The sequence below is a fragment of the Acidobacteriota bacterium genome (assembly GCA_016196035.1).
Classification (GTDB): Bacteria; Acidobacteriota; Blastocatellia; order RBC074; family RBC074; genus JACPYM01.
Map to the genome: position 1 here is coordinate 1 of JACPYM010000113.1, position 57,671 is coordinate 57,671.

Annotated in this window: 36 protein-coding genes and 2 pseudogenes (1 of these 38 running past the window's edge); 16 read left to right on the forward strand and 22 right to left on the reverse strand. The window is 58.0% G+C overall.

What is annotated here, in order from left to right:
- From HY011_31805 to HY011_31840, 8 genes are all read right to left on the reverse strand, one after another.
- The coding region (locus HY011_31805) for an Ig-like domain repeat protein (protein MBI3427533.1) at window positions 1–9,311 on the reverse strand (9,311 nt) is incomplete at its 3' end.
- 765 nt (window positions 9,312–10,076) lie between these two features.
- Complete coding sequence (locus HY011_31810; protein MBI3427534.1) at window positions 10,077–10,292, reverse strand: hypothetical protein; 216 nt, start codon at window positions 10,290–10,292, stop codon at window positions 10,077–10,079.
- A gap of 2 nt (window positions 10,293–10,294) precedes the next feature.
- Window positions 10,295–10,579, reverse strand: coding sequence for a DUF4258 domain-containing protein (locus tag HY011_31815; GenBank protein MBI3427535.1), 285 nt, complete (start codon window positions 10,577–10,579; stop codon window positions 10,295–10,297).
- A 29-nt stretch (window positions 10,580–10,608) separates the two neighbouring features.
- Window positions 10,609–11,178: a Uma2 family endonuclease gene (locus HY011_31820; protein MBI3427536.1), complete on the reverse strand. Its 570-nt coding sequence runs from the start codon at window positions 11,176–11,178 to the stop codon at window positions 10,609–10,611.
- Between the two features lie 93 nt (window positions 11,179–11,271).
- Window positions 11,272–11,796: a phage tail protein gene (locus tag HY011_31825; protein ID MBI3427537.1), complete on the reverse strand. Its 525-nt coding sequence runs from the start codon at window positions 11,794–11,796 to the stop codon at window positions 11,272–11,274.
- Window positions 11,797–11,806: 10 nt separating this feature from the next.
- The gene (locus tag HY011_31830; GenBank protein MBI3427538.1) at window positions 11,807–12,310 is read right to left on the reverse strand and encodes a phage tail protein; all 504 of its coding nucleotides are present in this window, start codon (window positions 12,308–12,310) and stop codon (window positions 11,807–11,809) included.
- 12 nt (window positions 12,311–12,322) lie between these two features.
- Entirely contained in the window at window positions 12,323–12,826 is a 504-nt protein-coding gene (locus HY011_31835; GenBank protein MBI3427539.1) for a phage tail protein, read from the reverse strand.
- Between the two features lie 80 nt (window positions 12,827–12,906).
- The gene (locus HY011_31840; GenBank protein ID MBI3427540.1) at window positions 12,907–13,068 is read right to left on the reverse strand and encodes a hypothetical protein; all 162 of its coding nucleotides are present in this window, start codon (window positions 13,066–13,068) and stop codon (window positions 12,907–12,909) included.
- 855 nt (window positions 13,069–13,923) lie between these two features.
- On the opposite strand from HY011_31840, the gene HY011_31845 reads away from it, so the two are divergent.
- Complete coding sequence (locus HY011_31845) at window positions 13,924–14,460, forward strand: hypothetical protein (protein MBI3427541.1); 537 nt, start codon at window positions 13,924–13,926, stop codon at window positions 14,458–14,460.
- Between the two features lie 69 nt (window positions 14,461–14,529).
- Here the strand turns inward: HY011_31845 and HY011_31850 are convergent, their stop codons facing one another.
- The 4 genes from HY011_31850 to HY011_31865 all read right to left on the reverse strand — a co-directional run bounded on the left by HY011_31850 (window position 14,530) and on the right by HY011_31865 (window position 16,794).
- Complete coding sequence (locus tag HY011_31850; protein MBI3427542.1) at window positions 14,530–14,925, reverse strand: hypothetical protein; 396 nt, start codon at window positions 14,923–14,925, stop codon at window positions 14,530–14,532.
- Window positions 14,926–15,460: 535 nt separating this feature from the next.
- Window positions 15,461–15,955, reverse strand: coding sequence for a GNAT family N-acetyltransferase (locus HY011_31855; protein ID MBI3427543.1), 495 nt, complete (start codon window positions 15,953–15,955; stop codon window positions 15,461–15,463).
- A 10-nt stretch (window positions 15,956–15,965) separates the two neighbouring features.
- On the reverse strand, window positions 15,966–16,262 hold the full coding sequence (locus HY011_31860; GenBank protein MBI3427544.1) for a hypothetical protein: 297 nt from the start codon (window positions 16,260–16,262) through the stop codon (window positions 15,966–15,968).
- Entirely contained in the window at window positions 16,252–16,794 is a 543-nt protein-coding gene (locus HY011_31865) for a GNAT family N-acetyltransferase (GenBank protein MBI3427545.1), read from the reverse strand. The genes HY011_31860 and HY011_31865 overlap by 11 nt, the downstream gene beginning before the upstream one ends.
- 306 nt (window positions 16,795–17,100) lie before the next feature.
- Here HY011_31865 and HY011_31870 point away from each other — a divergent pair, with 306 nt between their 5' ends.
- Window positions 17,101–17,820, forward strand: a complete 720-nt coding sequence (locus HY011_31870; protein MBI3427546.1) for a hypothetical protein — start codon at window positions 17,101–17,103, stop codon at window positions 17,818–17,820.
- A gap of 104 nt (window positions 17,821–17,924) precedes the next feature.
- Here the strand turns inward: HY011_31870 and HY011_31875 are convergent, their stop codons facing one another.
- From HY011_31875 to HY011_31890, 4 genes are all read right to left on the reverse strand, one after another.
- Window positions 17,925–18,926, reverse strand: a complete 1,002-nt coding sequence (locus HY011_31875) for a transporter (GenBank protein ID MBI3427547.1) — start codon at window positions 18,924–18,926, stop codon at window positions 17,925–17,927.
- 53 nt (window positions 18,927–18,979) lie between these two features.
- Window positions 18,980–20,239 carry an IS256 family transposase gene (locus HY011_31880; GenBank protein ID MBI3427548.1) on the reverse strand — a complete coding sequence of 420 codons (1,260 nt, stop codon included), beginning with the start codon at window positions 20,237–20,239 and terminating at the stop codon, window positions 18,980–18,982.
- Window positions 20,240–20,406: 167 nt separating this feature from the next.
- Window positions 20,407–21,153, reverse strand: a complete 747-nt coding sequence (locus tag HY011_31885) for a Uma2 family endonuclease (GenBank protein ID MBI3427549.1) — start codon at window positions 21,151–21,153, stop codon at window positions 20,407–20,409.
- 20 nt (window positions 21,154–21,173) lie between these two features.
- The gene (locus HY011_31890) at window positions 21,174–25,604 is read right to left on the reverse strand and encodes a HEAT repeat domain-containing protein (protein MBI3427550.1); all 4,431 of its coding nucleotides are present in this window, start codon (window positions 25,602–25,604) and stop codon (window positions 21,174–21,176) included.
- 233 nt (window positions 25,605–25,837) lie between these two features.
- On the opposite strand from HY011_31890, the pseudogene HY011_31895 reads away from it, so the two are divergent.
- The 4 genes and pseudogenes from HY011_31895 (at window position 25,838) to HY011_31910 (ending at window position 35,158) form a co-directional block, all read left to right on the forward strand.
- Window positions 25,838–27,756: pseudogene (locus HY011_31895) on the forward strand (ATP-grasp domain-containing protein).
- Window positions 27,757–27,874: 118 nt separating this feature from the next.
- A complete protein-coding gene (locus HY011_31900; GenBank protein ID MBI3427551.1) occupies window positions 27,875–29,047 on the forward strand; it encodes an acyl-CoA dehydrogenase family protein in 1,173 nt (390 codons plus the stop codon).
- A gap of 377 nt (window positions 29,048–29,424) precedes the next feature.
- Window positions 29,425–32,214 carry a protein kinase gene (locus HY011_31905; protein MBI3427552.1) on the forward strand — a complete coding sequence of 930 codons (2,790 nt, stop codon included), beginning with the start codon at window positions 29,425–29,427 and terminating at the stop codon, window positions 32,212–32,214.
- A 247-nt stretch (window positions 32,215–32,461) separates the two neighbouring features.
- Complete coding sequence (locus HY011_31910; GenBank protein ID MBI3427553.1) at window positions 32,462–35,158, forward strand: protein kinase; 2,697 nt, start codon at window positions 32,462–32,464, stop codon at window positions 35,156–35,158.
- A gap of 418 nt (window positions 35,159–35,576) precedes the next feature.
- Here the strand turns inward: HY011_31910 and HY011_31915 are convergent.
- Window positions 35,577–35,666, reverse strand: a pseudogene (locus HY011_31915) (hypothetical protein).
- Between the two features lie 1,678 nt (window positions 35,667–37,344).
- On the opposite strand from HY011_31915, the gene HY011_31920 reads away from it, so the two are divergent.
- Together HY011_31920 and HY011_31925 are read left to right on the forward strand one after the other, a co-directional pair.
- Window positions 37,345–37,716 (forward strand): hypothetical protein, encoded by a 372-nt coding sequence (locus HY011_31920; GenBank protein MBI3427554.1) that lies wholly within the window; start codon window positions 37,345–37,347, stop codon window positions 37,714–37,716.
- A 4-nt stretch (window positions 37,717–37,720) separates the two neighbouring features.
- Window positions 37,721–38,959, forward strand: coding sequence for a hypothetical protein (locus tag HY011_31925; protein ID MBI3427555.1), 1,239 nt, complete (start codon window positions 37,721–37,723; stop codon window positions 38,957–38,959).
- Window positions 38,960–39,893: 934 nt separating this feature from the next.
- Here the strand turns inward: HY011_31925 and HY011_31930 are convergent.
- The 3 genes from HY011_31930 to HY011_31940 form a co-directional block, all read right to left on the reverse strand.
- Complete coding sequence (locus HY011_31930; GenBank protein ID MBI3427556.1) at window positions 39,894–41,456, reverse strand: cation acetate symporter; 1,563 nt, start codon at window positions 41,454–41,456, stop codon at window positions 39,894–39,896.
- A gap of 3 nt (window positions 41,457–41,459) precedes the next feature.
- Window positions 41,460–41,894: a DUF485 domain-containing protein gene (locus HY011_31935; protein MBI3427557.1), complete on the reverse strand. Its 435-nt coding sequence runs from the start codon at window positions 41,892–41,894 to the stop codon at window positions 41,460–41,462.
- Between the two features lie 416 nt (window positions 41,895–42,310).
- Window positions 42,311–45,406 (reverse strand): TonB-dependent receptor, encoded by a 3,096-nt coding sequence (locus HY011_31940; protein MBI3427558.1) that lies wholly within the window; start codon window positions 45,404–45,406, stop codon window positions 42,311–42,313.
- 594 nt (window positions 45,407–46,000) lie between these two features.
- Here HY011_31940 and HY011_31945 point away from each other — a divergent pair.
- From HY011_31945 to HY011_31980, 8 genes are all read left to right on the forward strand, one after another.
- Entirely contained in the window at window positions 46,001–47,731 is a 1,731-nt protein-coding gene (locus HY011_31945) for a hypothetical protein (protein MBI3427559.1), read from the forward strand.
- A 174-nt stretch (window positions 47,732–47,905) separates the two neighbouring features.
- Window positions 47,906–48,703 carry a hypothetical protein gene (locus tag HY011_31950; GenBank protein MBI3427560.1) on the forward strand — a complete coding sequence of 266 codons (798 nt, stop codon included), beginning with the start codon at window positions 47,906–47,908 and terminating at the stop codon, window positions 48,701–48,703.
- An 18-nt stretch (window positions 48,704–48,721) separates the two neighbouring features.
- Complete coding sequence (locus tag HY011_31955) at window positions 48,722–49,816, forward strand: alpha/beta fold hydrolase (GenBank protein MBI3427561.1); 1,095 nt, start codon at window positions 48,722–48,724, stop codon at window positions 49,814–49,816.
- Window positions 49,813–51,300: a glycosyltransferase family 2 protein gene (locus HY011_31960; GenBank protein MBI3427562.1), complete on the forward strand. Its 1,488-nt coding sequence runs from the start codon at window positions 49,813–49,815 to the stop codon at window positions 51,298–51,300. Before HY011_31955 ends, HY011_31960 begins: the two co-directional genes overlap by 4 nt.
- Window positions 51,297–52,304, forward strand: a complete 1,008-nt coding sequence (locus tag HY011_31965; protein ID MBI3427563.1) for a DUF4922 domain-containing protein — start codon at window positions 51,297–51,299, stop codon at window positions 52,302–52,304. The genes HY011_31960 and HY011_31965 overlap by 4 nt, the downstream gene beginning before the upstream one ends.
- A gap of 514 nt (window positions 52,305–52,818) precedes the next feature.
- Complete coding sequence (locus tag HY011_31970) at window positions 52,819–54,186, forward strand: SpoIID/LytB domain-containing protein (GenBank protein MBI3427564.1); 1,368 nt, start codon at window positions 52,819–52,821, stop codon at window positions 54,184–54,186.
- Window positions 54,183–54,401, forward strand: coding sequence for a hypothetical protein (locus HY011_31975; protein ID MBI3427565.1), 219 nt, complete (start codon window positions 54,183–54,185; stop codon window positions 54,399–54,401). The genes HY011_31970 and HY011_31975 overlap by 4 nt, the downstream gene beginning before the upstream one ends.
- 57 nt (window positions 54,402–54,458) lie before the next feature.
- Window positions 54,459–55,259, forward strand: coding sequence for a DUF4159 domain-containing protein (locus HY011_31980; GenBank protein ID MBI3427566.1), 801 nt, complete (start codon window positions 54,459–54,461; stop codon window positions 55,257–55,259).
- A 47-nt stretch (window positions 55,260–55,306) separates the two neighbouring features.
- Here HY011_31980 and HY011_31985 read toward each other — a convergent pair whose 3' ends face one another.
- Complete coding sequence (locus HY011_31985; protein MBI3427567.1) at window positions 55,307–56,710, reverse strand: TIGR03986 family CRISPR-associated RAMP protein; 1,404 nt, start codon at window positions 56,708–56,710, stop codon at window positions 55,307–55,309.
- Window positions 56,707–57,671 carry the 3' portion of a hypothetical protein gene (locus HY011_31990; GenBank protein MBI3427568.1) on the reverse strand. Its footprint extends 640 nt past the window's final position, so the window shows 965 of its 1,605 coding nt (coding positions 641–1,605); its start codon lies off the right edge, out of view; its stop codon occupies window positions 56,707–56,709. The genes HY011_31985 and HY011_31990 overlap by 4 nt, the downstream gene beginning before the upstream one ends.

The window sequence follows — 57,671 nt, forward strand, 5'->3', positions numbered from 1 at the left end:
CTTTGCGTTTGGGCGATGCGGTTGGCGCCCTCGCCATTGCTCAGGAGCAAGCGCCAGATGCCGTTGTTCGCGCGCAACACGAAGTCGCTCTTGCCGTCCCCATTGTAATCGGCCATTTGCGCCCGGGCCGCAAAAAAGGCGACGCCGATGTTGACCGTGTAGCTCTTTGAACCCGTACACGCGCCTTGGGTCGCACTGATCGTGAAGCTGTAGCTCCCCGCCGCCGCCGGATAGCCGAACAGCAAAGCTGCGCTGCTGAAAAAGCTCACCCCCGGCGGCAGGCTGCCCGTCAGCGTGTAGGTGTAGCTCCCGGCGGGCGCGGCATTGACCGATTGGTTATAGAGCGTTCCGACCGTGCCCGTGGTAGCAATACTCGGCAGCGTGATGGTCGGACAGCCGCCGCCGCCGATTGTGACACTGTAGCTGCGATTACCCGTGCAACCGCCAAAGCCGCTCGCCGTCACCGTGAAGTTAAACGTGCCGTTCGCCGTCGGCGTCCCGCTCAGCAAGCCCGTCGCCGGATTGAGCGACAAGCCCGCCGGCAGCGCGCCGCTCGTCACGGCGTAGGTGTAATTGCCGCCTGCCGGACTAGCCGACAGGCTTTGACTATACGCCGTGCCCACCGTGCCATTCGGCAGACTGGCCGGCGACACCGTCACCGCCGGACAACTGAGCACCAACGCGTAGCTTTGCGTGCCGCTGCACCCGCCCGCCGTTTGCGCGCGCAGCGTGAACGTGTACGTCCCCGTCACCGTCGGTAGGCCGCTGATGACGCCGGTCGTCGTGTTCAGGCTCAAGCCGCTCGGCAAGTTGCCCGTGATGATGGCGAAGGTGTAACTACCCGCCGGAGAAACGCTCACCGTTTGTGAATACGCGACTCCCGCCTGTCCATTCGCCAGCGCGCCCAGCGTGATCGTCGGGCAAGCGATGGTTACGGTGTAGGTGTTGGAACCGTTGCAACCGCCCGCGCTGGCCGTGATGGTGAAGCTGAAACTGCCGCTTGCACTGGGCGTGCCCGTAATCGCACCGGTCGCCGCATTGAGCGTCAACCCGGTTGGCAACGCGCCCGCTGACACGGCGTAGCTATAGCTGCCCGCCGGTGAAGCCGACACCGTCTGACTGTAAGCCGTCCCCACCGTCCCGCCCGGCAAACTTGCAGGGCTGAGCGTGATCGTCGGGCAGAGCACCACGAGCGTGTAATCGCGGAACCCCGTGCAACCGCCAAAGCCCGTCGCCGTGACGCGGAAGTTGAAGGTCCCGCCTTGCGCCGGCGCGCCACTGAAGCTGCCATTCGCGTTCAGCGTCAACCCCGCCGGCAGCAATCCGCTGGTGACCGCAAAGGTGTAATTGCCGCCTGCGGGCGAGGCCGTGATCGTCTGCGGATACGCCACATTGATCGTCGCGCTGGGCAAGGTCGCCGGATTCACCGTGATCGCCGGGCAGACGACCGTCACCGTGAATTGCGCATTGGTCGTTGCCCCGCAATTGTCCGTGATCGGCACCGTCACCGTGTAATTGCCGATCAGCAAAGCATTGAGGACGGTCACCACGCCATTGCTCTGATTGAGCAGCACGCCTAGCCCGCCGTTATTGGGCGTCACGCTCACACTGCCGATGGTGAACGTGCCATTGTCACTAGGGCCGCTAGCCGGCGGGATCGTCGGCGTCGTCGCCGCGACGACCGTTTGATTGTTGTAGCTGAGCATGGGCGGCATATTCGGCGTCACCGTCACCGTCAGCGTGCCTGTGCCCGTCGCACTCTGGTTGTCGGTCACGACGAGCGCAAAGGTCGCCGTCGTCGCCGCGCAGGTCGTGGCGATATTAGCCGTCACCGCGCCCGACGGTTGAATCGCCACACTGCTGACCGTCACGCCATTGCTCGACGCCGTCGTCGGGTTGCCGTTGATCGTGATGCCCAGTGTGTTGGCCGCTTGATCGGGATCAAACGCCGTCGCGATGGTGAAACTGGCCGCGCTGCTGCCCGCCTTGACCGGGACGTTGTCGCTCGTGATCGTCGGCGGCGTGTTGGTCAGCAAGGTCGCCGTCGCCGTGTTGCCCGTCCCGCCGTTGGTCGAAGTCACTGCTGTCGTCGTGTTGACGAAAGGCCCCGCCACCGTCGGCGTAACGTTGATGGTGATCGTGCAGGTGCTGCCCGTGTTGACCGTGCCGCCGGTCAGCTTGATCCCGACGTCGCCCGCATTGAGTGCGCCGTTGGTGTTGTCGGTCAAAGACCCGCCGCAGCCATTGGTGAAGGTCAGCGGATTGGCGACGACCAGCCCCGCCGGGAAGTTGTCGGTAAAACCGACGCCCGTCAGCGCCACCGTGTTGGCCGCCGGATTGGTGATGGTAATGGTCAGCGTCGAAGTCCCATTGATCGGCGTGGAAGGCGGCGTGAAGGCTTTGGCGATGCTGGGCGGCGCGACCACCGTGTGCGGTTCAGTGTCGTTGCCGCCGTTGAAATTGGTGTCGCCCGCATACGTCGCCGTCAACGTGCGGCTGCCTGGCGTCGTTAACGTGATGACGCAAGAACCTGCCGCGACCGTCCCCGTGCAGGTTTCTGCGCCGCCGCTGATAGTCACGACGACGTTGCCGGTCGGCGTGCCCGCGCCCGGCGCTGTCGCCACCACCGTGAAGACGACCGTCACGTTCTGTCCGACCGCCGACGAATCCGGATTGTCCGAAACAATCGTCGTCGTCGTACTCGCCTGGTTGACCACCTGGCCGCCCGCTAGTACGCCCGTACTGGCGTTGTAATTCGTGGTGGCGCCATAAGTCGCGCTGACCGTATGCGGGCTGCCCGCGACCGTCAACGCGCTCGTCATAAAAGTCGCCTGCCCGCTACCGTTGAGCGCGACCGGCGCTTGCGATACGCCGTCAATAATGAAGGTCACGCTACCCGTCGGCGTGCCCCCGCCCGGGGAAACAGGTGCGACCGTCGCCGTGAAGGTCACCGGCTGGCCGAACACCGAAGGATTCTGCGAGGAACTGACCGTCGTCGTCGTGTCGGCGGCATTGACCTGATGCCCGGCGGTCGTGTTGCTGCCGTTGAAATTGCCATCGCCGCTGTAGGTAATGGTCAGCGTCTTGATGCCCGCCGAAGTGCTGGTCAACAAGCACGAAGTCGCTGGCAAGGTCGCCAGGCACGTCCCGCCCGTGCCGTCATTGACGCTCACCGTGCCGCCTGGCGTGCCCGTGCCGGGCAAGGTGACATTGAGCATGAAGCCAACGGTATACCCTTGTCCCGTGACCGATGGGTCGGGGCTGTCGGTAATGTTTGTGAGCGTCGTCGAGGCCTTGTTGACGACTTGCCCGCCGGCGAGCGTGTTGCTGCTCGGGTTGAAATTGGTGCTGCCTTGGTAACTGGCCATGACCGAGTGCGGGCTGCCCGCGACCGTCAGCGCACTGGTCGTGAGCGCCGCCTGGCCGCTGCCGTTGAGCGCGACCGGGGTTGGCGCGCCGCCGTCAATGACGAAATTGACGTTGCCGGTCGGTATGCCCATCCCAGGTGGGACGGCCATCACCGTCGCGGTAAAGGTGACCGCTTGACCGAAGACGGAAGGGTTGACGCTCGACACCACCATTGTGGTCGTATCGGCCTTGTTCACGGTCAGGGTCGCCGTCGCCGTGCCGCCCACGGCGCTTTCAGTGGCGCTGATCGTGCCCGTAGTATTGACCAGACTGCCGGGTTGGGTGGCCGTGACCGTCACGCTGAACGTGCACGTTGCTGGCGACACCGCGAGTGTGCCACCTGTAAAGCTGATCATGTTCGGCGCGGTCGTCGTCAACGAACCGCCGTTACAAGCCGGTGTCGGCCCGCTGTTGCCGACTGTCATGCCGGCGGGTAACGTATCGGTGAAGCCGATGCCACTTAGTGCCACGGTCGTATTGTTATTCGTGATCGTGAAGCCCAACGAAGACGTTTGCCCGACGACCACCGTGGGCGGCGTGAAGGCTTTGGTCAGCACCGGCGCGCCGACCACCGTCAGCGTCGCTGTGTTACTGGTCGCGCTGCCGCCGGTTTCCGCTGCTGTGACAGGGCCGGTCGTATTGGGTTTGAGTCCCGCCGTCGTGGCTTTGACCTGAATCGTGATCGTGCAGGCTGGCCCGCCGCCCGCGATGGAACCGCCGATATAACTGAAGCTGGTCGCGCCACCCGCCAAAGCAGGGCTGAACGAACCGCCGCAGGTGTTGGTCGAAACAACCGGATTGTCTACCTCAAGGCCCGCCGGGAAAGTGTCGCTGAAACTGATGTTGGTCAGGTTCAGCGCCGCGTTCGGATTGGCGACGCTGAACGTCATCACCGAAGTCTCGCCTACCTTGATTTGCGCGGGCGCAAAGCTCTTCGTCACCGTGGGCGGCGAAGCCACCGTGTGCGCCTCGGTGTCGGAACTGCCGTTGAAATTCGTGTCGCCCGCATACGTTGCGGTCAGTATGCGATTGCCGGGCGTTGTCAGCGTGATGTTGCAAGTGCCTGACGCGACCGTACCCGTGCAAGTCTCAGCGCCGCCCGAAACCGTGACGACGACGTTGCCGCCGGGCGTGCCCGTGCCGGGCGCAACCGGGGCGACAGTGAAATTGACCGTCACGCTCTGGCCTGGCGACGAAGGATCGGGCAAGTCGGAGTCAATCGTCGTCGTGGTATCGGCCTTGTTGACCAGATGGCCGGCCGTCGTATTGCTGGTGTTGAAATTGCCGTCGCCGCTGTAAGTGAGGGTCAGCGTTTTGCTGCCCGCCGTCGTGCTGGTGAGCGGACAACTGGTGGCCGGCAGGGTCGCAATACACATGCCGCCCATGCCGTCCGAAATCGTGACCGAGCCGGTCGGCGCGGTCGGCGTGGCCATGCCAGGCGCGGTGACGCTCAGCACGAAGCCTACCGTATAAGGCTGGCCGGTCACGGAGGGGTCGGGCGAATCCGTGATGCTGCCGAGCGACGTGTTGGCCTTGTTGACGGTGATGTTGGCCGTCGCGGGTGTGTTATTCGTGCCGCCGTTGGTGGACGAAACCGAACTGATGGTGTTGGTGTAGGCCACCCCCGAGGCCAGCGCGCCGGTGACGGTGACCGCATTGACGCAATTCGCGCCGCTGGCGAGCGAGCCGCCCGTCAGCGTGATGACGTTGGCGCTGACCGCCAGCGTGCCGTTGCAACTCGCGGTCGAGGAGTTCGGCGCGGTCAGCCCTGCGGGCAGCGTGTCGGTGAAACTCAGACCGGTCAGCGTACCGGGATTGCTCGCTGGATTGGTGACCGTGATGTTCAGCACCGAAGTCTGGCCGGTCACGATGGGATTCGTCACGAAGGCTTTGCTGATCGTCGGCGGGCCGAACACATCCAGCGACGAGGTCGCCGTGGTCGAATTCGTGCCGGTCTCGGTCGTCGTCAGCGCGACCGAATTGTTCTTCGTCCCCGCCGTCGTGCCCGTGACGGTGACGCTGAAGCTGCACGTCCCGCTGGCCGCGAGCGCGCCGCCGGTCAGCGCGATGGTGCTCGGCGCGGTGGTCGAATACGTCCCGCCGCAAGCCGCCGTCGGCCCGGCGGTCGCCACCGTCAATCCGGCGGGCAGCGTGTCGGTGAAACTGACGCCGGTCAGGCCAAACGTCGCGTCGTTGTTGGTGAGGTTGAAGGTCAGCGAAGTCGTGCCGTTGAGCACAACGGACGCTGCGCCGAAGTTCTTCGTGAAGCTGGGCGCGGTCAGCACATTGAGCGTCGCGGTGTTGCTCGCCACACCCGCGTTGGCCTGCGTCGAAGTCGGGCCGCTGGTGGCGTTGGTCTTCGCGCCCGTGCTGGTCGAACTGACTTTGAAACTGATATTGCAATTGCCGCCCGCCGTGAGGCTGCCGCCGCTGAAACTCAACGCGGTCTGTCCGCCCGCCAGCGCCGGGGTAAAAATGCCGCCGCAGCCGTTGGCCAACGCAGGCGTCGCGTCTACCTGCAAGCCGCCGGTCAGCGTGTCGGTGAAGGCGATGGCGCTGAGCGCTTGCGATGGATTCGGATTGATCAGCGTTAGCGACAAGGTCGAAGTCGTCTGGTTCGTCCCGCTCAACGCGATGCTCGTCGGCGAGAAGGATTTGGCGATGGTGGGCGGTTGAATGACCGGCGTCGAAAGGTTGTTGCTCAGCACGGTCGAGAAGTTGCTGCCGCTGATGCTGGCTTGATTAGTGGTTGCCGTGCCGGCGAAGTCCGCCGCAATCGTCGCGTTGAACTTGATGATGACGCTCTTGCCCGCCGGGAGTGTGCCGACCGAGACATTGACGGTTTCGCCTGACATGGCGGCGTTCGGCGCGGCAGTAGCGGGCGGTGTGGAAAGGAAATGCGTGCCGCGATGATCGCCTGGTTTCGCGTACCTGGCTTGATCTTTCAGCGGCAAGCGGCGCTCGCCCACGGTCAGGTAGCCATACATCAGATTGTCGCGGTCGGGCTGGGCGTAGGAATCATCGAGTCCCAGACAGTGCCCCGTTTCATGCAGGATGGCCGTGAGTAGATCAATGCGTCCGGCGGGCGCGCCACTCGGATCGGTATAGCGGCGTGTGGCCGAAGCCGCGTGCGCAAAGCCTGCCTCATCCAGCGCCGTCGCGCCGATGAACCAGCCGTTACCACCCGCGTCTCGATCAACCAGAATGCGGTTACCCTCGGCTTCACTGAGATAAGCGCCGGGCAAATCAATGATCTGGAATTTGATGCCGCGCAAGAAGGCAAGCTGTTCGCGTGTTAAGCCAGCGGCTGACCAACGCGCAATGACCGCTGCGACAGCCGCTTCGAGTTGCGGTTGACTAAGCGAAGTAGTGACGGAACTCACCGGCGCAGCAATGGAAGGCGCCGTAACGCTGGGGCGATAAGCCGGGTTCGTGGTGAAAGGGACAGGATCAACGGATGCATAATCTGTGACCGTCCAATGTGCGGCGCTAAACATGGAGAATAAAGAGAGCGGGTCAGACAAAGGCGACACGCCGCCAAAAGCCAGGAACAACGGGCAGGCCCCGCCCCCGACAAAACCTACGGTTCCAGCCGCCGAATTGCATGACGCCCCGCCATTATTGCCAGAGACGAAGGCGTTAACAGCAGTCGTGTCGAGTGCGGTGCCCCCATACCCTGGTAACTTCAGCGTGGTGCTGTTGTTGTTATTGGTCACGCGGATGAAGTTACTAGCTTGCCAGGCGCCGCTGATGATGTTTGGCTCACCCGCTGACGGGCCCCCGATCTCTGCGCACACCGAGGTATTCGCGCCGCCGCTGTTGCCGGGCGACACCACAATCGCGCGTTGCAACGCGGGCGAGCCAGTCGTGTCCGGCTCCGTCAACGTATTGTTCTTGATCTTTACGCTTGAAGTAAAAGTCGCGCCTCCCCCAACCGTGTTCACGAAGTTGATGCCCACGCTGTTGACTTGGCGAATATCGTTGCTCATTACGGTCGGATTGAAGGCACCCGCAACTCCCGGCAACAGTCCGAGGCCCGCGCAGCTATTCGCGCAGCCAGAACTCAGGGCTCCGGCCTTCCCAATCTTGTTGCCGGTGAATGAGCCGTTGAGGTGCGACGAGGCAACCGTAGACGCACCGCTGATCGTTACCGCATAAATTGCGCCTTTCAAACCGTCCGCGCCCCAGAAGGTGTTGTTCGTGATCGTATAGTCAACCTTGGCGTTGCTGCCATTGCTGACCAGCACGCTGAACGGCGGCGGATTGGTGATCGTCGTGCCGGGGTTGTTGACCGGCGCACCAGTGTTCACCTCGGTGCCGAAGCCGGACTGATTCAGCGTCGCATTCATGATGGAATCGCCCGCTGCGGTAGCGACAAACCCGTAAGTGCGGTTGTCAAAAAAGAACGAGTTCTGCACGTTCGCAGTCACGTTCGCGGCACTGGCGCCGGTGTTGCCGCCTTCGAATTGCAGCAGCGCTTTGTTTTGCGTAGCGTTGCCCGTGCCCACGCCGGTGAAAGTGCAGCCCGTGATGTTTACCGTAATCGTCCCACCGGCGTTGTTGTCCACCAGCATACCTGAGAACGCATTCACGGTGATCGCCATGTTCATGGACTTCAACGTCACGTTGCCACTGGCGGTGAGAAAGTAGGCCGGAGCATTGCCGATCACACCGCCCGTGATGTTTTGGATAGTTCCGCCAGAGCCGTTGGCAAGGCCGCTGTTATCGCCCGTCACCGTGAAATTGAGACTCGCGGGCGTGCTGGTCAGCGCGAGACCCGTGGTTGCGCCATTCGCTGAAAGACTGCGGAAGGTAAACGTGCCGCCGACGTTATTGAGCGAGACCGTCGTGCCCGTCGTGGTTGTGACCGTGATGCCATTCGTCGCCGTCGTGGGCGAATCGCCCACCGTGAGACCCGTCAGACCGCCTGAACCGGTGATGCCCGTGCTGGCTCCGGTGGACATACTGATCGCCAGAACCGTCACGCCGTTCGCCAGTGTGAGCGTGTTGGTGAGCGTGGGCTTGGCGGTGGCGCTGGGCAGCGTTGGGCCATTCGCCGCGGGCGTGAAGCCGAGCGTGGTGGAGTCGAGCGCATCGCCTTGCCCAATCAATCGCTCATTGGTCTTCAAAGTCAGCGCGCCGGCATAGCTGCTCGCTCCCTGATAGATGAAAATCCGGTCGCCGCTGGCATCCACGGCTGCCGAAATGAAAGCCGAGAGGCTGATGAAGGGGTGCGAGAAACGCCCGTTGCAACTGGAGGCGCAAGCGCCGCCCGTGTTGTTGATGAACCAGATTCGGTTTGAGACGATGATGCTCACCGTGCCAGTGCTGCTGCCGGTGCTGTTCGTTAGCGTGTAGTGGAAGGTGTCAGTGCCAGTGAAGCCTGCGGCTGGTTCGTAGGTGAACGAGCCATCACCGGCCACGGCGACAGTCCCCCCATTCGTGCTGGTTGTGTCGGAGGCTGTAATCGTCGCCAGGGGATTGAGACCCAGATAATCGTCGGCGAGCACCCCGGAACCGGCGCTAATCGAAATGGAAAGATTGCCCGTGCAAGGATAGCTGTCGTCAACTGCCACGGGCGAGGCCATTACCGAGCCACCGACCAACGTCAGATTGGCATTGAGCGTGTCGCTAAAGCTAAGTCCCGTCGCATCCATCGCGCCCGCGCCATTGCTGACCGTCACAGAGTACGTCAGCGTGTCGCCCGGATTGACGAAGCCAATGGCACCCAAGTCGCCGCCCGCAGCCAACACGGCTGCTTTGGTTGCCGTGATGTTCGGCGCAAAGAAGGCGGCTGGGGCGGCGAGACTGGCGGCTCTCCATTCAAAGCTCGGCAGCGAACTCGTTTCAATGTAACGTAATGGGCCAACGCGCGTGATCTTCGTACTGGCGCTGCGCTGCATAGCTTGCGCCTGGGTTGGCTGTGCTTGGCTGGCGCGTGGTGCGTTGCCAAAAGAAGCCCGTCCCGAAAGGAGCGAAATTGAGCCGAGGGCTGCAAAGATACAAAGTGCGACGAGCAAGGTGCGGGTCACCTGTGGGGTTGGGCGCATTGGGTTACCTCCGATGAAACAAGAACAAGTAATTTGCGATGTCTAGCGTAGCCGGTTGCTTCGGCGTTCAACCGGTTCGAGACAAAATGGCTTACCCGTAGATGACGAGCAAGCACGCTGCACTGATGGACGGTGGTTGGGATGCGGAAAGATCAATCAGCAAAGCAAGTTCATTATCGAGTCCAGTGAGTGGTTAAAGGCGAAGCGCAGTCTAGGTGACGCGCTCGCAAGCTGTCAATAAATGCACCATTGGAGAGATTACGAAAAAGGTGTTGAAAATGTGGTACCGTTTTTTAGCTCCGGAGGAGCGGCCTATTTATAGCTAACGTGCCCCAATTTTCCTAGCTCCGTGGGAGCGATATGTCAGATGCCACTCCTCCGGAGCTAGCCATGCTTACTACACACAGTTCTATAAACATGCCGCTCCTCGCGGAGCTAATTTACAAAACATCACTAAGCGCTTTTCTCAGGCCCGGTGCACTGGCGCTTGAAACAACAATGCCATCGGACAGCGAAATCCTGGCAGCAACTGGGGACTGCTCAATTCATCGCCCAACCGCCGCCTGCGCCTCCCAGGGAATAACTCCGAGTTTTTACAGGAAGAAACATTTTGAGTCTTCAGCGGAAAGCCGAGCCAGTAGCCTGACGCTTAGCAATCATTTCTCGAATGACAGAAACCAACTCGACGGGAACTTCCATCAGGGTTGGCGACGGATTTTCAAACGAGACCTCATCTTCGGCGACAGCTTCATCCTCGGTTTGCGCCTCGTAATAATCCAACACACCGCGAACCTTTTCTTCGTCCCATCCGATAGGAAATTTCGATTGTGGCATGCTCATTTTCCTTTCTTTCTGCGCCGCCGCCGATAAGCCGTCAGAGGTTTGCCACTCAATTCATAAGCCGTGACGACAAACAAGCTGGCGGGCAGCGGGTCTGGCACATAGATTACGCGAAGATAACGGCCCGCGCGAGTTTGCCCAATGGCAATGCGAGAATTATCACGCCCAAGGCGATCTTCGCCAGGACGATTCAACACATCTTCGACCTCTTCCTCTGTTATGCCGTGACCGTAAATATGAGGAACTCCGCTCACGGGATCAACATAAAAACGAATTTGCATCGGTCACCTAATCCCAGAGTTGCTGTGGCTCAAGCATACACGGGCGCTTGAAACAACGTCGCCACCGGACAGCAAAAGCCGGGCAACAGTGCATGACTGGTTACCTCCTCGCCCGCTGGCAGGATGGTGGATTTCGCCGGGGAGTCGTAGATGGTCACGGTCTGAAATTGCGGCGAGACCAGCCAGACCTGTTGCACACCCGCCGCAAAGTATTCGTAAATCCTTTCGGTCATCTTTTCGAGTGTGTCATTGGGCGAGACGATCTCGACTGCCAAGTCCGGGGCAATTGTCCAGATACCCACCGGGTCGCCTTCGGGCGGAATGTGTGTGGCCGCGACAAAAGCCGCATCAGGGATGCGCTCGTTCGCGCCGATGGTGAAGGTGGTATCCGGGCCGTAGATTTGACCGATGGGATGCTCGTCCAAATACACGCCCAATTTGGCGGTCAGCCGAGCGCCGATACGGCTATGCCTAGCCCCCGCTGCTTCTTTTACCTCCGCGTGTCCATTGACCCATTCAAGTTGTTTCTCCGGGTCAATAAGCTGAAACGCTGGCGGCACGGCCACAGGTTGCAAGGCGAGTTCAGCGGTTGCGGTCATAAGACGATTTCCCTTTCTTGCAAATTTGCTTGTGAGCGTGGGTATGCTACTCCCGCGCGCGCCACGCTCACAAGCCGAGCCGACAAAACCGCCTCAGGTGCGCGGCGGGTAAACGCCTTGCAGCGCGATGCAGAAGTTGAGCGTCAGATACGGCTGCATATTGTTATGCGGTTGATCGCCCCCTGCCGGCGTAAATGCCTGAGGAGCCATGGTGGCCAGTTGCGTTGTCGTCGTGTCATAGAGCAAGCCGGGCGAGGGTGTCCCGAGAGATTCATTCGAATTGGGAATGCGCGAATCAGCCGCGTCGCCCGTGTAAGCTCTCACGATGTGGTTGTGCGTTGGGATCTCGGATTGGAGCAGTGTGACGGTTTCACTGCCGCCCGTTTGTCCCAGATCGTAAAGCGACAAGCCCGGCCCCTGGCCAGCGTGGATTGGCACATTGCCTTGCATATTGGGTAGGGCAAAATTTGACTTGCCATCACCACCGTAGGTTGTCCCCAGCAAGGAAAACAAGGCAGTATTCTGGCTAAGCGGCAAAATCTGCCCGTCACAAAAGGCCCACCCCTTCGGCGCAAAGTTGAAAGGGAAGATTCTGATTTCGGCAACAAATGGATCCATCGTAATCTCCTTAAGTTTGTGACGGGAAAATCCCGAACAGCGAAATGATAAAGTTGACAGCTAGGTATGGTTGCAGATTGTTATGCGGCTGACTGCCGCCAATCTGTGTCATGGTGTTGGCGTTCAAGTTCGAATCCGGCGCCGAACTGTAATACATACTCAATGATGGCGGGGTTGCCACGACACCATTGTTCCCAGTGATCTGATTCGCCGCGTCGCCTGATGCGAGTAAAGCATGGGAATGGGCCGGAATTTGCGGCACCGTCAGTGTGATCTCTTCTACTCCGCCGGTTTCAGCCAGCGTGAAGCCGCTGCCCTGATGGAGCGGAACCCGGCTTTGCAAGTCTGGCAACGCAAACGTTGATTGCCCATCCCCGCCATACGTCGTGCCGATCAGGTTAAAGAGCGTTTCGTACTCAGAAATCGGAAGCAATTGCCCGCTGCAAAACATCCACCCCGCCGGAGCAAAGTTGCCTGCGAACATTCTGATTTCGCCTACATAGGGTTGTGCCATTTTTTCTTCTCCTTAGGTTTGTGATGGGAAAATGCCTTGCAGCGCAATGCAGAAGCTAAGCACCAAAAACGGTTGCATGTTCAAGTGCGCCTGACTGCCACCGACGGCTGTGACCGACGCCGCGTTAAGCGCGGTGAGATTCGAGGGGTTATTGCGATAGGCGAAGGTCGTTACCCCGGCCAGCAAGTTGTTCGTCGGGTTGCCAGTCGTTGCATTCGCTGTGCGAACTTGCCCGAAGTGCACATGCTGCGGCAACTCAGACGTGCTCAGTGTGTGCCCCTGCTCACCGCCGCGCTCGCCCAGTGTATGGCCTTGGCCCATGTGAATCGGCGCGCGCGCGCGCAGGTCAGGCAACGCGAAGTTCACCCGACCATCGCCGCCATAGGTCGTGCCGAGCAGCGAAAAGAGCGCCTGATTCTGGTTGATCGGAAGTAGTTGTCCATCGCATAACGCCCAGCCTTTGGGCGGAAAACCGAAGGACATAATCCTGATTTCGGACAGGAAAGGTTCAGCCATAAAGATGTCTCCTGTGAAAGGTTCAAGTTCAGAAATTTACGTCGCGGCTTGCGACGCAGTGGAGTTGCGTGTGCTGCGTTTTAGAGGTGCAACGAGATGCGAAAGTCATCATTCAGGTCCGTCACTGTCGTCGCCTTACCAGGCAACAGCGTGCGCGCCTGTTGTCCTGCAGTCAGCTTGCCCGCAGTCAGCTTGCCTACAGTCAGCTTGATGGTGGCGAACACCGGTGCCAAAGTCATCATCCATCGGTCGAAACTCCTTTTTCAAAGTGGGAAGAGCAATACGCCAGGCGTGCGCCCGCGCAACAAATCAGCCAGACATGCTTTTGAGGAAAGGAAAGAAGTGATGACTAAGAAGGCCGCAGACCATCCCACCAGCGACGGACGAGTGTGCGCTGGCGTCAGGGCACTACCTCGCCGCCCAGCTTGCTGCCAATCCGGGCACAAAACAGGCGCGTCCCATGAGACGCAAAAAATCCCAGCCAACAGTGTTCTCCTTGCTCTAGGGGAAACGATCTCAGGCAGCGATAGCGTTGCTCACCGGAAACCGCGCGTGAAAGAAACATAGGCCAAACCCGGACTGGCGTTTGACCCAGCTAGAGAGAACTACAGAGAGATGCTTGTAAGGAGACCAATTTCAAACTAACCACTGAAGGGCAACCGACTTTCGTTTGTTAGCAAACAGGAGATCGCGGGAGCGCGATCACTTGTTGTGGAATTGTGTGGCTTGCGAGCGGGATTCTACGTGAAATGCCTGAACTTGCAAGCGGAGGTGCTGCCACAAGCGAAAAAAAATTGCCGGACGGGGCTTTCAGTCGCCCCCCCCCCCGATGTTGGCCGGTGTAACAAAAGTTTCCTCACTTCACACACGAGTGTGTGCTTTGCTCATCTCTGTGCGGCACTTGAAGTATGAAATGCGGGCGTAACCCTGCGCCCTTTCTGCGGTTGTTTCCGATCTCTACCCATCGGCCCTGCTGACAACCGTTTTCCCTCCATCCCACCTGAAAATTGCGCCGTAGGTCTGCCTGTGTCCGGGTTGGCCGCGTCGGGGTTATCTCTGAGCGCGCGCGCGAAATCACTCGTTAAGGAGCTTGAACCATGACTACCTCATTACAAACGAACTCGCTTGTTCTGCCGACGGTTGCGCGGCGGGCATTTTTACGGCAAGGAGCGCTGGCCTGTGCGGCGGCGGGCCTCGTTTGCCAAGCTGAAACACTGGCTTTCGGGCAGAATCCGGCAGCGGGTGCTCAAGGTAAGCTGGCCAACGCCAAGGTCGAGCCTGCCGCCCGGATGTTGACGCGTTCCATATTTACACCTTACCTGAGCGACCATTTTGAAACGGTCACCGAGAGCGGTGAACCGGTCATTCTGCTGCTGTTGGAGATTAACGATCTGCCCCCGCAGGCCAGGCAATTTGCCGCCGGCGGATGGCCGGAAACGGAAGTCGCGCGACAGCGCGAAGCTTCGTTTTCACTGATGTTTCGCGGCCCGGCGGATTGGCCGTTGCGCCAACGCAGCTACAACGTGGCGCACCCTAAATTGGGCAAGTTGGAGCTGTTTTTGGTACCCGTCGGGAAGGTCGAGAAAGACGCGGTTGCCCGCCTGTATGAAGCCGTCTTCAATCGCATGCCTTGAGTCCATAAAAGGCTGGCGCCGGCTAAGAGGAAAGTTTGCTGATCCCCATTTGGCGTTGGCTATATGGCCTTAGTGTCCCTTCCACTCCTGCTGGAAAACGGCGTCCACTTTGGTTAAGCGCGCCTTGGTTGCGCGATCCAGCCGCTCGTCTTCGCCTAACAGGTTGCCGCTGACGCCGAGCGCCACTAGAGCGGTTTGCACTTCGGTATAGGGGAAAAGCGCGGCTTGGGACAGTACCGCGCGCGTCAGCAAGCGGCGCATCAAGTAACGCCCAGTGGCACAAACGTGCTGTCTCCGCTTGCTGACGCGCGCGGTACTGTCCCGGCGCAACCGTCCCGTACATGCAATTGCAAACCGCTCTAAGCGCATCGCGTAGGTGTAGATTTCCTCCCGCAGGAGCGTTGCGCTGTAGCCGGGAAAACTGGCGTTGAGTTGTGCTTTGGTGCGCGGCAGTTCGATTTCCATAGTGTGCCTTTCGTACGCTGCCAGGCTACGGGCGGATCGCTCGTGTTCAACGCCAACGCTAGACGCGGCGAAATTGCCAAACGTGCCAAACGGATTTGACCAGGCAAAGCAAACAAGTGTTTTGAAGTTGATAGGTAAGCTTGCACAGATGGGCAGGTGTTTAGGCTGAGAAAAAAGCAGGAAAAATCACGGAGTCGCAATCTTCGAGGCAGGCATCCCCATAACTGCCTCGAAAATTGCGACCCGCTTAGCACCAAGCGTGTCTGACCGGTTTGTTCCCAACCAACAGCTTCAGCATTGAAACCGTTTTCACCTGATTGCCGCCAAGGCACCGCAGCAATCATTCCCATCCACACCGGCAAGAACAAAAACAAGATACGCGATACCAGCCAAGGTGAACATCAGCCAAGCGCCGGTTTTTCATTCAGCAAGCAGGCCGAAAAAGCGTCAGAATTTGTCCTACATAAAATGAGTGATTGGTATTGTTTGAGGCGCGCTAGCTAAAGTGATCTGTGAATCTGGCCAAACGAACTGCCTACGCGGTTCGGTCAGCACGCCATTCATACAGGACGTGGGCACCGTTGGTTGTCATAGGCACAAACCCGAGTTGTTCGAAAAGCGCCTGCGCCCAGTTCAACGGTTCCAGATGAATGTTCAGCGGTTTCCCGGCTGCCGCCGCTTCTTGCATCAGGTTACGGATCAATTCAGTCCCCGACGGATTGGCGCGCTGTGCAGGCGCCAGGGTGTAATCCAGCAGGCGGATTTCGTGGGCGCGGCGATGCACGTAGAGGCGTCCGGCGGCTTGCCCGTCAAAGAGCACCAGCAAGGGTTGCGCGTCAGGGTATTCGGTTTGATAGTGATTCTGCTGCGCCAGATATTGAAAGCGGATAAACATCTCGCGCTGTGCGTCGTCCCAGGGAACCAAGGCCAACTCGGCTTCGCGCGTGCTGCCATAAAGGCGCACGAGGAATTCTTCATCGGTGGGCGACACCGGGCGCAGTTCGAGGTTTGATGGTCTAGTGGCAGTCATTGCGATGCGGTTACGAACGCGGGCGATTGAAGATGGCTTCGTAATAAAGCGCGTGGGCGTCGCGGTGCACAGGCACGAGGAACATGCCGCCTGTGCCCAAGCTCGCATGTTCGATTTCAAAGAGTGTCTGAACGGGCGGGGCATCGAGCGGCGCGCGAAATTGCAGCGCGAATTGTTCCTGCTTGGGTGAAGGCGATTTGTCGGTGACCTCGACCAACTCGGCTTCCCAGGTTTGATGGCCCGCCCGCAACTGAAACTTGCTCTTCAGGTGCGGGACGAAATCGTCGTAATGCAAACTATCCAGCATGAACGGTTTTCTCCTTGGCGGCGGCGCGCCATTCCAGAAACAGATGCGAGCCGCGATCTTCGAGCAGTTGAAAGCCCAGCCGCTCATACAAACGCCGCGCCGGATTTTCAGGCGCGACGTGCAAGCGCAGGGCGTGGTGATTGAGACGCGCCTCGGTCTGCAACCATTGCAGCAACGCCGTGCCGACCCCCTTGCCACAGTGTTCGGGCAGCAACGAAATATCCACCAACCGGATTTCAGGATCATCTCCACCAGGCCGTGAGGTCAGCATCCGTCCGATGGCGTGCGTCACCGGTTTGCCGAAAACCTGATCGGTATGTTCGATGATGTGGTTGGTGGCGTTGGGATAAGCCGCGTAATGCTGTTGTTGCGCCCGAAATTGCAATTGCAGGAACGCGGTTTGTTGGGCAGCATTCCAGCCATAACCGGCCAGTTCAGCGGCGCGCGTGCTGGCGTACAGTTGGTAAAGAAACATTTCATCGGCTGGTTCGGCCAGCCGTACAGAGAGCGCTTTGCTGCAAACAAGTGCCATCTTCAAATCCTTTTGGCAATCCTTTTGGCAGTCTTTCTGACAGTCCTTCGGGCAGTCCTTCTGGTTTGTGTCCCGTTGGGCGTTTGAGAGTTGCTGTGTTTTCCCAAGGCAACGTGAATTTGTACTGAGGGGGGAAGACGGCGGGATAATGCCGCAGGGTCGTTTATTCGTCAACCACAAGCCGGACTGCGCGACTGCAACACTCTTCAACCACACGCAGCTTGCGCGAAGGGCGGCGCTATGTGATGATGCATGGGCATTCACACGACTCGTTCGACCCCAAACAAAAATTTGCAGGAGGATCCTTTGAACGCGGAACTGAGCCAATTGATCTCGCTCCAGGAGACTGACCTTGATATTCGGCGGCTCATCGAAGAAATTGCCGCTTTACCCAGCCGACAGGAGCAAGTCGAACGCCAGTTTGCCGATGCCAATCGCGAATTCCACGACCTGCACGCGGAATACGAAGCCGCCAAAGCCAAGCGCCGTAGCACCGAAGCCGACCTCGAAGCCGAACAACAAAAACATCAGAAATTCAAAGACGACTTGATGAAAGCGCGCAATGAGCGCGAATACACCACCGCTTTGCGCGAGATTGATGTGACCAAAAAGACCATCAGTGCCCTTGAGACTGAAATCCTGAAGCTGATGGAACAGGTGGAAAAGCTCGAAGCGCAAGTGCAGGAGCGCACGCCCGCGATGGCTGCCCGCCGCGTTGAAGTGGACAAGGAGATTGCCGAAATTGCGGCCTCGGCGGTGGCGTCGGAACAAAAACTCAAGGCCTTGCAGACGGAACGCCAGCAACTTTTCAATACTCTCGGAAGCGAAGCCAAATCCACTTATCAGCGCCTCTCGCGTATGCGCAACGGCATCGTCCTGGCGGAAGCGCGCGATTATTCCTGTTTGTCTTGTCGCATGAAAATTCGCCCGCAGGTCTTCAGTGATATTAAACGCGCGCAAGTGATCATTACTTGTGAAAGCTGTGGCCGGATTCTGTATTTTCGCGCGGAAGTCGCCACGCCCTAACGCCTCATTCGCCACGCCCTAACGCCTCATTCGCCGCGCCCTATTCGGCCAAAGCCAGACACTCTCGAGTTCAACTCACACAGCGCTTTGCCAAGAATTTTCGTTTATACCCGTTCAATCTCACTTAAGCGCCGGACATCAATCGTCACCACACCCTCTTTAGTAATCGGATTGAAAATATTGGCGAACTTCGCCCCCCAGACCACTTCGTCCGCCTGGTAAGAAGAACGTGTATGCACTGTCTGCGAAAAGGTTTCGTCTATGCCGGAAAGCAGAATCAAGAACTCGGCATTGCGAGCGCGCAATACTTCGCCAGAAAGTCCGAAGAGCGGGCTTTCGTTATTGATGGGATGCACAATCGTCCAACTCAGACTGAAGAAGGTGACCTTGGCTAGTTCCAGCGGCAGCGGATAAAAACGCCGCGTCGGTTGGCCGTTGACCTCTTCAAATTGCGCGAAAATCACCGTGGCGCTGACATCGGTCAACTGATTGCTGCGCGCATTCGTGATGCGAAACATAAAGGCCTCGCCCTCTTGAAAGGGAGCCACGACGGCCCGCTCACTGAATAAAATCTTGGCCGTGGGTCGCGAGAAGCGCGCGAACAGCAAACCCGTGGCAAGCGTGACGCCCAGCAAGCCCGTCAACGATTCAATCGTGACGATGATGTTGGCCACCATTCCCACCGGGGTGATGTTGCCGTAGCCGATGGTGGCGAAGGTGTGCACGCTGAAAAAGAAGGCTTGCCAAAAACGATTGGCGATGGCCAGCCCGCCAGTTACGGCCAATGCTCCCGGCCCGGCGGCGAGATACGCCACGGCGAAAAGCAAGTTGGCGGCCAAATAACTCACCACTAATAAGCCCAGAAATTTGCCCCAGGAAAGCGTCAGCAGCGTATGGTAAAGGCTGAGCGACGACCAAAAGTTCAAGCCGCGGCGCTCGACGTTAAAACTGCCATCGCGATTGAGCAGCCGTTGCCCGCTGGTGCGCGCGACGATGGCGCCGAACCCAAGATCAGGGTTCCCCGTCTCATTATTCGTCGGCAACAGGCTGCCAGTGTTCAGATCATCAGTGGCCAAACGGCCGGATACGGTCTGTTTGCGTTGCATAAGCTTACCAGCGTGAGGGTGTCAGGTGTTTTGTGTAAACGGCATTGCCAATGTTAAGGCTGAGCTGGTGCCAGCCCAGCCAACGGTAAGCGCTCTTCAAAGAGGATGGCAAGCTGTTGCAAGGCCGCTTTCCAATGCTTGATGGGCATCGTCCATTTGCGGCTGACTTGCTCCAGGCTTAGGTAAATGAGCCGGTAGACGGACGCGTCGTTAGGGAAAGCGCTGCGGCCTTTGAGAATTTTGCGCAGGCTGAAATTCAGCGACTCGATCACGTTGGTCGTGTAGACGGCCCGGCGAATTTCCGCGGGTAATTCAAACATCGGTCGAATGCGCGCCCAGTTCGCGCGCCAGGATTTGGCGAAGAGCGGGTACTTTTTGTCCCACTTGATTTGAAAGGCTTCCAACGCGCGCAGGGCTGCGCTTTCGGTCGCTGCCTGGTAGATGGTTTTCAAATCGGCAGTGACCTGTTGGCCATCCTGGTCGCTGGTCATGCGCAAGCTGTAACGCACCAGATGCACCACGCAGGTCTGCACGGTCGTGTGCGGGAAAACGCTGGCGACCGCTTCGGGCAAGCCTTGCAAGCCGTCGCAGCAGAGGCTCAGGATGTCTTGCAAGCCGCGCGCTTGCAGTTCGGTCAGGACTTGTAACCAGAACTTGGCGCCTTCGCCTTGCGCCAGCCAGAGGCCCAGTAATTCTTTGCGGCCTTCCAGGTTGACGCCGACCGCGACATAGAGCGCTTTGCCGACGACGCGCCCCTCATCACGCACTTTCAAGTGCAAGGCGTCAAGGTAAACGATGGGCCAGACGGCGGCCAGCGGACGCTCGCGCCATTCGGCCACGCCCGTGCTGACGGCGCTGCACACGTCGGAGACGAACTGCGGTGAAATCTCGACAGCGTACTTTTGGCGCAGCAAGTCTTGAATGTCGCGCGTGCTCATCCCGCGCGCATAGAGCGCCAGGATCAGTTCGTCAAAGCCCTCCCAACGGCGTTCGTACTTGCCGAGCAGTTGCGGCGCGAACGCCCCGTGGCGGTCGCGCGGAATCGCCAACTCCACCGTGGAGTCTTCCGTCTTGAGGGTTTTGCGGGATGTGCCGTTGCGTGAATTGCCGCTCTTGCGCCCGGCCACGGCGTGTTTTTCGTAGCCCAGCAGATGCGTCAATTCGCCTTGCAGGGCGTGTTCAATAAAGGCCTTGCGCAAATCTTTGAGCAAGTCTTCAATCTCGCCCGCCGTTTTGCGCTCCGCCAGCAGTTGTTGGAGTAGTTCCGGCGCAAAGGCCGGGGTGGTTGTTTGGGTATCAGTTTTTGCAGACATCGTGTGTTTCCTTTCTTCTCACCGAAGTGAGTGTTCACGTTGTCCGCTTACACAAAATTTCTAACACCTTCGTTACGCTCCCTACTGGTCGCGGTACCGATTCAGTGCCCATCATTTTCAAGTTGATGAAGCACTAGGCGCGGAAAAGGCCGTGTCGCACTAACATCTCAGCTTTGTGCGCGCAGCCGGGCCAGATCTTCGCGCAAGCGGGCGAGTTCGGCCTCAGCTTGCTGGCGGGCCGCGGCCTCAGCCGCAGCATGCGCTTCGGCTTGCTGTTGCGCAGCTTCGGCTTGCTGTTGCGCAGCTTCGGCTTGCTGGCGCGCGGCTATCTCTTCTCGTCTAGTCGGCAAAAACAAACCGGTGCGCGGTTCACGTAAGCGCAACGTCTCGCCCGTGTCCACCACATCCAATCCCAAGGTTTCACTGTGCGCCACGCCATTCTCGATTTCGATTTCTTTGTAATGCCCATCCACCAGCCGGAAAGCGGCCAAGCCTTCAGGTAACCAATCGTATTCGGGGTCATAGAGAAAGTATTCCCGCACACCCCAACGCGCGTACAAGGTGGACTTTTGCTGTGTGTCGTTGAGGATCGTACCGCGCGACGAAATCTCAAACACGGTCTCCGGCGCGCGCCCTTCTTCCCAAAGTTTGTAAATGCGCCGGACGTGTTTCGGCACGCCACGCACAACGAAGACGTCTGGCGCCACACGCTTCTTCCGATCACCTTGCACGTAGTAGATCAACAGATTGCTCGACACATATACGTCTGTCTGGACTTCGTAATAGGCCTCCAAACTGGCATACAGTTCCAAGATCAAGTTGCGATGCAAGTCAGTTTCGGCCATCGGTTCACCATCTGTTTCGGGATAATAGATTTCTCTGGTTACGGTTTGTTTCGCTGGACTTGTGCTCATGATTTACCTCGCAAAATATTCTAACGCGAACTGCTGTTCGTTGTCGCGGCGGGTTGCAGCACGCGCGGTTGATCCAACACCCAACGCCGAATGATCTGATAGCCGCGTTCAGACGGCAGATAACGCCGCCCGCCCTGATGCCCGTCTTCTTTGCCGGTTTGGACGTTGAGCGGTTTGCGTAACAGCTTGCTGGTCTCGATGTCGGCCAGATTGACGCGCTGTTGCAACAACAAATAGTTCTTCAGCATCTTTGCCATTGACCAATAGTTGTTGCCGTCCGGCCCTTCCAATTCCATCGAAGGCACGCGCCCTTTGACTGCGTGACAGGTCATGCAGGCACGCTCATCCATGCGTTGCGGACGATTCAATTCCGGCGCGACGTGGTCGTTGAAATAGCGGAAGCTGGCGATGAATTGCTCGCGCAGGCGCGGCTGGCCTTGCGCGTCTTTTAAGGCCACGGCCAGCGGCTCTTGCTTGACGGCTTCCTGCAAATCGCTCAGCCACAGTTGCGGATCACCATTGCGCAGCGCATTGCGCAACGCGCCGTTCGGCTCTTTCACCAGCAACTCACGAAAGGCCGCCTGCACGCGCGGGTCCAGCCGGATGCCGGTCTGGTTCGCCAGCCGTTGCGCAATGCCGCGGGTCATCGCGGGCGCGTCGGGCCGCAAGGATTGCAGATACAATTCGACCGCACGGGCGCGCGCGGCGGCGACGGTTTCGTTGGCGGGCTTATCCGGCGGCGCGCCGACTTCGGGCACACCGTTGCCGTATTCCATTACCCAGCCAACGCTGGGCAACCAGAAATGCGTGGTCAGCGGATTCGGCACTGCGCCCGGCACCAGTTTGAGCAACACCTCGCTGTGCAAATCAGGATTGGCCGCGAGCATGCCGCCCATCCGATCTGCGATGTACCAATCGGCATTCGGCAAACCCATCGGTTTGACGGCATCGGCGGCGGCTTGCAAGTGGGCCGCAATCTCTGCCGCGCCCGGTTGTTTGTTGTGTTTGGGAATCAGCAACGAATAGAGCAACTGCTGCTGCTCAACAGTTTTGGGCACGTCCCAATGCGCGCGGCTGAACAGGCGCAGCACCGGTTGAGCCAGCGTCTGGCGGCGGTCGTAATCCAGCGCGCCGCGTAAAATCTGTTCGACCAGCGGCTCGACTTTCTCTTGCGTAGCGGGCAAGCGCACGGCGCTGGGATCGCTGACCGCAGCGGCGGCAATCGTGCGCAAGACTTCGGGGCCTTTGGTTGAGTATTCGATGACGCGGTCTTGCAATGGCGTATAAGCCACGTTCGACGCCCCTTCCAACATCAGCCGCAAGGCGGGCAGATTGTCGGCGGCGGTCTTGTCCCACACGCGCACGGCAGCTTTGCCCATCAGTTCGGTGCTGTGTTCGGTGATGTAACCCATCTGGCCCGGCCCACCATCGCCGCCCGACGTGTTGTAAAAGGTCGCCGCGATACCGACCAAGCGATTTGCCAGCCGATCTTTGACGGCTGTACTCAACGTGTTGTCGTCAAGTTTGCCTTCGAGCGTTTTGAAGAGCGAGGCGAGTTCTTTGTATTGATGCTCTTCGCTGCCGTTGGCCTTGTGGCCGTTGGCGACAAAGAGGGCGTGGCTGTGGTAGCGGAAGCAATTCTCGACTAGCGCGTTCGTCTCGGGCGCGAGCAGTTTCTTCGTCCAGGCGTCGTTGAGCGCCGCGCGCATGGGCGGATTCCAAACCCACCATTGCCAGGCAGCTTTGGCGGCCCAGGCGCGCACACCGGGATGTTTGTCTTGGTTGAGCGCGCGGTCGAGCAGGCGCGTCAGCCGCTGTTGATCAAAGCGCGGCTGCGTCATCACGGCGTCAGCGCGGATGCCCAAGGCTTTGAGTACCGTCTCACGCGTCAAATCGTCGCCGTTATCGAATGCCGCAAAGACCGCGTCAAACCCCACATCGTCGAGCAACGTTTGTTTCAGCGCCCAGGCCGCCGCATCGCGCACAGGCTTGGCTGCATCGCCCAGCGCCTTGACCAGCGCGGGCACGCCGCGTGACGTGTGCACGCCGCCCAACGCCATCACGCCCCACTTGCGCACTTGCGTTTGCGGCTGCGCGGCGGCTTGCAGCATCAAATCAAGCAAGGCCGGATCGTCGGTCAGCGACAATGCACGGACGCGAGCGATGGCGGCGGGCAACGATTCACCCGGCTTGGCGACGAATTGCGCACGCGCCGGTTTGACGGGCGTTTGCGGATAGAGCCGCGAGAGTGCGTGCAGCGCATACGAAGTCGTCACAAAGCCTGTCAGCGCGTTCTTGTTCCAACGGCCATACGGATTTTGCACGCGCAGCAACGCCTTGACGCCACGCTCAATGCTGGCATCGCCGGGGCCGTGGCCCAGCGCCTGCAAGGCGATCAAGGCCAACGCCGTCGGCGCGGGATCATCTTCGCCATTTGTCTTCCAGGTTTTGCCCTCATCGCTTGTTCGGCCCGGATCGAAACCCCAAGAACCATCGGCGTTTTGAATCGCGCGCAACCGCGCTTCGTCCTTCGGCAACTGTTCCTGAATGCGCTGCCAGAGTTTGGCCGCCTGTTCGGCGCTCAGCAATTGATAGGCGGGAAAGCGCGCGGGCGGCGGCTCAACAGGCTTGCCGTCCGGCCTGGGGGTGGGCGTTGGCAGCGGCGGCGGTTCGGCGGGCAGCGTCTTTTGAATGTCGCGCGCCTGCCGATTCAGCGCGACGTAATCTTGCGGGAAGAAGCGTTTGAAGAATTCGATGCGGTGCGACATGTCGTCGCTGTAACGCGGCACGACCGACAACATCAGCGCGGCCTTCTCCTCCAGCGCGGCCAGATAACGCGGCTGCCGCGTGCGATCCCAGGCGCGGCGCAAAATCTCGCCCGCGTAGTTGTAAACGACGCCTTGCCCGACGTTCGACCCCGGCCCGGCAGCATTGATGCCGCTGGGGTCGGCGGTTTGCAGGACGTGATTGGCCGCGCGCAGCGCCTGCATCGAATGCAGCTTGCGCGGTGGCGCGACCAGTTCGGCGGTACAAACGTTGTGCCCGGCGACGCGCGTGCCAGCGGGGCCATCGCCGATGTCGAGCGGCGCGAGGCTGGTGTTATTCGCCGCGTCTTTCAGGTAGTTGGTTGGCCGCAACGATTCATACATCACGTTGACCAGCCGCCGGAAGTTTTGCAGGTTCTCAGGCCGATAGCCTTGCTGAATCGGCACCGCGCTACCCCAGACGCCCGATTGCGTGTGGCAGCTCATGCAATGCGTGCCCATCAGATTGCCCGTTTCGCGGATGCGGCGTTCAACGCTGGCCCCGCGCGGACGATTGGTCAGCCAGGCATCTACTTGCCCCAAGTGATCGTAAAGCGCCTGCCGCACAGCCAAACGCGGATCGGTGTAGGGCGCGGGTTTGAGCAAACGCAATTCGATTTCGTAACCAGGCGCGTTGGCTTCGGCGCGTATGAAATACGTGCCGCCGGGTTTGAGCAGGCGCACGATGGCGGCGCGATGGCCTTCGTTCTGTTGGTGCACGCGCTCGTTCTCGTTGCGGCCTTCGGTGTATTCGCCCAGCGCGCCGTCCAGCGTGTAAACGCGCAATTGCGCCGCCAGCGTTTGATCAGGAATGGAGAGTTGGCAGGTGAGCAGGCGCGGCTCGGTGCCGGTGTACACCAGCTTGAACCAATCGTCGCCGGATTTGCCGACTGCGCCGTTGTCGAAGTATTCGATGTCATCGGCGCTGCCCGCAACGCGCAAAACCTGCACGCCATCGGCATCGGCGACGCCATTGAAGGCCAGTGACTGCGCTTGTTCGGGCGTATCGTTCGGTTCCTGTTCGACGTATTGCCCGAGCCGTTCGCTCTCGCGCAGATCAAGCGGATTGATGCGCACGTTGAGCGGCACAGTCGTTCCCGCAGGCCAAAGCGTTTGGCGCGGGAAGGTGACGGCATTGGGCGCGCTGCCTTCTTCACGCCAGCGCGCGCCTTCAAAGATAGTGGGTTCGTCTACGACGGGCGTTAGCTCCAAGGCGTACTCACCTGTGACCGGCGCGCGATAAACCAGATAGACATCGGGGTCGAGCGCGTGCAAGACCTTGCGCCAGTCCGCCGTGGGCGCAGTGTAAATCCCGAAGGCGGCAGCGTGCGTCAGCACATTCGACGCGGGCGCGGGGCCTTTCACCAGCTTCCAATTCACAGCGATGCGTCCGTGCGGCGGCAGCGCGGAGGGCGCAGGCAAACTGACCAATACTTCAAACGTCTCGCCTTGTTTGAGTGTGAGGCGTTGCTGCCAGGGCTTGCCAAATTGCAACGCCAGGCGCACAGGCAAGGCAGCCTGCTGGCGTTGCGCAGTTTGATAAACAGCCGCGCCATCACGGCTCGCCAGCAGCAAGACTATGCTGAACAAACAAACTGTCGCGGACAGCAAACGCCAATGAACGAACAGCCGATGCAAAGTAGGCATAACACCTCTCTCAGATTGATTCACACTACAATTGGAAGGTCAGAGCCTCCTGCGCGCGCATTTCTTAGTGGGCAAGCCGGGGCCGTGATTCTCATTACGGAAAGTGTGCGGTATCCTAAAGCCATTCCACGTCACAGACAAGATTTGTCACGGAGTAGCCGGTGCAACAAACTTCTCGAACTGCCTTCCGCAAAATTCTGATCGCCAATCGCGGCGAGATCGCGCTCCGCATTATGCGCACCTGCCGCGCGCTGGGCATCGCCAGCGTCGCGGTGTATTCCGACGCCGATGCTGACGCGCCGCACACGTGCTTTGCTGATGAAGCGGTGCGCATTGGCCCCGCGCCCAGCAGCGAGTCTTACCTGAACGGCGCGTGCATCGTCGAAACGGCCCAACGCATGGGCTGCGATGCAATCCATCCCGGCTACGGTTTTTTGTCAGAGAACGCCGCGTTTGCCGAAGCGTGTACGGCGGCGGGCATGGTTTTCATCGGCCCGTCGCCAGCAGCGATTCGGCAGATGGGGTCGAAACGCGCCGCGCGGCAATTGGTCGCGGCGGCGGGTGTACCGACGGTGCCGGGTTACGATGGCGAACAGCAAAGCGTTGCGCATTTGCACGCAGAAATGCTGCGCATCGGCTTTCCCGTGTTGATCAAAGCTTCGGCGGGCGGCGGCGGCAAAGGGATGCGCGTGGTGCGTGCGGAAAGCGAGGTTGACGAGGCGCTGGCCGGAGCGCGGCGCGAAGCCGAGAAATCGTTTGGCGACGGCACACTGTTGCTCGAAAAGTTTATCGAACAGGCGCGCCACGTTGAGATTCAGATTTTCGGCGATGCGCACGGCAACCTCGTGCATCTGTTTGAACGCGACTGCTCGTTGCAACGGCGGCATCAAAAGATCATTGAAGAAAGCCCTGCGCCCGCCGTCTCGCCGGAATTGCGGGCAGCGATGGGCGCGGCGGCGGTCAAGATTGGCGAGGCCATCGGCTACGTCAACGCGGGCACGGTCGAGTTCATCCTAGACCGTGACGGCGCGTTCTATTTCATCGAAGTCAACACACGCTTGCAGGTTGAACATCCAGTAACAGAGATGGTCACGGGGCTGGATTTGGTGCAACTGCAAATCGCCGTGGCCGAGGGCCAGCCGTTGCCGTTTGCTCAAACTGACCTGCATGTTCACGGGCACGCCATCGAGGCGCGGTTGTATGCTGAGGACCCGCGTAACGACTTCCTGCCCGCCACCGGCACGTTGCACGAGTGGACATTGCCGGAAGGCAGCGCGGGTTTGCGTATTGATGCGGGCGTCGAACGCGGCAGCGAGGTGGGGATTTACTACGATCCGCTACTGGCAAAGTTGATTGCGCACAGCGCGGATCGTGCTGAAGCGTTGCGCAAGCTGTGTTACGGCTTGCGCCGTCTGTCGGTGCAGGGCGTGACGACCAATCGGGACTTTCTGGTGCGCTTGCTCGACAGCGCTGGCTTCCGCAACGGGCAAGCGACGACCGGCTTTATTGGCGAAAACCTGGCAGCCCTCTTGGCAGATGACCGCGCCGAGTTGGAACTGGCTTCGGCCATCGCGGTGATTTTGCAGTTGCAGCAGCAAGGGCAAGCTGGCGATGCGCTGGCGCGGGAATTACCACCGGGCTATCGCAACAACCCGTTTCGCAATCCTTCGCTTAAGCTGCTTATGGGCGAGCGTGAACAGGAATTTGTTTGGCGCTGGTTGTCAGAGAACGCGGTTGAGTTTCTGCTGCCCAATACGACCGTGCGGGCCGTATTGCTGGCACACAACGACAACCAAGTGCGCCTGGCAATTGACGGTGTGCAACGTTCATTCACCATCACCAACGCGGACGAGCAATTCTATGTGCATTCCAGTTTGGGTTCCTGTACGCTGCGCAAGCTTTCACGGTACCCCGAACATCAAACCACTGCCGAGGCGGGTTCCGCCAATTCGCCCATGCCGGGCCGGTCTTGAAGATTCTGGTCGAAGCCGGTCAGCAGGTCGCACGCGGCGAAGCGCTGCTCATTCTTGAGGCAATGAAGATGGAACACACGATGCGCGCGGCAGTGGACGGCATCGTTGAAGCGATTTTGGTCAAACCCGGTGCGGTCGTCGCGCCCGGCGAAGTTCTCATTCACGTCAAACCAACTTGACGAATACCGGTTCGACAAGCTGCCAGCTTGTCGGTGACTTGACTGGCAGCCCATTGGATCAAACGTCACACCTTCGACAGGCTGGCAGCTTGTCGAACATTCTGCGGAGGAAACTTCCATGACAACCGCTGCTGCACCAGCGACCGAACGCACCTTCCCTTACTTCACCGAAGAACACGCGATGCTGCGTGACACAGTGAAGCAATTCTGTGAACGCGAAATCGCCCCGCACGCCGAAGACTGGGACGAAGCGGGCATCTTCCCGCGCGAGTTGTTCAAAAAGGCCGCCGACCTGGGCTTGTTCGGCATTCGCCTTAATCCGCATTACGGCGGCAGTGGCCTGGATTGGTGGGCGACGGCGGCTTATTTGGAAGGCATTTCCTACGCCAACAATGGCGGCGTGGGAATGGCGTTGATGGTGCAATCCGACATCACGCTGCCGGTGCTGGATGAGTTGGGCACGCCCGAACAGAAGGAGGAATTCCTGCGTCCAGGGATTGCGGGCGATTGGATTGCGGCGCTGGGCATCAGCGAGCCGGGCGGCGGTTCGGATGTGGCGAATCTGAAAACTAAAGCTGTGATTGATGGCGATGATTTCGTCATCTCCGGTCAAAAGCTCTGGATCACCAATGGCACGCGCGCCGATTTCATCATCCTGGCCGTGCGCACGGGCGACGAAGGGCACAAAGGTATTTCGATGGTGCTCTTCCCCACCAAAACGCCGGGCTTCAGCGTCGGCAAGAAGCTCAAAAAGATCGGCATGTTGTCTTCGGATACGGCGGAGTTGTTCTTTGACAACTGCCGCATCCCGCGCCGGTATCTGTTGGGCGAATTGAATCGCGGCTTCTATTACACGATGACCAACTTTCAGGGCGAACGACTGGCAGCGGCGTTGGGCGCGGTTTACAAGATGGAACGCTCGATTGAGTACGCCATCAATTACGGCAAGGAACGCAAGGCTTTCGGTCAGCCGATTGGCTCATTCCAAGTTTGGCGGCACAAATTCGCCGAGCATCTGGCGAGTATCGAAGCCGCCAAATGGCTCTGTTACCGCGCGCTCGACTTGCTCAATCGCGGCGAGCGGGCTGTGCGCGAGATCACGATGGCCAAGCTGGTGTGCAGTGAATTGGATCAAAAGGTGATGTATGACTGCATGCAGATCATGGGCGGCTTTGCGTATACGACCGAATATCCGATTGGCCGCGCCTGGCGTGATGCGCGCTTGAACACGATCGGCGCGGGCGCGTCAGAAATCATGAAAGAGATCATCGCCAAAGACGCCAAATTGTAAGTTGGTTGTAGGGAGAAGTCTGACACTTAGCCACGGACTTCTTCCTATCGGCTTGTCTGAAAAAAAGCTTGCCTTGCCTAACCAATCTGAATATGCTCCGGCTCCCACGCTACAGAGCGCAACTCTGTGGTCTTCACTTTAGAAGAATCGCGAAGAAGGAATGGTTGGTGTTTGGTGTGATTGCGGTTCCCTGCTGCCATCTTACCTTGCTACGCACTGCGCCCATAAGAGAACGACGCCAGCCGTAAGGCAGTTAAACAGACAATCACCACGAGTTGCTTGTCGCGCAAACAGCAAACAGCCGGCGATGACGTCGCAGCCAGTTCTACGGCCGCCCGTGCCTGTCACGTTCGTTCGCCAGGATTGAGGGTCAGGGTATGCAGGAATGGATTGGGCCAGGCATGGTGCTCGGCGACTACCAAATCGTTGCGAGAATCGAACACGAAGTCTTTCTTGTCCGCGCAGAGAATGGGAGCGCGGCCACGCTCAAATTGCTTGCCGGTCATCTGGCGTGGGAACCAGCCACGCTGAAGCGCTTTATCAATGCCGTCAAGGCCGCCCCGCCGCTCGATCATCGCAATATTTGCCGCACCTTCGATGCGGGCGCAACCCAAGGCGGGCGTCCCTTCGTCGTCAGCGAAGTGGTGCATGGCCGCCCGCTGAGCGCACTGGAAATCGGCTTAGGACGCACGCTGGCCGCGCGCCTGGAACTCGCCAGCCAAATCGCCGAGGCCGTCGCCGCCGCGCACGCCTGCGGGGTCTTGCATCTTGAGCTAACGCCCAACAAGGTCTTGGTGGAATATGACCGCCAACTCAAAGACGCCCATTGGATCAACGAATATGCAGACAAGGTGAATGAATCTTTGGTCGCGCTCAATTTTGCGGGCCGCGTCAAAGTCCTGGATTTCGCCGTTATGATGGCGGCCCTGGGCGCGCCGCTCAACCGCGATACCTTTTCGCTACAGCCCTTCACGTCGAAAGAAACACTGCCTTATTGCAGCCCCGAGTGGGTGAGCGGTGAAAAGCTGACCCCGCAATCAGACATCTTCAGCTTAGGCGTGCTGGTGTATGAATTGTTGACCGGCAATCGCCCGTTCGCCGGCGAAACGCTGGAGGAAATCCGCTGGTCAATTTTCACCGATGAGCCGCAATCGCTGACGGATTTCGTCCCCGAACTCAGTCTCTCGATCAATCAAGCGGTCTTAAAGGCTTTGGCCAAAGACCCCGAACAACGGTTTCGCACAGCAGGCGCGTTCGCCCAAGCCTTGCGCGGCCTGATGCATGAGGAAACCGAAAGCGAGTTGCAACGCGCCGCCGCCGCCGCCCGCGAGGCGCGCTCGCTCAAGCTACGCTGGCAGGGGTTTTGGCCGCAGGTGCTGGCTTGGTTGAATAATCATTGGCGGCGCGGTGTGGCAGGCAGCATTGTGCTGTTTGAGATTTTCTTTATCGCCGCGATCTTGATTCACTCGCAGCGCGGTGCGCGCGAAGAAGCCGCCATTGACGGCCCGCGCGAAGGGGTGCCCCTGACACGCCTGACGCACCAAGGCACCGTCCACGCGGCGGCGCTGGCACCCGATGGAAAAGGGTTGGCGTATCTGATCGAAGAACCTGAACGTCAGAGCATTCTGTTCAATCCCTTTGGCCAGCAAACCAAGGACGGCAAACCCCTGCCCGAAATCTTGCTGGTGACTTCCAAAACCGCCCAACTCTCGGCGTTGACCTGCGCCCCCAGCGGCGATTTTGTTTATTACTTAAGCAACTTGCCCGGTGCCGCTGCGGAATTGAAACGCGTGCCGCTTAGTGGCGGGCCAGTACAAAGCCTCTTGCCTGAGGCCGCCAGTCCGGTGGGCTTTGCGCCGGATCGTAAACAATTCGCCTTGGCGCGTTCGCAAGGCGAGCAGACCCAAATCGTCATTAGCGGACTAAATGGACAGAGCTTGCGTGTGCTGGGTAGCTGGCCGATCTCAAATGCCTTGGCGAATGTCGCCCCGGCCTGGTCGCACGATGGCAAGACAATCGTTTGCGGATTGCGGCCTGCCGGGCATGATTTCGGCTATGCGTTAATCGCCCTGGACGTGGCGAGCGGTCAGCAACGCACGCTGGCGGATGGTCAATGGGTTGAAATCTACGGGCTGGGCTGGCTGCCCGGCGATCAAGCCTTATTCGTGAATGCGCGCCGGCTCGGCACTGATAAAGGCCAAATCTGGCGGGTCAACACGGAGACTCGGCAGCTTACAGCCTTGACGCAAGGCGTAGACGATTATCGCGGTCTGAGTTTGAGTGGCGATGGCAGCCGCTTGCTCACGGTTTATACCGAACACAGAGCCTCGCTTTGGCTGGGGCTGGATGAACAGGCGCAGCCCTTATCCGCAACCAACATTGAAGCACACGCCGGGTTCACCTGGCTGAATGACAATCAGCTTGTTTACGCAGTCGCGCGCGCCGCTGAAATGGAATTGCGCGAAACGGCCACCGATGGCAAACCATCAAAACTCTTTGGCAAACTCGAGGCGGGCATCAGGCCATTGGGGTTTGCCGCCGCCAGCACCACCGACACGCAAAATCCTGGCGTGATTTTTGCGGCAGCCCAAGAGCGCACTCTCAACCTTTGGCAAGGCGTACATGGCAGCGCCATCCGGCCACTTACTACATTGCCGTTTGCGCTGTGGCCGCAGTTGACCGCGGAGGGTCACAAGTTGCTTTATTCGAAACTGGTCAATGGCAAAGCCACGCTGGAACTCAAACCGCTTGGCGCTGAGACAGGCACGCAGCTTTTAGAACGCGGCGTTTGGGGCGGCGTCGCTTCGCCAAAGGGCGATTTGTTGGCCGCCAATGCGTTTGTTGAAAAACTGGGCCAATGGCAATTGCGCATCTGGCCTTTGAACGGTGGCCCGGCGGTGCAAGTCTTCGAGTTGCCGGGGGGCCAGCCGCGACGCTTGCGCTGGACGCCGGATGGCAGCGCGCTGGTTTATACAGTGGCCGAGCATGGCGCAGACAATCTTTGGCAACAGCCTCTCGCGGGTGGATCGGCTACCCCGCTGACCAAACTTAGCAAACAACACCTTTATGATTTCGCCTGGTCACCGGCGGGAAAACACCTTGCGCTTTTACGGGGTGAACCGCAAAGCGATGCCGTTTTGCTTGCAACAGACAAGCTGCCACATTAACCCGCTTCCGCCTTCCCAACCGCCGCGCAGCAAGAAAAAAATCCCGTCGTGCCGTCAGCGAGCCTCAGTGTCGCAGGTTTACACCGGTCTCGCCGTAGCGCAACGTCCTCATCCTCATACTCTCAGGCCATCTTTGGTTGAAAATTGCAAAAAAACCTCGCTATCTACCAGTCATTTTGTTTATTATCCAGACGTTCCCTGTCCCTAACAGAGGTGATTGAAGACTCAAGTTGAGTGGAGATCGGTGATGAAGGAATGGTTACGCTCTGGCACGATGATTCAGCAGTATCGCATTGTGATGCGCATCGGTGTCAGTGCAATTGGTGAAGTTTATCAGGTACGTGATGATGTCAATTTCCGCGACTGCGCGTTGAAATTGCTCTCGGCCAATCTTTTGTGGGATGACAACAGCCGGCAACGATTTCTGCAAATCGTAAAATCCGCCCCGCCCCTCGATCATCCGAACATCAGCAAAATTCTGGATGCCGGTGTGACAGCCAGTGGTCAGCCGTTTGTCGTCACCGAGATTGTGCATGGCCGCACGCTGGATGAAATCGGCATCGGCCTGGCACGCAAACTTGGGGACAAGATTCAAATTGCGATTGAAACAGCAGACGCGCTGGCCGCCGCGCATGCCCAGGGCATTTTGCATTTGGGGCTGAAGCCCGCCAATGTGATGCTCGATCACCAAAGCAAAATCCGCGTGCTGGATTTTGCCGTCACCCTGGCGACGCAAATTGCGTTGATGTCGCGCGGCCCCAAAGCCCCGCCCCAGCAAATGACCATCGGCAAGGCGCGTTATCTCAGCCCGGAACAGATTCGGGGTGAAAAACCGACGCCGCAATCCGATATATTCAGCTTGGGCATCCTGGTCTACGAACTCTTTTCCAGTCAGTTGCCGTTTCCTGGCAAATCCATTGAAGAGGTTTGCCACAATATCTTGAACACCGAGCCGGAACCGCTCACCCTCGAAAACCACGAGGTCCCGCCTGCGGTAAACCCGATTTTGATGAAAGCGCTCGCCAAAAACCCGGCGCAACGTTACCGCACAGCCGCCGAATTCGCCGCCGCCTTACGCCAATTGGCTGTTGAAGAAAAGACGGCGGAACTAGCCCGATCAAAAGGCAAACTCAAAAAGGACAATGAAGGGGCGGAGGAACTGGAGACCCAAAGCTGGCTGGAATTGCTGAAAGAGTTGCTCAAGAAACTCCAAAAGCAATTGATCATCTCACTCATCTTCGCCATCACGGCGGCGGCGTTTGGGCTGACTTACTATTATCGCAAAGACCAAAACTTCAAACTTCCCGAAGAGTTATTGCCCTTCACCAAAATCACCACCAGCGGCAAGGTGCTCGAGGCGGTGCTTTCCCCGGATGGCAAGGGCCTTGCGTATTTGGTTGAAGATGGGCCGCGCCAAAATCTGCTATATCAAAATCTCAAAGACCGGCGCGACCGCTTGATCTATTCCACCAAAGACACCGAGATTGGCGGACTCACTTTTTCGCGGTTCAATGATTTCGTTTATTTCGTGAAGTCCGCCCCTGCACCCAGCGAACTATACAAAGTTCCTATCACCGGCGGCGTCACGCCGAAAATTCTGGCGAACATCGCCAGTCCGGTGACGACCTCACCGAGCAACCAGCAAATCGCCTTTGTGCGGCAGAACGGCGCTGAGTCACAGTTGGTGAGCTACGATCTCAAAAACCAAACCGAAAACGTCATCACCACGCGCCAAAGCCCCACCCAATTTGTCGCCAGCGGCCCGGCCTGGTCGCAAGATGGCAAGCTGATCGCTTGTGCAGTGAAGAAGGCCACCGATGATTTGACGTTCGATATTGTGTTGATTGATGTCGAGGGGGGCATCGAAAAACCATTTGTTTCCGGGCCTTGGGTTGAAATCAGCCGCCTCGCCTGGATGGCTGGCGATGAAGGGTTATTGGTCAACGGGCGGACACTCGAAGCGCAGCAATGGCAAATCTGGCGTATTCTGCGCGCCACTGGTGAAGTGCGGGCCATGACCAACGGCGTCAATGACTATCGCGGCTTGAGCCTGACCAATGACCGGCGCCTGGCACTCAGCGTCAATTTTGTGCGTGATGTCGTGCTTTGGCTGGGCACCAGCGACAGCGCGCAGCAATTGACCATCGGCCAGGATGACGGGGTCAGCGGTTTGGCATGGGCTGGAAATCACCAATTGATTTATACCTCGCGCGCCAACCATCGCGACGAACTCTGGTTGAAAAAAACCGACAGCACGCCGACACAATTCCTGAAAACCTTTTGGCCACCGAACTCCCGCGCGGTCTTAAATCCAATTGGCACGGCAACCGGCCAGAGCGCGATCTTCGCCGCTGTCGTGGGCGATCAGGCGCAACTCTGGCAGGGCGATCTTTCCGGCGACAACAAAATGCAGCAACTGACAAACGGCCAGGTCACGCTCTTCCCGCAATTGAGCAGTGATGGCGGGACGTTGTTCTATTCACTGCTTGCCAACGGTCGCGCGTCCATCGCCAAACGAAAGCTGAGCAATGGCGAAACGGCGGTCTTGCTCGAAGGCCACGCCTGGGGCGGCGTTGTTTCGCCTGATGGCAGCCGGATGGCGTGCAACTTCTTCGATGAGGCCAGCAATTCCTGGAAACTGCTGGTCGCACCAGTGGCGGGCGGCGCCCCCGCCGTCAAATTTGATTTGCCTGGCACGGCCCACCGCCTGTTGCGCTGGCTTCCTGATGGCTCGGGCATCGCCTATCCGGTTACGCAACGCGGCGTGACGAATTTATGGAAACAGCCCTTGGATGGTAGCGCCCCCAGCACACTCACCACGTTTACGAAACATCGCATTTACAACTTTGCCTGGTCGCCCGACGGCCAACAACTGGCGGTTTCCCGTGGCCGGCGCATCAGCGATGCCGTCACCATCAGCGGCTGGGCCACCGACAAACGCTAACAGCGTTTGCCAAACAATCTTCACCCACAAATTCCTGGCTGTGAACAGCGCCCGGCCGATGGGGTACTTACCTTTGCCACTGGTCAACCTCAAGCGGGCCGCGCGCTAGCGACATTTTCCTTCCTTTGCGGCAAAATCTGTCGCCTAGATCAGTTTTCACTTCAGTACGGGACGGTACCGCGCGCGTCAGCAAGCGGCGCGTCAAGTATGACGCAGTGGTGCAACTGCGCGGTCTCCGCTTGCTCACGTGCGCGGTACCGTCCTGGCACTGTGCGCCTTACCGTACACGCGAATGAAAACCGATCTAAGGCTCCACATTCCAAAGCGTAACCTTCAGGCTGTGCCCTTACCGGTCGCAGTACTGACTCGGCAGCATCCCTCAAAATCAGCTTGATGGAGTACTAGGCCCTGTCTCCACGCGCGTATTGAACCGCCGCCAGAACAATGACAACATAATCACCGGCAAATTCGCCGAAGCTGCCAGCGCAAAGGCTAACGCAACCAGCCAATAGTTTGGTCAGATTGCTCCCTGCACCGCACAAATCGCTCCCTACACCGCGCAAGTTGCTCTATACACTGCACAAGTCGCCCTCTACAGCGCGCAAGTCGTTCCGTACACCGCACGAGCCGTTCCGTACACCGCGCAAATCGCTCTTTACACCGCTCAGATCGCACCCCGCAGCGTCCAAATCGCTTCCTACGCCGCGCAACTTGCTCTTTACACCGCTCAGATCGCATTCCGCAGCGTCCAAATCGCTTCGTACAGTCAGAAATCTGCTTATTTTCCTTCGCTAGGGCTGATGTCAGGACACTTTTGAAAAAACGGCTTTGGTTTTCGCCGCGTTAGCGGCGGCTGACTTTAGCCCGGCGTTTCAACGCCGGGAGGTGGCACCCGAATTGCCGCGCGTCGCGTAGCGACGGTTGAAATTGGAGCCATTGTCGTGCGAGTTTCAAGCGACGCGAATCTGCTTTGCTCGCTCACTCAGCCCTAAAGGATTGTGGCTCAAGTCAGCCGCCACTAACGCGGCGAAGAACGGAAGTTTCCGGTAAAACAAAAGTGTCCTGATTTTAGAAGCAGGATAGACAGATTCGACCTTCGCCCAGCCTGTAAATCCTAAAAATCGTGGTAATCCTGTGCCAATCTTTGTGGTTCTGATTTAGCCGCTCTTTGCGGAGGCTTAGATCGGTTTTCACTTCGGTGTACGGGAAAACCGCGCAGCGGGACAGTACCGCGCGCGTCAGCAAGCGGTGTTTGAGCCGTTGAACCACTGGTGCAACGACGCTGCGCCGCTTGCTGACGCGCGCGGTACCGTCCCCACACGCTGCCCCGTACACGCAATTGCAAACTGATCTAGGTCGCCGAACGTTCCCCGTGCTGTCTCGGCGACTGCGCCGTTTTGCCGTAACCCCCAGCGCAACCCGCTCACATTCCTTGTCAGATCGCACCGGCTCAGGTAAATTCGCGCCCGTCTTGGGCCGCTTCGGTTTACGTTCAGTTTGCTTTTGGCAGCGCGCGTTCCAGCGCATTTCGCCGCCGCTAAACACGTCATTTTTATGGAGTGCAACATTACATCGAAACGCGCTGGCGCAAAGACACGCCGGGCAGCGCGGCAATAATGGTATGAACATTGGTGCGGCGGTGTGTCAGGCGCGTTTTACGACTTCAACACTACAGTGCAAAAATGGGAGTGGTCGAACGCGCTGAACCTCTTGTAAACATTGACTCTGACATGCGTCGAGTGCAACAGAATGATTGAAGTGTTGAATTGATGGCAACACTTTAGGTGTAAGGTTGTTATCGTCAATACTCATCACGGCCAGCACCCTATTTTGACCGGTGACGCCGAAGAGCCATTGGCGGCAGCTTTCTCGGCCTCGTCGTTTTTGTTGCAAACTGCTTGCAGTTAGCGATTATCAGGCATAAGTTTCGTTTTCGCGTTTGGTGGCGCAGGCACTTTCCGATTAGTGAACAGTGTGACCACTGGCCATTCAGGTTATCAAACCAGTAATCTAAGGTTTCCGATAGTGGAAAGGCGAAACTTTCCATAAGCAACAAGCAGCTACTCTAATTTCGCCTCCTGCTTCGTCCTGATACACGATGCCGCATGCAACATGGCTGTTGGCGAGTCCCCTAACCCCTGGCGCATCGAGTCTGTGATTGCGCAAAACTAACAAGGTAAATCACGATGTCAATTGATCATGACCAATTTCTAGCCCAAACAGTATCGATCGCCGAGAGATTCACCCTGCTTCGAGACTTGAGACATGCAGATGGCATGAATGATCGGAAGCCGCAAACGGACCTAGAGCAACAAGTCTCCCAACAAACAGAGGCGGCAGAGAAGATTGCCAATGACCCCTCAATTCGCGCGAGAATCTGCGCAGGAGCACAAAGTGCAACGGCAAATATCAAAGACATCGCTAAATTAGTTGTAGCTTCGGCCCTGCCACTTAGCCTTGCGGGCACAATAACGATCCCCTTCACTCCCATTCTGGCGGCTGCGGTAGTGATCATCATCATTGACTCCGGCATATCCGCATACTGCAAGGAGAAATGACAAGTTGGAACCTAATCTCATACAAAGCGAGAAGGCAAAGGCCCTTGTTTCGGGCTTAGAGTCCCAATTTGAGGGGAAGGGTCGCTACGGCAATAGAGACCACGAGCCATTCATCAGCAATTACGTTGCTGAGTTTGCGGAACGCAATGGTATTAGCACCGCTGAAGCGACACGCCTGACGCGAGAGCTAATCTCTGAGTTTGAGTGCTTTCGAATAACTGGAAAAGAAAATCCGATATACTTTTCTAAGTGCTGCCAAATCGCATCAAAGGCATTGTCGCTGCTCAGCGGCAACAATCTAGACCTGCCCAACTATGTGTCCGTGGGCCTTGTTGAAAGGCATGAGATTACGAGTTTGGCTCTTCCAAGCCTCGACCCACCGCTATTGCTATTCTCAAGTGGGCAGTTTGAGCTTATCGGCGACATAGCGTTTCTCTGCGCCAACCCAATTCTCAGGGCCGCGCAGCAGGGATTGCTGATTGGAGTCACCGGACTTGATGAAGAAGAAGCTACACTCCTCTCCGAGATCGTCGCTTATCACGCCTTGTCGAGTCAGAGTTTCTCATCTTCAAATGGCCAATCCATTTTCATCGAAGATCGCCATATCGACCCACCTGTATTGCAAGCAAGAGTCAGTGGAGATTCGCACCGGAAACACTTCCTGAACCTCTTCCATTCAGGTAAAGAGGAGCTATATAACTTCGTGATTGCCCACGAAGTCGCTCATACATCAACGCAGGCAAAAGACTTCGCTGGCAATTCTGCAAGGGAGCCCCAGGAGTTATTCTGCGACAGAGTCGCAATTTGGTATGCCATAACTCAGACGCTGAATTCATCAGCGCAAATGCAAGACCATCCTAGAATGGTGTACGCCAAACTAATGATGCTTCTTTCCTATATTCAGATTAGTACATTCGTGGAGATGGCGAAGATTGCAGAGAGAAAGGGTATTGGCGCACTTGACGTTTCTAGTTCCAAGCGACACTCCGAGTACCCTTCCTTTCAGGTCAGGATGAACTCCGCGAAGGCGACACTCTTCGAGTTTATGTCAGACATGTTCGGTCCCTCTGCAGAGCAGAACGTAGAGGCGTTGTGGAACGAAGTGGGTGGACAGAACGGTGAGGCATTTCGGGCCATGGCTCCCGAGATCGACTCGCACCTAAAGAGAGTCTACGATCCGTGCGCCATGGTAGAGTTTCTCCGAGAACAACACTATGATGATGGCACGTCGCAAGGCTCATGACGGAAACGTAGGCGTCATGTTATCGACTAGGCGTCCACGTTGAAATGTGGGGGCGTTGAGGCTTAACCCTTCGCTCAAGCGGAGCGCCAAAGGCAGGACGCTAGCCCGAGTCTGGCGTCCTGCCGCCGCCCGTTTAGCTCGAACGTTAGGCGAATGATGGCAACAGTACAGGTGTTTTGTTGCCATCCTCTGCCGTTTTTCGAGCTAATCGCCAACGTTACACCCTCAACTTGAAAAGCATTTTCCGTCCGGTTGTACTCGCCGAAGCCGCCTCCTTGATTTTATTAGCTTCTCCGCGCGCCCGAACAGGCAAGAATTCAACTGTAGTGTTGCACTCGTCACGCACTCTAAGTTTTATGCTGCTTATGCTGCTGCTGCCGCCCGCCTTCGCGGCCTAAACACCAAATCACAATCCTCAAGCTGGCTGGCGCTGTAGAAACTTCCGCCTGAATGTGCGCCGTTAAGGAATTTGCCGTGCGGCCCAGTCCTCGAATGAAATGAAGCTTGCACCAGCGAAGACTTCGATTTTGTAAACCGGATGGATTTCCCAAACGGCTCGCCGCAGGGGATTACCGCCGCCGGGTGACGCAGTGCACGGCGCAGGCAGATGACTGCAGTCAAAGAAAAGCTGTAAGCTCCGTATCCGGCTCCGTAGGAGCCAAATGTTTATAGAAACCGCATGGTGATTGCTCCCAAGCTCCGTAGGAGCGGCATCTGTCAGATGCCGCTCCTGTCAGATGCCGCTCCTGTCAGATGCCGCTCCTGTCAGATGCCGCTCCTACGGAGCTTGGGAATAGATAGAAGCTCACCAAAACTATAAACATGCCGCGCCGCTGGCGCTAAAACCGTTACAAACACAAGTCATGAATTACGCACAGGCTTCAACTAACCACACATGAGCCGCGTTTTTTATGCGTTCTGGGGCCGCCATCGGTCAATGCGAACTGGCTTTCTCCGCGCCCAAACCGGTCGTGGCCCGCACATTCAATTCGGTGAACTTCGCTTCCGCGTGTGGTTCGCGTCCAGTCAGCGTGCCAATCACCGCGCCCAGAAAACCCAGCGGGATGCTGACGATGCCGGGGTTTTCCAGCGGAAAGATTGCCGCCGTTTTCAAAATGCTCGGACTGAGCAGAATCAACACCAGCGATGACAGCAAGCCTGTCGCCAAACCCGCCACCGCCCCACGCGTATTGAACCGCCGCCAGAACAACGACAGCACAATCACCGGCAAATTCGCCGACGCCGCCACCGCAAAGGCCAGCGCGACCAGGAAGGCCACATTCGCATTCGGCCCCAGCACAATCGCAATCGTGATCGCCACCGCGCCAACTACAAACGCCGTCACCCGCGCCACACGTACCTCTTCGCCCGGCGCGCGTTCCTTGCCGTGATGCAACACATTCGTCCAGAAATCGTGCGCAAACGATGTTGACGCGGAAATTGTCAACCCGGCAACAACCGCCAGGATCGTCGCAAACGCAATCGCCGAGATGAACGCGAAAAACAAATCCCCGGCGAGCGCCTGCGCCAACAGCGGCGCGCTCATATTCGTCCCGCCATTCTTGGCGATGAAATCGCGCCCGACAATCGTCGCCGCGCCGAAGCCCAGAAACGTCGTCAGAATGTAAAAGCTGCCGATGATGACCATCGCCCAGACGACGCTGCCGCGCGCCGTCTTCGCATCGGGCACTGTGTAAAACCGCACGAGGATGTGTGGCAAGCCCGCCGTGCCGAAGATCAGCGCCAGCCCCAGCGAGATCAAATCCAACGCACCATACGGTGGTTTGTAGCGCAGCCCCGGCGTCAGAAAGTCTTGCGTGACAAGTTTGCCGCTCGCATCGTGGTACGTCACATTCGCAATCGCATTGAAAAATTCGCCAAAGCTGAAGTGGAAATGTTTGAGCACCAGAATGCTCAACAGAATCGTGCCGCTCATCAGCAAAATCGCCTTGATGATTTGTACCCAGGTCGTCGCCAGCATTCCGCCGAAAACCACATATACGATCATCAAAATCCCAATCGCGATGACCGCCGTGCGAAAGGTGATGCCCGTGTCTTTAAGCAACAGCGACACCAGCGCGCCCGCTCCGACCATCTGCGCGATCATATAAAACGTGCTGACCGTCAGTGTGCTCAACGCGCCCATCGCCCTAACGGGGCGCGGACTCAACCGGTACGCCAACACATCCGCCATCGTGTATTTGCCCGCATTGCGCAACGGTTCCGCTACGATCAGCAGCACAGTTAGGTAGGCCACCAGCCAGCCGACCGAATACATAAACCCATCGTAACCCTGAAAGGCGATAATTCCGGCTATGCCCAGGAATGAAGCGGCGCTCATATAATCGCCCGCCACCGCGATGCCGTTCTGCCACGCCGTCAGCGAACGCCCAGCGGCGAAAAAGGCATTCGACCCCGTATTCTTGCGCGCGGCCCAATACGTGATCACCAGCGTGATCGCAATGAAGACCAGAAACATCAACAGAGCAGCATTCATCGGCTAGTTTTCCCCTTTCACTTTACGGCGGATGCTCTGCGCCATTGCATCGAAGCGGCCCGCCGCGCGCACATACAGCGCCGCGATGCCCCAGGCCATGAAAAATTGCGAGAGCGCGAACAGGTAGGCGACGTTAATGACGCCCAGCACGCGCCGGCTCATCAGCCCCGGCGCGTAACCCACCAGCACCGGCAGCGCAAAGTAATAGACCACGAAAAAGATCGTCGCCGGGATGATGAATTTGCGCTTCGCCGCGACCAGCCGCTTGAATTCATCAAGAGCCGCGACGCGCTCCCAATCGGCCACGTCAATGTCTTCGTCAGCGGTTAATTCGTGCGCGGGTTTGTGCTGCCGACCCAGCGGGGCCACGTCGGTGGCCGCACCTGCACTTGGGGTAAGGTCTTCTTCGGATAAGCCGAAGCGTTTTTCCTGACTCATCAAGAGGCTCCTGATTGGTGAAAGTGAAACTACTTTGGGTGCGGGAAGTTGATATTGCAAAATTCAACGTCAGCAACGCTCGTTGGCCGAACGATAGCGTTCATCGCGTAATTCCACAATCTCTTTGTGCCTGAGGCAGGCGGCTCGTCAGGGCTTTTGCCAAGTCGCCAGCGAGAGCGTTCAAACGGTTTGGCGGATTCCCGATTCCTGACTCCTGATTCACGACAAATTGAAAATCAGCCGATATTTTTTGCTTATCAGGAATCAGGAGTCAGGAATCGGGAGTCAGTCAAAGGTCTTTGGCGGATGGTTTGTCGTTTTTGCCTATCAACTTGAGTGCTGGCAGGTTGAAAGAAGAGGGCAGCCGGACGAGTTGTCCGGCTGCCCTCTGTTTGAGCGTGACGGCCCGCGCACGCTTAGAAGATCAGTTTCAACGCCAACTGCCCGATGCGCGGGTCAGCCGCGCCACGCGGATTGCCGAAGTCATTGCGGCGGGTCAGTGTGGGTGTCACACCTGCGGTGTTGACACCGGTGACGTTGTACAACTGACCGTTAACCAGGTTGCCGGGAATGTTGATGCGATTGAAGAGATTGAAAAACTCGGCGATGAATTGCAGCCGGAATTTTTCGGTGATGAAGAAATTCTTCGTCGTGCGGAAATCGAAGGTGACGAAATGACCCTGGTAAAAGGAATTGCGTCCGAAGCCCGGTGCGCGATCCGAATTCCGGTTGCCGTCGTTGTTCAGGTCAACGTTCGCCGCCAGCCGCGCCGAAAAGGGCAGATTGCTGCTCGCCTGCAAAATGCCGCTCACTTCCCAACCGCCCAGCAGTTGGCGGGCCGGGCCAGTGCCTTTGAAATAATCCAGATTCCACAACCCGCTGACCACCACGCGATGCGGGACGTTGGCATTGCCGACGCCGCGTTCGTCGCTGAGCAGCGTGCTGTATTGCGCTTGCTTGGTATCATCGCCCGCGTTGGCCGTCACGACCGAAGTGGCATCCGGCGCGTCGTCAATCACCTTCGAGAACGTGTAGGCGAAAAGGTATTGATAATGCTTCGCGAAGCGTTTGTTGATCTGCAAGATCAGCGCGTTGTAGCTGGAATTGGCGTTGCTCTCGAATTCGGCAATGCGGCCAAAGCCAGTGATGGGCCGTGTCGGGCTGGCCGTGCCCGGATAACGCAGGAAGGTCGAGACAATGCCGCCGGAAATCGCTGAAGCCACGGGCACCGGCAGATTGATGTCGCGCGTGCGTTGCAAGTGACGGCCTTGTACGGAGAGATAGGACGCATTAACCGAGAGGTCGTTGGTCAAGCCGTATTCGACGCCCAGGCTGCCCTGCATCGTGTAAGGCTGTTGGTAGTTACGCTCGAAGACGAACAGGTTGAGTGCCGCCGGTTGTCCGCCGCGCGCCTGAATGTCGGCGAGACTGGCAAAGCGGAACGGATAAACGAGGCCGGTCGGATTAGTCAGCGTGACGCTGATCGAGTTCAAGCCGTTGTTGGAATGCGCCGTGCCGAGCGCGATTGACGGCGTGCGGCCATAAAACAGGCCATAACCGCCACGCACGACCAGCCGGTCGTTCTTTGCCGGACTCCAGGCGAAACCGAAGCGCGGGGCAAAGTTATTGTGATCGTTGTTATTCCGCGAGGTATCAATCCCAGCGGCGGTCAAGGCCGCGTTCGGATTGCGCGTTGGTCCCTGCTTCAACTGCTGCACGTCATAACGCAAGCCGAGGTTGATCGTCAGGCTTTTCTGGGCGCGCCAATCGTCCAGGGCAAAAAAGCCGTATTCGTCGAAGTTGGGAAAGGTCGTGAAACCCGTCGTGCCGTCGCCCGCGAAGGCTTGTGTGTAACTGGCGACGATGTTGTTGGTGAAATTGGCGTAGCTCGTGAAGGTGTAACCCGCGCCCTGGAAGCCGGGGAAGAAATTCTTGATGCGTTCGAAGTTGAGATCAGCGCCGCCCTTCAGGCTGTGCTGGCCTGCGATATAAGAGACGTTGTCAATAAACTGGTACTTCTTCTCGGTGGTTTCGCGCGGGCTGAAATTGTTGCGCCCGATGGTGAGCGCCGCCTGGCCGCCGTTAGTAATGACGGCTTCGGGCGCGTCGGAATTCGCCAGACCAGGCTCGCGGTCGCGCGCGAGTTGCAGGCGGAATTCATTGAGCAAACGCGGCGTGAGGGTGGTGTTGAGCGTGACCGAGAATGAATCGGTCGTCACCAGACTGTTGCCGCTGTGTTCCTGCGCGACGTTCGCGCCGTTGCTTTCCAGATTGACGCCCGTGAATTTCTGCCGGTTGTAGCGGAAGCTCAGCCGATTCGCCGCTGTCAGTTGCCAGTCCGCCTTGGCCAAATAGACATCCTGATTGAATCCGCGCACATAGTTGTTCGCCAACGGCAGCAACCGATTGCGGCCTGCGACCGAAGCCGGGTCTGTCGCGGTGGCGGCGGGCAGCACGTTAAGGATGTTGGGTTGCGTGTTGCGCTGCCCGTCGTAATTGAAGAAGAAGAACGCATGATCTTTCTTGATGGGGCCGCCCAGATTGCCGCCGAATTGGTGGAAGTGATACGGCGGTTTGTCGCGGCTGCCGACGATGCTCGACGTGGCGGAATCGAAACGGAAGCCGTTGGGAATCAGCGCCGGTCTGCCGCCGGTGAAGGTCTCCAACCCAGCATCGTAACGCAGACTGTTGGCGTTGAGCGAACGGTCGCGGAAGAACTCAAAGCCGGTGCCGTGAAAATCATTGCCGCCCGATTTGGTGATGACATTGATCGTGCCCCCGGCGGCGCGTCCGAATTCCGCCGAAAAGCTATTGGTGTTGACCTGGAATTCCTGCACGGCGTCCTGGCTGAACTGATAGGGCGCGCGGCCCGAACCTGTGCGTCCGAGCGATTGCCCGAAAAACAGATTGTTGTTGTCTACGCCGTCAATCTGGATGCTGTTGAGCGTGCCTTTCTGTCCGCCGAACGAGAGGTCGCCGCCGCGCGGATCGCGCACCACGCCGGGCGTGAGCGTGACGAAGTCCAGAAAGTTGCGGCCATTGACGGGCAGGGAACTCACCTGCTTGGCGCCGACCGAACTGGCCACATTGGTGCGTGTGGTTTCGACGACAGGTGCTTGCTCAATAATAGTAATGCTTTCGCTGCTCGCGCCCACGGTGAGTGCGACATCCAGATTGAGCTTTTGGCCCACGGTCAGCACGATGCTGCTGCGCTTGGCTTCGGTGAAATTGGGCGCGCTGACGCTCAGGTCATAAGTGCCCGGCTGCAAGGCCACGAAACGATAGACGCCTGAGCCATCGGTTTGCAGTTCGCGCGTGAGGCCGTTCTGTTGATTCTTAATGACGAGTTTGGCATTGGCGATGACCGCGCCTTGCGGGTCGGTGACCACGCCTTCGAGTGTGGCGGTGGCCGCTTGTTGCGCCCGCACAGGCGCAAAGACCGCCAGCGCCAGCAGCAGCGCGCCAAGCGCGGTTCTAAAGTAAGCAAAGGGATGACGATTTCGCATAAACATAAACATGGATTCCTCTCTCCTCAGTTGATGCCAGGACAGGCAAGACAGCGTCGCCTGTGCGGGCAGGTTAGGATAGGTAACCAGAGCGTGCCGCTCTGAGTGTAAGTTTGCGGCGCAAAGTGCCAATGATTGATGAACTTTTTCCCGGCAAGGCTAGTCTTAAGCGAGCTTGTAAGATTGATGTTTATCGCTTTCAGTAGTAGGCCAGGATGCTACTGCATCGTTTTGGCAATGGCAAATCGCCGGACGACGGTGCGGCGCGGGCCGTCGGGGGCAGGCTTGTTGAGGTGCGGAACGCTACCAGAAACGGCCTCTGATCGTTCTCAACCGGCCGCCGCCTTGACACTCGCGGAAAGACCCGCTTAGATAGGCAGCGAATCGTCATAGCCCCCTGAGATACAGCAACTTTCTTAATTGACATGGCCGGTCGGCGTGATCGGCGAGTGCGGTTTGCGCAGCGGTTGGCCTGCGGGTGCTTGCAAATCTTCCATTGTTACAGACATTGTTACAGGGCAATCAATACCATAGCCAAAGCTGTGCGGCGCGCGCAATATCAAACGTGGCAGCGACAGACTGTCAACAGGAGACCAGTAAATGAAACTCAACTCGAAACCAATCTATTTGCCGATTTATCCGGCGAAGCTGTCCGCAAGGGCGGCTGGCTTGCTCGCGCTGCTGGCAGTTGCGACGGGTGCTTTCCTTTTCAGGGCCGGGCTGCTGGCGCCCGTCGCGGCGCAACAGGCGCAAGTGGCGGTGCTCAACGCCGCCAGCTTTAACCCCGATCGCCGCATTGCCCCGGATTCACTGGCGGCGGCCTTCGGACAGTTTGTCACGCAGAACAATCAAAATTTTAGCGCACCTGCTGGCGTGTTGCCGCTGCCGACGACGTTGGGCGGCGTGCAATTGCGTATTAACGGCGTGAGTGCGGGTTTGCTCTTTGTCGGCACACAGCAGCTTAACTTCCAGGTGCCGCCCGCATTGACCGATGCGCCGAGCGCCACGGTGACGGTGACGAATTCGGACAACTCGACGCGCACGGGCACCGTCACGGTACAACGCGCCGCGCCGGGCCTCTTTTCGGCGGCGGCCAACGGGCAAGGCGTCGGCGTGGCGCTGACCACGTTTGATGGCGTGACCTACCAATCCGTTTTTAATCCCGGCAATCCGCCGACTGAACGCGATGTGGACGCCGGTACGCCGCAGCGCCGCAATGTGCTGGTGTTGTTCGGCACGGGGCTGAAACTGGTCGGCAAGCAAAACATCGGAGTGACTTTGCAAGGCGTGCCTTTGCAGGTGGATTTTGTCGGCGCGGTCGGCGGGCTGGCGGGCTTGGATCAGATCAACGCCTTTCTGCCGCCTGAAGCAGCGGGCCTGGGATCGGTGGACATTCAAGTGAACGCCACGATCCCAAGTGACAGCGCGTTGCAACGCTCGAATAAGACCACCATTAGAATGGGCGGGCAATTGCCGCTGATCCGTGTGCTGCCGATTACCGTGAACACGCCCGTGGATGGCGAGTTGACGGCGGATGACCAGATTCAACAACTTAATGACGGCACGAAGCGGACGTATTTCTTCGACGCCTATCGCTTCACGACCACGCAAGCGAATACCACGGTCGCCATTGATATGCGTGTGCGCGGTAATTCGACCGTTGACCCAGCCGTGTTGCTTTATCGCGTCAATAACGGCTCGCTGGCCTTCTTTGGCGAAGACGACCAATCGGGCGGGTATGGCAATGGCAGCATCGTCAATAACAATGCGCTTTATTTTGCCGTGTTGCCGACGCCGGGCGATTACGTGATCTTTGCGACCAGCGCCAATGAACAACCGGACGGCTTGGGTACGTATACCTTGCGCTTGCGCGACAATGTCATTACCCAAACCAGCTATGGTTCAACCGTGAACGGCACGATTGCGACCACCGATGTGCAAACTGCGGCGGGCACCTATCTGAAAGCGTATTGGTTCTCGGCGGCCGCCAATGACAACGTTGATGTGCGCTTGAATGCGACGGCTTTCGACGCCTTTCTGATTTTGCAGGCGAATGAAGGCGGCTTGCCGATTGCCAGTGACGATAATGGTGGCGGCGGCACGAACTCGCGCATTCAGCGCCGCTTGGGCACAGAAGGCATTTATGTTTTACTCGCCACGCCCTACGAGCCGAATCGAACGGGTGCCTTCACGCTCATCACCAACCGGGTCTCCAGTCTGACCGAAGAGGAGACGCCGGTGGCCGGCCCGCAGCGCGGCTTGCACGACACGCGCGGCGAGTTGCGCCCCCGCATGACCGGCCGCAGCGGTGCGCGCGTGATTGAACAATAAGCGTAACGGCGTCCCTGACGTTGGAAAGGGACGACCCACACGCACAAGTGGGGAAAGAGCATGGCGTATGGGTGCAGGCTTTTAAGCAGCGCCCAAGGCTGCTTTGAGAAAGCAACGCCATGCTCTTTTCCGTTTTCCCGGTGACGGCCAAGACCTGCTTGACCAGGCCTGTTGATGATTTCTCAAACGATAACCCTCGTCATCGTCTTAGGAGCCTTGGCCCAAAACGCCAAGGCCACACCTGGCGCGGGTTCGCTCAGCGCCATTTTGCTCAGCGGTTTTTTGGTCGGCCTGTTGCACGCGCTGGACGCCGATCATCTGGCGGCCGTCTCGACGTTGGTCAGCGAGCGCCGCAGCCTGTTGAGTTCTTCGTTGATCGGCGGCTGGTGGGGGTTGGGGCATACGCTGTCGTTGTTGCTGGCCGGCGCGGCCGTCATCTTATTGCAGGTTCAAATCAGCCCGCGGTTGGAACAAACCTTTGAATTCGGGGTCGCGCTGATGTTGATCACGCTGGGCGCAAACGTGCTCTACAAATTATACAAAGGCGGGCAACTGCACGTGCACGTTCATACGCACGGCGCGCGTCAGCATATTCATCCGCACTTGCATGCGCCGGCGACAACGGCTGAACCGCAATCACAGCCACAATCACATCACGGCCTTAGATTGGGCGCGCGCCCGCTGCTGATCGGCATGGTGCATGGTTTGGCGGGGAGCGCCGGGTTGTTTTTATTGGGTGTGGCGGCGATTCAGTCGGTGGTGGGGAAATTCGCCTACATCGTTGTGTTTGGCGTTGGTTCGATTGGCGGCATGATGCTGATGAGTTCGCTGTTAAGCCTGCCTGCGTATTTGGCAGTGGCGCGTTACACTCGTGCCTATCGCGCGGTGCGGTTGCTGGCGGGTTGTTTCAGCTTCGGGTTCGGCTTGTGGCTGGCCTATGAAATCGGGATCGGCAAGGGGCTGTTGCGCTAATCAAAGCGAGGAAAATCAATGCGTCAACGAATGGTTATTCTGCTGTGTCTGTGCTGCGTGGCAAGCTGGCCAGCCACCTGCTTAGTGCGTGCGCAAACAACGCCCGCGCCGGTCGAGGGCGATTATGTAGCGCGCGACTTCCGCTTTGAGAGCGGCGAGACCTTGCCCGCCTTGCAATTGCATTACCGCACGCTGGGCCAGCCCCTAAAAAATGCGGCAGGCCAAGTGCGCAATGCCGTCTTGGTTATGCACGGCACGACTGGCGCGGGATCAGGCTTTCTGTCGCCCTCGTTCGCGGGCGTGCTCTTCGGCGCGGGGCAACTGCTCGACGCCAGTAAGTATTTCATCATCCTGCCCGATGCTATCGGCCACGGAAAATCGTCGAAGCCCAGCGATGGCTTGCACGCTAAATTCCCGCACTACAATTACAACGACATGGTGACGGCGGACTATCGCCTGTTGACGGAAAAGCTCGGCGTCAATCATCTGCGGTTGGTGATGGGGACTTCGATGGGCGGGATGCATACCTGGGTTTGGGGCGAAAAGTATCCTGATTTTATGGACGCGCTGCTGCCGCTCGCCAGCCTGCCCGTGGCGATTGCGGGCCGCAACCGGTTCATGCGGCGCATGGTCATTGATTCGATCAAAGGCGATCCCGATTGGCAAAACGGCGAATACAAAACGCAACCCGTGCGTGGGCTGACGGCGGCGATTTATACGCTGATGTGGATGGTCAGCACGCCGCTGCAACAATACAAACAGGCGCCGACACGCGAGGCCGCCGACAAACTCTTCGACAATCAGGTGCGTTCCTACCTTAGTCGTATGGATGCCAATGACATGCTTTACGCCTATGACTCGTCGCGCGATTACGACCCCGCGCCCAAACTCGAAACGATTCAGGCACCGCTCGTAGCGATCAATTCCGCCGACGATCAAGTCAATCCGCCCGAACTCGGCGTCGCCGAACGCGAGATCAAACGGGTGCAGCGTGGCCGCTTCATCCTCATTCCCATCAGCGACCAGACGCGCGGGCACGGTACACATTCGCTGCCGGCGTTATGGCAGCAGCATCTGGCAGCGTTATTGAAAGAATCAGAACACCCTGAATGAAACGCCTTACCCTCGCAATCGCAAACGTCAACGTTGCACCACAAGCGCAAGAATTGGCGGCCTGGCCGGCGCATCCGCTGGTCGAGCGTATTCTTTGGTTGCGCCAGCCAACCGCGCCGCCCGCGCCCGCCGGCACCCAAGAGTTAATTACCGACAGCTATTTTTCCGGCCCGCTCATCAATAAACTGCTGGCGCTATGCCGCACTGATTATCTGTTGTTGCTGTTGCCGGGCGGCGCGGTTGAACTGGGCGCGCGCGCTTTGGAGCGGCTGGTGCAAGTCGCTGATGACACCGAAGCCGGGTTGCTTTACAGCGACTATCGCGAACGCCAGGGCGTGGAAATCAGCGAGCATCCGCTCATTGATTATCAAACGGGCAGTCTGCGCGACAACTTCGATTTCGGCGCGCTGCTGCTGCTCTCGCGCCAGGCCGCGCAGGTCAGTTTGCAGGAATACGGGGCCGTGCCTGACAGCGTGCGCTGGGGCGGCCTGTATGACCTGCGGCTCAAGCTCTCCACTGATTTCGATGTAGTGCGTGTGCCCGAACCGCTTTACACGCGCGCGGCGGTGGACACACGGGCGAGCGGCGAAAAGTTGTTTGATTATGTTGACCCGCGCCAGCGCGAATACCAGCTTGAGATGGAGCGCCTCGCCACCGAACACTTGCAACGCATTAACGCCTGGCTCGCGCCTGAATTTGTCGCCGTGCCCGAAGCTGACGAAGCCTTTCCGGTCAAAGCCAGCATCATCATTCCCGTGCGCAATCGCGCCAAAACGATTGCCGAGGCCATGCGCAGCGCTTTGACGCAGCAAGCCGATTTCGACTTCAACGTCATCGTCGTGGATAACCACTCCACCGACGGCACGACCGAGTTGTTGCGCGCACAGGCGGCTGATAACGGGTCACTGATTCATCTCATTCCCACCCACACCGATTTGGGCATTGGCGGTTGTTGGAACGAAGCGCTCTATGCGGCGCACTGCGGACGCTACGCCGTGCAGCTTGATTCCGACGACATCTATGCGGGGGCGGATACCCTGGCGCGCATTGTGGCGGAATTTGAGCGCGGCCCGTATGCGATGGTCATCGGGTCGTACACGATTGTGGATTTCGACCTTAACGAATTGCCGCCCGGATTGATTGATCACCGCGAATGGACGCGCGCGAACGGGCGCAACAACGCGTTGCGCATCAACGGGCTGGGTGCGCCACGCGCCTTTGATGTTTCGGTCTTGCGCCAAATCGGTTTGCCGAATGTGAGCTATGGCGAAGATTACGCCGTAGCCTTGCGGCTCAGCCGCACGTATGAAATTGGCCGCATCTACGACTCGCTTTATTTTGCGCGGCGCTGGTCAGGCAATTCCGACAGCGCTCTGCCGCTGGCGACGGCGAACCGCTACGACAGCTATAAAGATCATCTGCGCACCGTCGAGATCGAAGCCCGGCGGCAATTCAATGCCAAGGCGGGCTTGCGGCAAACATGAATTGGGCCACGCGCATCCTCAGTCAGGTTGAACTCGAACCCTATGCGGCAGCGCCGCTGGCAGGGAATTGGCCCGCACAAGTAAACGCGCTGCTCGCGCAGCAGCAACAGACCTGGCCGCAATTGCGCGAAGCTACGGACGGGTTGCAGCAAGTCGAATATCGGCGCTTCAACATCAAAGGCGCAGAAGTGCTGGCCCAGTTCAATCCCAAACGCCTCGTCAGCACGGCGGCCAAAGTGGATGCGGCTTCGATTCAAGCGCGCCCGTGTTTTTTATGCGTCGGCAATCTGCCCGAAGAAGAGCGCGGCTTGCCGTTTGGTGATGATTTCGTCGTGCTCTGCAATCCGTTTCCAGTCCTGCCCAAACATTTGGTTGTTACCGCGCGGCAGCATACGCCCCAAGCCGTCGCGGCCAGCTTCGGCAGTTTGCTGGACGTGACGCGGGCATTGGGCGCAGACTTTTTCACGCTTTACAACGGGCCGAAATGCGGCGCGTCGGCCCCCGATCACTTGCACTTTCAAGCCGCAGAAGCCACGCGGCTGCCACTCTGGCGTGAACTTGAACGCGGGCCTTTACAACGTTGGCCGTCAGCCTCGGCAGTCGAGACCTTCACGCTGCCCTGCTATCGCATCAATATGCTAGGCGCATTCGGCAGCGACCGTACTGCTTTGCTGGCCTGGTTTGAACGGGCCTTGTCTACACTGGCGGCGCTTACGGAAAGCAAGGATGAGCCGTTGCTGAACCTGCTGGCAACCTTCAACAACGGCCGCTGGTGCGTCTTGCTCTTGCCGCGCCAGCGGCATCGCCCGACCTGTTACGACGCCGAAGGCGATGCCAGGTTGACCATCAGCCCGGCGGCGATTGATCTGGGCGGCGTGCTGGTCGTGCCGCAGCCAGAGCATTTCGCGCGGCTGACGGCCGTGGCGTTGGGACAGATTTATACTGAGGTCACGTTGCGAGACGATTTGTTTACTGCTTGGTTGACACAACTTACCCAGGATTGAGTGGGGGCAGAAGCGTGAGTAGTGCAACCTGCCGAGGTTGCGCGGTGTCACGGCTACGGCCAAGGCTTCACTTGCGGCACCACGCAACCTCGGTAGCATTCGTTTCTACATAAGTCTGACGCTCTGTGTCTTTGCCCTGAAAGGGCAGCATTCAATAGCCGTGGGCAACGCCCACGGTAGGCCGTCAGCAGGTTCTACGGCCCTGCCGGGGCCGGACTCGACGTCGAATGCGGCCCCGGCAGGGCCGAAAATTCTTCCCGAACCGTTCCGTGGGCGTTGCCCACGGCTATTGAATTACGCCCTTTCAGGGCTTTTCTCGGAGCCGGTAGACTTGTGTAGAAACGAATGCTCGGTAGGTTGCGCTACCAATGCCAGCCGCTTGGTTGTTGATTGAGGAGTAGCGTGGTGTGGCAAACCGATTCTGCTTGTTTTGAGGTGGCCATTCTGGTGTTGGACGAGTGAACCCAAAGACAAGTATTACGAAATGCTGAAGGTCAAACGGTAACGAGTAACAATGCTGGCATTGCTTCAAGCGGAACCAAGGGTGAAGGTCGGGTTGCTCACGCGTGCGACGCAGGTCGGCTTTGCGCTCGCGGGCGCTTGCCTGGCAACCAACGGACATCGGTTTTCAAAAGGCGAATATCTAGCGACCGTTGAAAGCGACGGGAGCATCGCGATCACTGCTGCGCAGGGCGGTGTTGTCAGGTTCGCACCTGCCACTGACATTGAATTGACCTGCGCGCAAGCGGCTGCTTTCACTTTGCGCGGCGTGACCATCGGGATTGATTTTCATTGGCAGCAGCAGGAAGACCAGACTTTTACCGGGGCTTTGCTCTTGCATACCGATTCGCAAGGACGCCTGACGGTCATCAACCGCGTGCCAGTCGAAGAGTACGTGACCAGCGTGATCGCTTCGGAAATGAGCGCGACGGCGCACCCCGAATTGCTCAAGGCGCACGCCATCATTTCGCGCAGTTGGTTGCTGGCGCAGCTTGCCCCTTGGAAAAACGCGAGAGCCAACGCCGGCCAAATCCAAACGGCTGAAGAAATTGTGCGCTGGTACGACCGCGAGAACCACACGGGCTTCGATATTTGCGCCGATGACCATTGCCAGCGTTATCAAGGCGTAACCAAAGTGACCGCCGCGAACGTCTTTGAGGCTATCAATGCGACGCGCGGGCGGGTTTTGGCCTATGCGGGCGAGTTATGCGATGCGCGCTTCTCGAAATCCTGCGGCGGTTTCACCGAACTGTTCAGCACGGCTTGGGAAGATGCGGACGTGCCGTACTTGCAGGCGTTTTATGACGGCGAGACTTTACCGGCTGATGGCCGCTTGCCGTTGAGTGACGAAGCCAACGCGGCGGCCTGGATTCAGCAAACGCCACCCGCGTTTTGCAATGCACCTGAGCCGGCGATCCTGACGAAGATTCTGCCCAACTTCGATCAGGCGACGACGGACTTTTACCGCTGGCAGGTGACGCTGGAACAGGCCGAGCTACAGGCTTTGCTTGAACGCAAGCTGGGTTTGAGCTTCGGCGCAATCCACGCGCTGGAACCGGTTGAACGCGGCGCTTCCGGACGGTTGAAACGGTTGCGGATCGCGGGCGCGCAACGCACGCTGATCATCGGCAAGGAATTGGAAATCCGGCGCGCCCTCTCGCCATCGCATCTTTACAGTTCGGCCTTTGTCATTGAACCGGGCGCGGTGCAGAATGGCGTCCCCGCGCGCTTCACGCTCCGTGGCGCTGGTTGGGGGCACGGCGTCGGGTTATGTCAGATCGGAGCCGCGTTGATGGCCGAACAAGGCTACGACGCCGCGCAAATCTTGCAGCATTACTATCGTGGGACACAACTTTTCGAGTTATACCGAGGTGCTTCATGAACGAGTATTACCGGCTCGAACTGCCACAGCGCCGCCGTCTGCTGGCGGATGAAGGTTTTGTCCGGGATTGGACGCGCATTTGGACGCATCCAGATGGCCGCGCCATTGGCGAGGGCGTCGCGGCAGCCTTAACCGATGAAGCCTTTTGCCGGTTCTTGCACGTCAGCGTGCCGCACGAACTCGCTGATCTCTGGGTCGAAAGCGCGCGCGCCTGATGAGGCGAAGTTGCGAACCTTTCTTCTTACCTTTCCTAACCGTCTGCGAGGTGTGTGTTGGCAAAGTCCGCAATCGCCTGCTTCCTGTTGCTCGGTTTGGTACTCAGCGTCTGGCCCCTGCTCAGCTTTGCCCAGCGCCGCCGCAACGAAGACTTTCCCAACTTTCGTGAAGAGTTCACCCACAAAACCAGCAGCGGCAAACGCGGCGAGTACACCTTTGCGCGCTTGCGCTACAGTTCAAACGGTTGGCGCCCAATGTGGACAACCGATTATCCAAAGGCTGATGCGCAATTGATCCTGGGCTTGCGCAATTGGGTGCAGAGTTCCCTGAACATCAGTGACGAAGCCACCACCGTGCCGCCTGAAGTCCGCGAGCTTGCCAAATACCCTTTCATTTATGCGGTCGAACCCGGCTTTATGCAATTGACCGATGAACACGCCGCCCAATTGCGCGAGTATTTGTTGCGCGGTGGTTTCTGGATGCTCGACGATTTCTGGGGCGAATACGAATGGCAGAACGTGCAAGAGCAATTGCACAAGGTCTTCCCCGAATACGAAATCAAAGAGTTGCCGCTCGACCATCCGCTCTTTCATTGCTACTTCGACATCAACGAAGTCGTGCAGGTGCCGAACGTTGACAACATCATTTATCGCGGCCGGACGGATGAAAAAGGCGGCATCGTGCCGCATTACGAGGGCATCGTGGATGAAAGCGGGCGCGTGCTGGTCTTCATCGCGCGTAATTGCGACAACGGCGACGCCTGGGAATGGATTGATGAACCGCGTTATCCGCTGAAGTACGGGTTGGCTGCTTATCGGTTGGGGATGAATTGCATTGTGTATGCGATGACGCATTGAACTACATCAACGTGAAGACAAGTGATGCTTGATTAGTGCCGTAACCTTCATGCTTTGGGTAGTGATCTTAAAGCAGGCATTTCGCTGCTCTGGGCGTTCAAGGGTTGCAAACATTCGCGTTGACCGTGTTGTCGGTCATTTGCAACGAACCAAAGAAAGGTTTCCTGTTCAGCGTCAGCCTCACGACCATTGACTGAAACCAAAGGTGTCACGACACGATGCCTTATGCTGGCGGGATTGCCGATAAGCTCTAATGCCTGCCGAATATCTTGGTTCATCGAAGTACGGAAGGCTTGGCGCAACGGCTCAATAGCAAGTGGCGTCGCCGTAACTGTCCGCTCGCCGGCATACATGTCAGGCCAATCCTGTTGTTGAGCGTTAGCCGCGAGCCAGCATTCGCTATAACGCGGCGCAAAGAGTCCAGCGGGACTGTAACGCGCGTGCCGATTGATGCGGAAAAAGCCTACTGGTTCGATATTGACTGCACCTAAGCCCAGCGATTTTCCCATGCCCAGCTTGTGGCGGAACTCTGGCGTCGGCTTGAGTGTGTACAACAACAGCCCAAATTCCCGTGTGCTGAGATTGTCGAAATCTACGTGAAAATAAAACTCAGTCTGTGCTTTGATGGGTGTAATCTTGGTTTTTTGCTGGTTCCGCTCGCTGTTTCGTGTTTCCCAGGCTTTGGCATTGATGTCTTGCGGACGATGGTGTAAGTAAAACTTGCGGCCTTGTGGAATATGAATTTGTGAGTTTAGTTCACCCTTCGAGATATGACGGTTATTACCAGCTTTTCTTTTGAAATATAAAGCAGGACTGGGAGGTTTTGGGCTGTCCAGAATTCGTAAAATTACAGGTGATAAAAGACAGTCATCCCCAGCATTTGTTTTACCGTGTGAAAAGTAAATGCGACTTCCCAAAGCAATCGCCGATTCCTCACTACCTGTTTTCTGATCCTCAACGAAACCAAATAGCTGTTCAGCGATTGAGATTTGCTCACTATACGAATCGAAAGGTAGAACCTCTGGGTCTATTTCAGCAAAAAACTTGAACAAAGAATCCAACTCAATTTTCCTTATTCGCCCCTGACTCCATTTTCGATAAGAATAAGCTGTATCTGCCAATACACGCATTGCTGAATTGCTAGCGGCCTCAGCGAGGCTAGAAATCAAGCCACGCAAAGAGGAAGCTGGGATTGCGGGCTTTTGATCAAGCAAGAAAGGCGAAACATCAGCCGGAGTTTGCTCACTGGCTTCTTTACGATTGGCCCCGATAAAAATCGGCGATTCAGTTGTAAGGCGACAAATGATACGGCCAGAAAAGGTTCTATCTACATATTTATCGTGACGCACCTGATTGACCTTCAAATCCTCGAAGTCCGCGACTGAAAGATCGTCTGGCCGTGCTTCATCAACGACAGGGACGAAATGGTAAGGATTGTGATAGTGCGTCATTGGTGATTCCTCTCTGTCTGAATGCGTCTGTGAAGCTCAGTTACCCATTGCTGCAAGATCGTTCGGGTTGCGTCATTGAGTGTGGTGGTTGAACTGAGCGTCGCCCATTGGGCAGGTGTTAATCCGGCTTTGAAGCTTGCTGGGCAATCGTCCCAGCTTGGCAATTTCAAGCTTTCAATTGTTAGTTTTGCTGTGCCATAACCTTTTGCCGCGCCTAAACCCAGGCGCACGTCGCCTTCCATAAAATCGCGTAAAACTAACGTCAGCAATCCAAGCGGCCAACCATTTCCGGCAATATGTCGTAAGCGCGCCAGATTAAGCGAGATTGTGCCGTGTAGTGTCGGACGATCAACCGATCTGGCATTGAATTTTTTGGCTTCAGCACCGCCCCCGGTAAAGCGGTCTATGGCGACAAATTCCTGTTGGAACAATTCGTTTTCCTGAACGGTATCTGTCGCCACAAAGTCAGAAAACCCAATCGTCGCCTTCCAACTGGTGCTGCCGAATAGCAGGCAGATTGGACAGAGCAGCTTGAGTTTATCGGTTAACTGTTCGTGAAGTTCATCCACATGACAGGCTTGGCGTTCCCCGTTGTCATTGAGATAACAAGCGCATTTTTCATTGCCGATAGTGCGCACGATCTTTTCAGCCTGCGCACGAAACGCGCCGCGCAGTGAAGTTGCTGGCAATAGCGGCTTGCCATTGGCAGTCAGCAATGGCGTATGACCAGCTTTCTTCTCCCCAATGGTTCCTGTTCGACTGGGATCGTTGACCAAAAAGTTACTCAGAAAATCAAGTCGGGCCTTCAGCGTGACCGATTCCGTAGTGTTGGCAGTTGGATAAATCTGCTTGGCCTGTGATTCGAATGCTTGCCGTTCGTGAAGCGGAATTGACTTTAATGCTGCATAACCAGTAGTTGGCGCGTCGCTGGCAATCCACGCCGCTACATCGTCTTTGGTCA

Coding starts and splice junctions, on each gene's coding strand:
- HY011_31890 (MBI3427550.1), bottom strand. CDS start 25,604: ATGCCTACTTTGCATCGGCTGTTCGTTCATTGGCGTTTGCTGTCCGCG.
- HY011_31905 (MBI3427552.1), top strand. CDS start 29,425: ATGCAGGAATGGATTGGGCCAGGCATGGTGCTCGGCGACTACCAAATC.
- HY011_31955 (MBI3427561.1), top strand. CDS start 48,722: ATGCGTCAACGAATGGTTATTCTGCTGTGTCTGTGCTGCGTGGCAAGC.
- HY011_31975 (MBI3427565.1), top strand. CDS start 54,183: ATGAACGAGTATTACCGGCTCGAACTGCCACAGCGCCGCCGTCTGCTG.
- HY011_31950 (MBI3427560.1), top strand. CDS start 47,906: ATGATTTCTCAAACGATAACCCTCGTCATCGTCTTAGGAGCCTTGGCC.
- HY011_31910 (MBI3427553.1), top strand. CDS start 32,462: ATGAAGGAATGGTTACGCTCTGGCACGATGATTCAGCAGTATCGCATT.
- HY011_31930 (MBI3427556.1), bottom strand. CDS start 41,456: ATGAATGCTGCTCTGTTGATGTTTCTGGTCTTCATTGCGATCACGCTG.
- HY011_31820 (MBI3427536.1), bottom strand. CDS start 11,178: ATGACCGCAACCGCTGAACTCGCCTTGCAACCTGTGGCCGTGCCGCCA.
- HY011_31970 (MBI3427564.1), top strand. CDS start 52,819: ATGCTGGCATTGCTTCAAGCGGAACCAAGGGTGAAGGTCGGGTTGCTC.
- HY011_31940 (MBI3427558.1), bottom strand. CDS start 45,406: ATGTTTATGCGAAATCGTCATCCCTTTGCTTACTTTAGAACCGCGCTT.
- HY011_31900 (MBI3427551.1), top strand. CDS start 27,875: ATGACAACCGCTGCTGCACCAGCGACCGAACGCACCTTCCCTTACTTC.
- HY011_31810 (MBI3427534.1), bottom strand. CDS start 10,292: ATGCCACAATCGAAATTTCCTATCGGATGGGACGAAGAAAAGGTTCGC.
- HY011_31880 (MBI3427548.1), bottom strand. CDS start 20,239: ATGTCTGCAAAAACTGATACCCAAACAACCACCCCGGCCTTTGCGCCG.
- HY011_31875 (MBI3427547.1), bottom strand. CDS start 18,926: ATGCAACGCAAACAGACCGTATCCGGCCGTTTGGCCACTGATGATCTG.
- HY011_31850 (MBI3427542.1), bottom strand. CDS start 14,925: ATGGAAATCGAACTGCCGCGCACCAAAGCACAACTCAACGCCAGTTTT.
- HY011_31965 (MBI3427563.1), top strand. CDS start 51,297: ATGAATTGGGCCACGCGCATCCTCAGTCAGGTTGAACTCGAACCCTAT.
- HY011_31830 (MBI3427538.1), bottom strand. CDS start 12,310: ATGGCACAACCCTATGTAGGCGAAATCAGAATGTTCGCAGGCAACTTT.
- HY011_31845 (MBI3427541.1), top strand. CDS start 13,924: ATGACTACCTCATTACAAACGAACTCGCTTGTTCTGCCGACGGTTGCG.
- HY011_31935 (MBI3427557.1), bottom strand. CDS start 41,894: ATGAGTCAGGAAAAACGCTTCGGCTTATCCGAAGAAGACCTTACCCCA.
- HY011_31815 (MBI3427535.1), bottom strand. CDS start 10,579: ATGCAAATTCGTTTTTATGTTGATCCCGTGAGCGGAGTTCCTCATATT.
- HY011_31855 (MBI3427543.1), bottom strand. CDS start 15,955: ATGACTGCCACTAGACCATCAAACCTCGAACTGCGCCCGGTGTCGCCC.
- HY011_31825 (MBI3427537.1), bottom strand. CDS start 11,796: ATGGATCCATTTGTTGCCGAAATCAGAATCTTCCCTTTCAACTTTGCG.
- HY011_31920 (MBI3427554.1), top strand. CDS start 37,345: ATGTCAATTGATCATGACCAATTTCTAGCCCAAACAGTATCGATCGCC.
- HY011_31835 (MBI3427539.1), bottom strand. CDS start 12,826: ATGGCTGAACCTTTCCTGTCCGAAATCAGGATTATGTCCTTCGGTTTT.
- HY011_31945 (MBI3427559.1), top strand. CDS start 46,001: ATGAAACTCAACTCGAAACCAATCTATTTGCCGATTTATCCGGCGAAG.
- HY011_31985 (MBI3427567.1), bottom strand. CDS start 56,710: ATGACGCACTATCACAATCCTTACCATTTCGTCCCTGTCGTTGATGAA.
- HY011_31960 (MBI3427562.1), top strand. CDS start 49,813: ATGAAACGCCTTACCCTCGCAATCGCAAACGTCAACGTTGCACCACAA.
- HY011_31860 (MBI3427544.1), bottom strand. CDS start 16,262: ATGCTGGATAGTTTGCATTACGACGATTTCGTCCCGCACCTGAAGAGC.
- HY011_31840 (MBI3427540.1), bottom strand. CDS start 13,068: ATGATGACTTTGGCACCGGTGTTCGCCACCATCAAGCTGACTGTAGGC.
- HY011_31885 (MBI3427549.1), bottom strand. CDS start 21,153: ATGAGCACAAGTCCAGCGAAACAAACCGTAACCAGAGAAATCTATTAT.
- HY011_31865 (MBI3427545.1), bottom strand. CDS start 16,794: ATGGCACTTGTTTGCAGCAAAGCGCTCTCTGTACGGCTGGCCGAACCA.